General features: G+C 47.8%; 41 protein-coding genes (1 of these 41 running past the window's edge). 23 read left to right on the plus strand and 18 right to left on the minus strand.

From position 1 onward, the window contains the following. Together JMX98_RS03630 and rimI are read left to right on the plus strand one after the other, a co-directional pair. The coding region (locus JMX98_RS03630) for an EF-Tu/IF-2/RF-3 family GTPase (protein WP_265089345.1) at positions 1-464 on the plus strand (464 nt) is incomplete at its 5' end. A 126-nt stretch (positions 465-590) separates the two neighbouring features. Then, positions 591-1082, plus strand: a complete 492-nt coding sequence (gene rimI, locus JMX98_RS03635) for a ribosomal protein S18-alanine N-acetyltransferase (RefSeq protein WP_201584774.1) — start codon at positions 591-593, stop codon at positions 1080-1082. A gap of 74 nt (positions 1083-1156) precedes the next feature. On the opposite strand, the gene JMX98_RS03640 is transcribed toward rimI, so the two are convergent. From JMX98_RS03640 to trxB, 3 genes are read right to left on the minus strand one after another with little or no spacing between them, the layout of a single operon-like run. After that, entirely contained in the window at positions 1157-1594 is a 438-nt protein-coding gene (locus JMX98_RS03640) for a MerR family transcriptional regulator (protein WP_201584776.1), read from the minus strand. A 21-nt stretch (positions 1595-1615) separates the two neighbouring features. Next, positions 1616-2410 carry a leucyl/phenylalanyl-tRNA--protein transferase gene (gene aat, locus JMX98_RS03645; protein WP_201584778.1) on the minus strand — a complete coding sequence of 265 codons (795 nt, stop codon included), beginning with the start codon at positions 2408-2410 and terminating at the stop codon, positions 1616-1618. Then, entirely contained in the window at positions 2411-3433 is a 1023-nt protein-coding gene (trxB, locus tag JMX98_RS03650; protein WP_201584780.1) for a thioredoxin-disulfide reductase, read from the minus strand. A gap of 538 nt (positions 3434-3971) precedes the next feature. Here trxB and JMX98_RS03655 point away from each other — a divergent pair. Together JMX98_RS03655 and JMX98_RS03660 are read left to right on the plus strand one after the other, a co-directional pair. After that, positions 3972-7271, plus strand: a complete 3300-nt coding sequence (locus JMX98_RS03655; RefSeq protein WP_201584781.1) for a DNA translocase FtsK 4TM domain-containing protein — start codon at positions 3972-3974, stop codon at positions 7269-7271. Positions 7272-7533: 262 nt separating this feature from the next. Beyond that, complete coding sequence (locus JMX98_RS03660) at positions 7534-9027, plus strand: amidase (RefSeq protein WP_201584782.1); 1494 nt, start codon at positions 7534-7536, stop codon at positions 9025-9027. 48 nt (positions 9028-9075) lie between these two features. Here JMX98_RS03660 and JMX98_RS03665 read toward each other — a convergent pair whose 3' ends face one another. Together JMX98_RS03665 and rlmH are read right to left on the minus strand one after the other, a co-directional pair. Next, entirely contained in the window at positions 9076-9966 is an 891-nt protein-coding gene (locus JMX98_RS03665; protein WP_201584783.1) for a DODA-type extradiol aromatic ring-opening family dioxygenase, read from the minus strand. A gap of 83 nt (positions 9967-10049) precedes the next feature. After that, on the minus strand, positions 10050-10538 hold the full coding sequence (gene rlmH / locus JMX98_RS03670; RefSeq protein ID WP_201584784.1) for a 23S rRNA (pseudouridine(1915)-N(3))-methyltransferase RlmH: 489 nt from the start codon (positions 10536-10538) through the stop codon (positions 10050-10052). A 213-nt stretch (positions 10539-10751) separates the two neighbouring features. On the opposite strand from rlmH, the gene JMX98_RS03675 reads away from it, so the two are divergent. After that, a complete protein-coding gene (locus tag JMX98_RS03675; RefSeq protein ID WP_201584785.1) occupies positions 10752-11198 on the plus strand; it encodes a DUF2147 domain-containing protein in 447 nt (148 codons plus the stop codon). Between the two features lie 47 nt (positions 11199-11245). Here JMX98_RS03675 and JMX98_RS03680 read toward each other — a convergent pair whose 3' ends face one another. The 6 genes from JMX98_RS03680 to dapC form a co-directional block, all read right to left on the minus strand. Beyond that, positions 11246-11779, minus strand: coding sequence for a DUF421 domain-containing protein (locus tag JMX98_RS03680; RefSeq protein WP_201584786.1), 534 nt, complete (start codon positions 11777-11779; stop codon positions 11246-11248). Between the two features lie 297 nt (positions 11780-12076). After that, positions 12077-12592, minus strand: coding sequence for an ABZJ_00895 family protein (locus tag JMX98_RS03685; RefSeq protein WP_201584788.1), 516 nt, complete (start codon positions 12590-12592; stop codon positions 12077-12079). Between the two features lie 371 nt (positions 12593-12963). After that, entirely contained in the window at positions 12964-14985 is a 2022-nt protein-coding gene (locus JMX98_RS03690; RefSeq protein WP_201584790.1) for a D-alanyl-D-alanine carboxypeptidase/D-alanyl-D-alanine-endopeptidase, read from the minus strand. Positions 14986-15152: 167 nt separating this feature from the next. Next, entirely contained in the window at positions 15153-15758 is a 606-nt protein-coding gene (locus tag JMX98_RS03695) for a 3'-5' exonuclease (protein WP_201584792.1), read from the minus strand. A gap of 34 nt (positions 15759-15792) precedes the next feature. Next, positions 15793-17757, minus strand: coding sequence for a DUF294 nucleotidyltransferase-like domain-containing protein (locus JMX98_RS03700; RefSeq protein WP_201584794.1), 1965 nt, complete (start codon positions 17755-17757; stop codon positions 15793-15795). Between the two features lie 172 nt (positions 17758-17929). Then, the gene (gene dapC, locus JMX98_RS03705) at positions 17930-19150 is read right to left on the minus strand and encodes a succinyldiaminopimelate transaminase (RefSeq protein ID WP_201584796.1); all 1221 of its coding nucleotides are present in this window, start codon (positions 19148-19150) and stop codon (positions 17930-17932) included. Positions 19151-19339: 189 nt separating this feature from the next. On the opposite strand from dapC, the gene JMX98_RS03710 reads away from it, so the two are divergent. Beyond that, the gene (locus tag JMX98_RS03710) at positions 19340-20008 is read left to right on the plus strand and encodes a hypothetical protein (RefSeq protein ID WP_201584798.1); all 669 of its coding nucleotides are present in this window, start codon (positions 19340-19342) and stop codon (positions 20006-20008) included. Between the two features lie 100 nt (positions 20009-20108). On the opposite strand, the gene glnD is transcribed toward JMX98_RS03710, so the two are convergent. Both glnD and map read right to left on the minus strand, forming a co-directional pair. Beyond that, entirely contained in the window at positions 20109-22865 is a 2757-nt protein-coding gene (gene glnD / locus JMX98_RS03715; RefSeq protein ID WP_201584800.1) for a [protein-PII] uridylyltransferase, read from the minus strand. A gap of 96 nt (positions 22866-22961) precedes the next feature. Further along, positions 22962-23753: a type I methionyl aminopeptidase gene (gene map, locus JMX98_RS03720; RefSeq protein WP_410524051.1), complete on the minus strand. Its 792-nt coding sequence runs from the start codon at positions 23751-23753 to the stop codon at positions 22962-22964. A gap of 299 nt (positions 23754-24052) precedes the next feature. Between map and JMX98_RS03725 the strand changes: the two genes are divergently transcribed. The 11 genes from JMX98_RS03725 (at position 24053) to JMX98_RS03775 (ending at position 40935) form a co-directional block, all read left to right on the plus strand. Further along, complete coding sequence (locus JMX98_RS03725; protein WP_201584802.1) at positions 24053-25129, plus strand: esterase/lipase family protein; 1077 nt, start codon at positions 24053-24055, stop codon at positions 25127-25129. Between the two features lie 27 nt (positions 25130-25156). Next, a complete protein-coding gene (locus JMX98_RS03730; RefSeq protein ID WP_201584803.1) occupies positions 25157-26260 on the plus strand; it encodes a lipase secretion chaperone in 1104 nt (367 codons plus the stop codon). Positions 26261-26878: 618 nt separating this feature from the next. Continuing rightward, the gene (locus JMX98_RS03735; protein ID WP_201584804.1) at positions 26879-27367 is read left to right on the plus strand and encodes an META domain-containing protein; all 489 of its coding nucleotides are present in this window, start codon (positions 26879-26881) and stop codon (positions 27365-27367) included. A 156-nt stretch (positions 27368-27523) separates the two neighbouring features. After that, positions 27524-28546, plus strand: coding sequence for a PD40 domain-containing protein (locus JMX98_RS03740; protein ID WP_201584805.1), 1023 nt, complete (start codon positions 27524-27526; stop codon positions 28544-28546). Positions 28547-28728: 182 nt separating this feature from the next. After that, positions 28729-29397 carry an OB-fold-containig protein gene (locus tag JMX98_RS03745; RefSeq protein WP_201584806.1) on the plus strand — a complete coding sequence of 223 codons (669 nt, stop codon included), beginning with the start codon at positions 28729-28731 and terminating at the stop codon, positions 29395-29397. A gap of 118 nt (positions 29398-29515) precedes the next feature. Then, complete coding sequence (locus JMX98_RS03750) at positions 29516-31603, plus strand: hypothetical protein (protein WP_201584808.1); 2088 nt, start codon at positions 29516-29518, stop codon at positions 31601-31603. 219 nt (positions 31604-31822) lie between these two features. Further along, positions 31823-38017: a DNA repair ATPase gene (locus tag JMX98_RS03755; protein WP_201584810.1), complete on the plus strand. Its 6195-nt coding sequence runs from the start codon at positions 31823-31825 to the stop codon at positions 38015-38017. A gap of 15 nt (positions 38018-38032) precedes the next feature. Further along, positions 38033-38182 carry a DUF2256 domain-containing protein gene (locus JMX98_RS03760; RefSeq protein ID WP_201584812.1) on the plus strand — a complete coding sequence of 50 codons (150 nt, stop codon included), beginning with the start codon at positions 38033-38035 and terminating at the stop codon, positions 38180-38182. Positions 38183-38333: 151 nt separating this feature from the next. Beyond that, the gene (locus JMX98_RS03765) at positions 38334-39518 is read left to right on the plus strand and encodes a YjgN family protein (protein WP_201584813.1); all 1185 of its coding nucleotides are present in this window, start codon (positions 38334-38336) and stop codon (positions 39516-39518) included. 92 nt (positions 39519-39610) lie between these two features. After that, on the plus strand, positions 39611-40813 hold the full coding sequence (locus tag JMX98_RS03770; protein WP_201584814.1) for a M48 family metallopeptidase: 1203 nt from the start codon (positions 39611-39613) through the stop codon (positions 40811-40813). A gap of 14 nt (positions 40814-40827) precedes the next feature. Then, on the plus strand, positions 40828-40935 hold the full coding sequence (locus JMX98_RS03775; protein WP_201584906.1) for a DUF2256 domain-containing protein: 108 nt from the start codon (positions 40828-40830) through the stop codon (positions 40933-40935). 66 nt (positions 40936-41001) lie between these two features. On the opposite strand, the gene JMX98_RS03780 is transcribed toward JMX98_RS03775, so the two are convergent. The 3 genes from JMX98_RS03780 to JMX98_RS03790 all read right to left on the minus strand — a co-directional run bounded on the left by JMX98_RS03780 (position 41002) and on the right by JMX98_RS03790 (position 47761). Continuing rightward, entirely contained in the window at positions 41002-41172 is a 171-nt protein-coding gene (locus JMX98_RS03780; RefSeq protein WP_201584815.1) for a hypothetical protein, read from the minus strand. Positions 41173-41417: 245 nt separating this feature from the next. Next, complete coding sequence (gene metH, locus JMX98_RS03785) at positions 41418-45230, minus strand: methionine synthase (protein WP_201584816.1); 3813 nt, start codon at positions 45228-45230, stop codon at positions 41418-41420. Positions 45231-46201: 971 nt separating this feature from the next. After that, positions 46202-47761 (minus strand): alanine/glycine:cation symporter family protein, encoded by a 1560-nt coding sequence (locus JMX98_RS03790; protein ID WP_201584817.1) that lies wholly within the window; start codon positions 47759-47761, stop codon positions 46202-46204. Between the two features lie 858 nt (positions 47762-48619). On the opposite strand from JMX98_RS03790, the gene JMX98_RS03795 reads away from it, so the two are divergent. The 4 genes from JMX98_RS03795 to JMX98_RS03810 all read left to right on the plus strand — a co-directional run bounded on the left by JMX98_RS03795 (position 48620) and on the right by JMX98_RS03810 (position 52368). Continuing rightward, positions 48620-49252 carry a LemA family protein gene (locus JMX98_RS03795; protein ID WP_075102559.1) on the plus strand — a complete coding sequence of 211 codons (633 nt, stop codon included), beginning with the start codon at positions 48620-48622 and terminating at the stop codon, positions 49250-49252. Positions 49253-49408: 156 nt separating this feature from the next. After that, positions 49409-50575, plus strand: a complete 1167-nt coding sequence (locus JMX98_RS03800) for a TPM domain-containing protein (protein WP_201584818.1) — start codon at positions 49409-49411, stop codon at positions 50573-50575. A 56-nt stretch (positions 50576-50631) separates the two neighbouring features. Continuing rightward, a complete protein-coding gene (locus tag JMX98_RS03805) occupies positions 50632-51156 on the plus strand; it encodes a TPM domain-containing protein (RefSeq protein ID WP_105244887.1) in 525 nt (174 codons plus the stop codon). Positions 51157-51369: 213 nt separating this feature from the next. Then, the gene (locus JMX98_RS03810) at positions 51370-52368 is read left to right on the plus strand and encodes an adenosine deaminase (protein WP_201584820.1); all 999 of its coding nucleotides are present in this window, start codon (positions 51370-51372) and stop codon (positions 52366-52368) included. Between the two features lie 120 nt (positions 52369-52488). Here the strand turns inward: JMX98_RS03810 and JMX98_RS03815 are convergent, their stop codons facing one another. Next, positions 52489-53325: an SIR2 family NAD-dependent protein deacylase gene (locus JMX98_RS03815; RefSeq protein ID WP_201584821.1), complete on the minus strand. Its 837-nt coding sequence runs from the start codon at positions 53323-53325 to the stop codon at positions 52489-52491. A 47-nt stretch (positions 53326-53372) separates the two neighbouring features. On the opposite strand from JMX98_RS03815, the gene JMX98_RS03820 reads away from it, so the two are divergent. Next, positions 53373-53723: a hypothetical protein gene (locus JMX98_RS03820; RefSeq protein ID WP_227680019.1), complete on the plus strand. Its 351-nt coding sequence runs from the start codon at positions 53373-53375 to the stop codon at positions 53721-53723. Positions 53724-54168: 445 nt separating this feature from the next. Here JMX98_RS03820 and JMX98_RS03825 read toward each other — a convergent pair whose 3' ends face one another. After that, entirely contained in the window at positions 54169-55341 is a 1173-nt protein-coding gene (locus JMX98_RS03825) for a Fic family protein (protein ID WP_201584908.1), read from the minus strand. A 796-nt stretch (positions 55342-56137) separates the two neighbouring features. Here JMX98_RS03825 and JMX98_RS03830 point away from each other — a divergent pair. After that, positions 56138-57671: the 5' portion of a type I restriction-modification system subunit M gene (locus JMX98_RS03830; protein WP_201584823.1), read on the plus strand. It continues 845 nt past the right edge of the window; the window shows 1534 of its 2379 coding nt (coding positions 1-1534); the start codon lies at positions 56138-56140; the stop codon falls past the right edge of the window.

Here is a 57671-nt window from a genome sequence, read left to right on the forward strand (position 1 = left end):
ACGAAATCGAAATCGTCGGTATCAAAGACACCCAAAAAACCACCTGTACTGGTGTTGAGATGTTCCGCAAACTGCTAGACGAAGGTCGTGCAGGCGAAAACTGTGGCGTACTACTCCGTGGTACCAAACGTGAAGAAGTCCAACGTGGCCAAGTACTAGCCAAGCCAGGTTCAATCACCCCACACACCAACTTCGACGCCGAAGTATACGTACTATCAAAAGAAGAAGGTGGTCGTCATACTCCGTTCCTAAACGGCTATCGTCCACAGTTCTACTTCCGTACCACTGACGTAACTGGCGCAATCCAATTACAAGACGGTACAGAAATGGTCATGCCTGGTGACAACGTTGAGATGAGCGTAGAACTTATCCACCCAATCGCTATGGACAAAGGCCTACGTTTCGCTATCCGTGAAGGTGGCCGTACTGTAGGTGCTGGTGTAGTAGCTAACGTAAAAGACTAAGCGATACTGATCTCAGCGCAAGCTGACACCGAGTATTGAGTAGTGAAAAGCCATCCTTTATAGGGTGGCTTTTTTTTGGGCGCTTAGCTTATAGGTGTTATGGGGGTTTATTGGAAAGGGGGCGGCATGACGGTAATACAAATTTTGTCAAAAGATACTCAAGACTTTAGGGAAGTGGTGCAAGCGGTAGCTGCTATCGAGTCTATCGTCCAACCGCAGGATGCGTGGTCGTATCAGGCGATGATTGATTTGTTTGAGCAAGACAGTGTCCATCTGCTGATCGCTTATGAGTCAGCAGAGTCGGCTGCAGCCGTGCAAGGTTACTGCCTATATCAAAGCGTCTTTGAACAAGCAGAAATTTTACGCATTGGCACTCATCCTGATTATCAGCGCCGCGGGATTGCATCGCAAATTTTTGCGCAGTTACACTTAGCGCTGAGAGATAAACAAGTAGAGAGTCTGCTATTAGAGGTGCGAGCGGACAACGCGCCTGCGATTGCGTTATATAAGCAGCAAGGCTTTGAGATGATCCATCAGCGTAAAAACTATTACCAGCTAGCCCAGAAGCCAGCTGTCGATGCCCTGATCATGCAGCTGACTTATCGTGATTTTAAATGATTGGTTCATGATTTTAAATGATGGGTAGATGATACATATGTAATGCGCTTGTTTAGCAATGCAGCTGTGCAACCTTACAGGTCTGAGGGAGGTTTTCTTTTGCAAACGTCGACGTTGGGTTTGTAGTCACTGTCTGTTCTCATGTGCTCAAGCACTTCAATGCGCTCGGTGAGCAGCTCAACCATGACATTGATATTGGCTTGTTGTTTTTTTACTTGTGCCAGTTTTTGCTGTGTGAGAAGTAATTGTAGGTCGATGTCTAATTGGCCATCATAATAATCATTGAGGCTGTCTCTGATTTCGGTGAGTGTAAAACCGATGGCTTGCGCGCTTTTTATCAGCTCAATACGTTCAACACATTCAGGATGAAACTCAGTATATAGCCGTGAGCCTGCCTGACGTTTGCGCGATCTGAGTAGGCCTAGCTGGTCATAGTGACGCACCGTGTCTTTGGTGGTATTGGCTTTGGCAGCCAGTTTTCCAATTAACAAAAATGAGGTATCAAGTGCCATAATAATCTCAAAAGTGGGGCGTTATTTGCCGCTTTGCCAAGGGTGTGGTGTATCAAGCAGCGAGACTGCTAGCGGTTGGTGGGAGTCACTGTGCCAATGCTCAGCATCACTTACGAGCAAGCTATCTAACTGATGCAAAAAGTCAGCACGAGGTAAGGTGGTGGCGCCCAAGCTCATGAGGTGCTCGTTTGGCAATTGGCAATCGACCAGTGCGACCTGACTTTGCTCGCATAAACGCATTAAACCCCAAAACGCCATCTTGGATGCGTTTGACGCACGGTGAAACATCGATTCTCCAAAATAAATACCGCCCAGCTTTAGACCATATAGACCGCCAACGAGCGTGCCTTGTTCATCCCAAACTTCGATACTATGAGCAAAGCCTTGGGCGTGTAGCTTGCCATAAGCGTCGATCATCTCTTGATGAATCCAAGTATGCTCGCCTTCAGGCAGACCATTGCTACGCGGTAAGCTACAAGCATGGATGACTTCGTCAAACGCTTGATTGAGGGTGAGTTGCCAGCGTTCTTTTTTGACCTGACGGCGCAACGACTTACTGGGTATATACTCAGCCGGCACCATGACGCAGCGCGGCTCAGGGCACCACCACGCGATAGGCTCGTCTTCATTAAACCAAGGAAACAGCCCCTGCGCATAAGCAGAGATGAGCGTCTCGGAGGCCAAATCACCACCCAGCGCCACGATGCCGATGCCATCAGGGTCAATGGTGGTGGGGTCGGGAAAGTCATAACGCCCAAGACTTTTTAGGGTCTCAGGCGTGATAGGATTATGGTTTTGTTGCCAAAGATGACTCATTTAGGCTTCTTTATCAGCAGTCAATGTCGAGGCGTAGGTATGGTCAGAAGCATCTGCCTCACCGATGGCATCGAGATATTTTTCTGCATCAAGGGCGGCCATACAGCCGGTGCCTGCTGAGGTAATGGCTTGACGATAGACGTGATCGGCGACATCACCTGCCGCAAATACCCCTTCTACACTGGTCTGGGTGGCGTTACCATTTAGGCCGCTATTGACGACAAGATAGCCGTCTTTCATAGCTAGCTGACCTTTGAATAGGTCAGTGTTTGGCTTATGACCAATGGCGACGAACATGCCCATTGCATCCAGTTGTTTGGTGCTGCCATCGACGGTAGATTCGATCAACACCCCATTGACACCCATGTCGTCACCAACCACTTCTTTGACTTGATGGTTCCACTCAATTTTGATATTACCGTTTTTGGCTTTTTCAAACAGCTTGTCTTGCAGGATTTTCTCGGAGCGCAAGCTGTCGCGGCGATGCACCAAGGTCACCTCAGAGGCGATGTTTGATAGGTATAAAGCTTCTTCGACCGCGGTATTGCCGCCGCCGATGACCGCGACTTTTTGGTCTTTATAAAAGAAACCATCACAAGTAGCACAAGCAGATACGCCAAGACCTCTAAATTTGGTCTCTGACTCCAAGCCCAAATACTGCGCCGAAGCGCCCGTTGAGATGATAAGCGCATCACACGTGTAGCTGCCATTGTTGCCCGTCAATTGAAACGGACGTTCGTTTAGATTGACGTCATTGATATGATCATAGACCAACTCGGTACCGAAACGCTCGGCATGTGCCTTCATACGTTCCATCAACGCAGGCCCAGTCAAATCGTACGCATCGCCTGGCCAGTTATCAACTTCTGTGGTGGTGGTCAGCTGTCCGCCAACTTCCATACCCGTGATCATGACAGGCTTTAGGTTAGCGCGCGCAGCATAGACAGCCGCGGCATAACCGGCAGGGCCTGAGCCTAAAATAATGAGCTTTTCGTGACGTGGGGCAGTAGTGTCAGTTGCCATGAGTTGTTCCTTGCTAAATATACGAATTAAAAATGTAAGTTATAAATATAATAAAAGACGAATATCAAAAATGACTACAAATATGCTTCTTCTAATTGCTATGTGATAATAACATAAGGGCAGTTGGCAAAAAGTGCAAGTTTGCTAAAGCAAACATGGGTATCATTACAATCAAAGCATCAAACCCTTGAATTCTAGGGTGCTAAAGGTAGGCGCTAATCGGCCAAGTCTTTATCAAATCCGGTTTAATGGTGATGATAAAGGTGTATTGTTTTATTTTCTTAAGAAGACTGTCGCCACTGTACCTATGTATTTGTTATTATAAGAAGTTATGCCAAGCGCAGTAAGGGCTAAGTGATCTTGTCATCTATTTTGATAACCGCACTTATAATTGTTTTATACAAGTAGCCATTGCCGCTGCGCTCGGTATCTTGGTACAGGTTGATCGGTACCGTTTATGTCAGCACTTTATGTCAGCATGGTTAGCGTTAATCATGGGCTGGCGACCATTTAGTATTATTAACAAGGCAGATCTTACGTGATATCAGCACCGCTAATTGAGTATTTAAAAAAAGGAATATTTACCCTGCTTGGGTTAATACTGACCGTTTATCTGTTTGTCATTTTGATGACGTATACGGGTAATGACCCTAGCTGGTCGCATATCAGCAGCGATATGACCACGATCAACAATATGGGCGGTAAAACTGGTGCATGGTTGTCAGATTTGCTGTATCGGTTTTTTGGTTTTGGCGCGTGGTGGCTACTGGCGTTTATGGTCTATGAGTCCATCTTGATTTGGTGGGACAATAAGCCAACATTTTGGCTGATGCGCTTGGTCGCTTATGTGTTTTTGTTATTAAGTGCCAGTGCGCTGTTTGCTCAATTGGTCGCGCTGGTACAGCAGGTTGCAGATCCTGTGGCCACTGAACTAGAAGGCGTGGCCGGCGGTATCATCGGCCTTGAGCTTCAAGCTCGTTTGGCGCAGCTATTATCGCAGTGGGGGAGTGTGGTGTTTTTGACCGTGTTTGTCACCATCACTGCAACCTTTGCGTTTAATATTCACTGGCTGAGCATTTATCAAAAAATCACCACGCTGGCTTGGCTTGGCTCAGGGGTCAAAAACAAAGAGGCGACCGCTATTGATGACCAAGCGGGCAAGCAGTACAGCGCTGCTGGGTATAGTGATGACCAACAGGCGCTCAAAACACCAGCAGCATCAGAGCACGAGCAGCTAGCATTAGAGCTGCCCACTGCTGATGCTACGGATGGCGCACAGTCTGCGGATAAAAGTGGCCGATTTGGCAATGTGTTGTCCGAGTTTTTGACCACATCAGGACTGGCTGATAGTGTCAAAGCCTCGGTGGTTGCCGCGACACAAGCTGCAAAAGCGACTACATCGCCTGACAGCGTAGCGCCGCCTGCCATGCCAACGCAGTCGAGCGCCGAGCTGCAAAGCCCCGTAGCCGCTGCTAAAAGTGGCGCGGTCAGTGCCAGCGATGCAGCCGCGGCGACGGCCACCCCTGTGATGACTCGCAAAGTAGAGCCAAGCTTTGCATGGAATGATGCGAGCACGGTGGATGATTTATTGGCCAGCGAGCAGGCGCACTATCATACTGATGGTAGCTTTGTTGCTGGTGATAGCTATGTTAATGGCGATAGCTATATGGCAGATACGACCGACGATATCTCTGAGACTGCATCTACCGTATCCGCCTCTTATGACAATAGTAATGAAACGCTAGATAGTGAGGCGACCTCTGTGACGTCAGCTATAGAGACTCCCGATACTGATGATACGGCCACTGACGATGTCGATATCTTGGCTGAGGCATGGTTGGCAGAACACGCAGAGACGCTCACTCCTGCTACTGCAGCAGTCGATGACGTCGTATATAAGGAATCAACGTCAGATGCTGCCGCGCCCAGCTCCGTATCTATGGAGAGTCCGGCAGCTGGTAGACCAGCGGCAGAGGCAAGAGAAGCAAACGTATCACATAGCTCAGAGGTAGAGCCTGTCGAGCCCTCGTTCAGCTCGGCGTCTACCACGCAACCCTCTGCTGTAGAGCCTACCTCAGAGGTCGCTACCTCTATCGCAGACACCGCGGATATGACCCCGACCAACACGCCGCCTGCCAACCCCAAACAAGCACCAACAGTGGCGGCGATGACACCAGAAACATCTACCAAGCCTGCGGTGAGCTTTGCGGTACCAGAGGGAGGTAGTAGCAATCATATCACCGATATGATGCCAGATGATGATGCAGAAGCAGTTGCAGCCGTCATGCCAGATATCAGTGATGATGCCGCATTTAGTAAAAAGTCACGCTCAATGCAAACAGCGGCATATCGTAATAGCCTCACGCCGATACCTGAGATGTCTATCTTGGACAAGCCAGACCCTGAGCGTAAGCCCAGCTATACCGTCGCAGAGCTTGAGCAGTTGTCTGAGTTATTAGAGATTAAGCTGCAGGAGTTCAATGTCAAAGCAAGCGTGGTAAATGCCATACCAGGGCCGGTGGTGACCCGCTTTGAAGTCGAGTTGGCACCAGGCGTCAAAGCCAGTAAAGTTACGGGTATCTCGCGAGATTTGGCGCGCTCGCTATCGATGGCGTCTTTGCGTGTGGTCGAGGTGATCCCAGGCAAGCCTTATATCGGTATCGAAGTACCCAATAAAAAACGCGAAATGGTGCGTCTGATTGAGCTGCTTAATACGGAAACATACAAAGACCCTAAAGCGCAGGTTAGCATGGCGATGGGTAAAGATATCGGTGGCAATCCGATCATCACCGATCTTGCACGGGCGCCGCACATGCTGGTCGCCGGCACTACAGGCTCTGGTAAGTCGGTACTGGTCAACTCCATGCTACTGTCCATGCTCCTCAAATATACCCCCAATGAGCTGCGCCTGATTTTGATTGACCCAAAGCAGCTTGAGCTTGCCAACTACAATGATATCCCGCATCTACTGACGCCAGTGGTCACTGACATGACTGAAGCGGCCAGTAGCCTCTCGTGGTGCGTGGCGGAGATGGAGCGCCGCTATCAGCTCATGAGCCTGCTGAAGGTACGTAAGCTGGGCGAATTTAACAAAAAAGTCGTCGCCGCCGAAAAAGCAGGCAAGCCTATCATCGATCCGCTATGGCGACCCAATGACAGCGTCAGTATGAGCCAAGCGCCTAAGCTCAAGACATTACCGATGATTGTGATTGTCGCAGATGAGTTTGCTGATATGATTATGCAGGTCGGTAAACAGGCCGAAGAGCTGATCACGCGGTTGGCACAAAAGTCACGCGCGGCTGGTATTCATTTGATGCTCGCCACTCAGCGTCCGTCAGTCGACGTCATTACCGGTTTGATCAAAGCCAATATTCCAGTGCGAGCCGCCCTCCGTGTGAACTCAAAGGTCGATTCGCGTACCATCTTGGATAGCGGCGGCGCAGAGGACATGCTGGGCAACGGCGATATGCTGTTTTTAGGGCCAGGCCAGATTGAGCCGGATCGTGTGCATGGCGCTTACGTCAGTGACGAAGAGGTCAACCGTGTCTGTGACGCATGGCGTGAGCGCGGCGCACCCGACTATATTGACAATATGGCGGGAAACTTTGAGCTATCTAGCCCTGGCGGCGGTAGTACTGGCAATGCGTCGGGTGAAGACGACGACCTATACGATGAGGCAGTCGCCTTTATTATGGAAACGCGCAAAGTATCAGCCTCTAGTATTCAGCGTAAATTTAGTATCGGCTATAACCGCGCCGCTCGTATTGTTGACTCCATGGAGGAGGCTGGGCTAGTCAGCTCGATGGGCAAAAGCGGCAAGCGTGAGCTGTTGATGTGATGAACAGTGAGTTTGATTGAGTGACAAAAAGCGAGTTACAGTAAGTAGCTCGCTTTTTTTATGAGCGTTGTTTGCCATCACAACGTACAAATTTGCCGTCCTAAAATAGATGACATGATAGATTCAGTAGATCAAGCCGACCTGCATATATAGACATCAGATATGGAGTAAACACAGCAGTGTCGATAAGGTGGTTACTATTGAAGCGATGAAACCGATATACTAAAAGTGATAAATAACTTAAGAACAAGGAAGCTCGGTTATGTTTAAAGAATACACCCAGTATGATGCGATAGCGCTAGCGGCATTGGTCAATGCCGGAGAGGTCAGCGCCAGAGAGCTGCTGGATGCGGCTGTCTATCAAGCCAATAAGCTCAACCCTAAGCTAAATGCCATAATCCATCGTTTTGATGAGCGTGCCTATCACGCGGCGGCGCAAGGCCTACCGGCAGGCGCGTTTACAGGCGTGCCTTACTTGCTCAAAGATTTGTCGTTTAGCTTTGAGGGAGAGCCTGTCACGATGGGCAGCCGTAGTGTCAATATTGTCTCAAAAAACGACAGCGAAATCGTCAAGCGTATGAAAGCCACTGGCGTCAATACCTTTGGCAAGACCAATACCCCTGAGTTTGGGTTGATCATCACCACCGAGCCCAAGGCGCATGGCGCAACGCATAATCCCTTTAAAAAAGGCTACAGTGCTGGCGGCTCCTCAGGCGGTAGTGCAGCGGCGGTGGCAAGCGGTATTGTACCGATGGCAGGCGCTGGTGATGGTGGCGGCTCGATACGCTTTCCTGCGGCGTGGTGCGGCGCGTTTGGCTTAAAGCCTAGCCGTGGCCGTAACCCCATGGGCCCGACGTTTGGGGAGGGCTGGGAAGGCGCTGTCGCCGATCATGTGATTACCCGCTCCGTTCGCGATAGTGCCGCGATGCTCGATGCCACCAGTGGCGCTGAGATTGGCGCGCCCTTTATCATTGCGCCGCCAGAGGGGTCGTTTTTGCAGGCTGCGATGCGCGCACCGCGGCAGCTGACCATTGCGCTACATCAGCAGCCACTGATCGCAGGTACGGTGGTGGACAAGGAAGTGCTGGCAGTCCTTGAAAAAACTGCCAAGCAGTTAGAGGCCATGGGGCATCGCGTGGTGCCTGCCGAGCCTAATATCGATATCGAGCAATTTTGGCATGATTTTATGGTTGTGGTGTGCGCCCATACAGCATTTACCATCGATAATATCGAGCGTGATTTTGGGCCGCAGCATATCAAAAAACTAGAGCCACAAACCTACAATATGGCGCTTTTGGGTCGTTCATTATCAGCGGTAGACTTGGCGCATGCCAAACACGGCTGGCATCACAGTCAATATCAGACAGGCTTATTACTAGAAGAGTACGATATGATTTTGTGTCCGACCGTACCGACACCAGCGGTCAAGCATGGCGTACTACCGCCTAGCCGTATAGATGAGATGCTGATGCGTAGCGCAGAGCTGCTCAATAAAGGCATAGATATGGGTAAATACGCCTTTAGCTCAGGCATGATAGAAAAGCTGAGCCAGCCTGTGCTGAGTAAGATGGCTTTTACCTTACTAGCTAATGTCACAGGTTTGCCTGCGATGTCACTGCCGGTAGGCATGAGCAAAAAAGGCTTGCCGATTGGTATGCAGCTGATCGGACGGATGAATGATGAGGTGACGTTGTTTAGTATCGCAGGTGAGATGGAGCGTGCAGGGCTGTTTACGAAGTCAGCGTTTGAGAAGTAGCTCAAGCTATTCAAAACAACGTCGTCAAAACGCAGCAGCTAAGATACCTTAGTCAAAGCGATAAATATCCATACCTAAGCTATGGTGCGCCATGCTTTGATGTATCACTGAGACGCGCTGGCCGGCACCCAAAGCAAAAAACAGCGGCAACAGATGCTCATCACTAGGATGGATGTTTTTATAATTGGGATAACGCTGCCAATCAAGAGCGCTTGGAATGTCGGTTTTGAGCTGCTTGAGTAGCCATATTTTAAAACTATTGGCGCTCTGATCGATGCTGTCCGCCTGCCAGCGCAGGGCTTGCAAGTTATGAGTGATATTGCCTGAGCCGATGATCAGTATCTGCTCATCACGCAAACTCGCCAGCTGCGCCCCTAACTGATAGCAGGCGAGACTGTCATAATGTTGCGGCAAAGAAATCTGTACGATCGGAATAGTGGCTTCTGGATATAGATGTTTGAGCGGCGCCCAGACGCCATGATCAGAGGCGCGCATGGGGTTTAGTCTGCAGGTAATACCGCGCGCGGTGAGCTGCTGCGCAAGCGACTCGGCAAGCAGCGGATGACCTGCGGCAGGGTATTGTATCTCATACAGCTCAGCGCCAAACCCAGAAAAATCATGCCAAGTCTTTGGCTGAGGATTGCTGCTGATCTCAAGCTTTGCTGATTGCCAATGTGCCGACATAATAACGATGGCACGCGGCACAGGCAGGTTTTGGCCGATACGCGCCAAGGCACTGGTCGTCGCTGACTGCTCTGTGGCTAGGCTTGGCGCGCCGTGCGAGACAAATAGCGCTGGCAACTTTGCGTGCTTAGAGAGGGTAGAAGTATCGGGCCACGCATCAGCGGCACTAATGGGCGCTGACGTGTGGCTGCCTGATGGTTGCTGCTCGGCGCTCGGCGCAGTAGCAGTAAGTGCTGTGTTTTTTGAATGAGTCATGTAGCGTTTATTAGGGCTTGCAGCGATATTTCAATCCTGCCTGTCTGTTATCCTACCAAAAGCCTGATCTGTCTTGTGAGCATTTAGTTGCCACGATGATAGGGGTGGTTGTGATTGATGCTCATGGCGCGGTAGAGCTGCTCCATCAATACCACGCGTACCAGTGGATGCGGCAGTGTCAGCGCCGATAGTGACCATTTGACATCGGCCTTTGCCAACACTTCTGGCGACACGCCATCAGCGCCGCCAATGACCAGTGCGATATCATCGCCTTGCTGCATCGAGTCTGCCAGTTTTTCCGCCAGTCCTTCTGTCGAGAGCATCTTCCCTTTGACATCTAGTACCCATAGCTGCTCGCGGCTGGATGCTTGGTGAGCGGCCAATATGGCTTGTCCTTCTTGCTCGCGGTACTGAGCGAGGTTGGCTTTAGAAGGGTTCTTTGCCCGCTTTGCTGCCGCTATCTCGACAATCTCAGTACTGAGCATGGGCTGAATACGTTTAAAGTACTCATCAAAACCAGTTTGTACCCATTTTGGCATCTTAGTGCCCACGGTCAAGATTCTTACCTTCATATGATGTACCACTTCGATAATTAAAAAATATAACAAAAGAGAATGTAACAAAAGAGTTCTACGCTTAAGATATTGTAACAAACAAGCCTTTTACCTCGCATTTTTTTGTGCTTTACTAGCGTTTGACAAACAGTTGTTCTTTCTATTTGTTTTTTAGTTCTCACTTATGTACTACACATTTAGGTAGACCGTTTTTGACGAAAGGAGTCGTTTATGAACCGTATTACAGCCTGTACGCTCACTCTTATGGCAGGAGCCTTATTGCCCCTATCTGCGCAAGCGGCCTCATTAGATGGCACGCAGTGGCAAACCATCGATGATAAGACAGGGGAGAAAAAAGCCATCATTCAGTTAAATGAAAGAGGTGGTAAGGTCTCAGGTAAAATTATTAAGGTGCTTAATAAAGAAAAAGCCAAAGCCGTCTGTACTAAATGTCCTGGTAATCTTAAAAACCAGCCAGTGGAAGGCTTGCAGATTTTGACCGGTCTCAAGGCAGAGGGCAACAACCAATGGAGCGACGGTAAGCTGGTCGATCCTGAGTCTGGCAAAGTGTATTCAGGAAAAATCACCTTAAGTGACAATGGTCAAAGTCTTGATCTGCGCGGTTATGTCGGCACGCCATTGTTTGGCCGCTCACAGACGTGGCAACGCGTCAAATAGAATGCTTACTGCATTAGTCATCTCAAAACCAGTCACTTCAAAACCCCTCACATCAAAGGCTTAATGGTTTGCGAGATAGTGTTTTCTTTGCTGTGCGTGTCATCTGTAGGTTTGGGGATAATGGTCAGCTTGGCGTCAGACTCAAAGACCACCGCTTCGACATCATCAAAGCTGTTGATACCTTGAGAGCGCATCGCACACTCTATCTCTTGACGGGTCAGGCGCTCAGACCGCATGGCATCTGGCAAAAACTGGCCTTGATAAAAGACGATACGCGGCTCTGATAAAATAAAGTTGCTAAACTGCGGTGATACCGAGGCATATTTGGTGACCAAAAACTGCAACAGATAAAGCACCAATATCGAGGAGACCCCTTCGATAAACGGAACGTCTTTGAGCAAGATGGTGCTGGCACCCAGAGACCCGATCATCACCGTGACGACCCAATCGAAGTTGTTGAGCTGCGAGGTGGAGCGTTTGCCTGAGACTTTGGTCACCAGTACGATTAAGACGTACACCATGACGCTCGTCAACACGATACGGCCAAGCTTGTCTATATTGTCAAAAAAAATCATGTCCATAAAGCTAGCTCCTATTGAAAATACCAAAGCAAGTCGCTTAACACTGTAGGCGTTTACCTTAGCCTAACGGATTTTGCTCAGCAATAGAACAAAACTTTGTAGCACCGTGTATAGTCAGCGTTTTTTAAGGCACTTATATTGTCAATCCTAAATAAATTGACAGGCAGGATAGCAGGTGCCACGCCGTCATATTTTATGGATATTTATTTTGCATAGCATCTGTCGGCGTAGGCTCAGCATGTCATCGTGTTTTAAGTGAACAGATTCCTGTCGGGTCGTTTAGGGTTTTAGAGCGTCTTATAGGGTTTTGGGCGCAGGATCGAGTAGGCGGTTAAATGCCCAGATGCTGATGCGCGCGCTGACCAGTGACAGCACCACGATCATCACTAGCGCAGAGAGTAAGGGTAATGGCTGCTGCTTGGCCATCGCCAGCAAAACCTCACGGCTGATATCGTCAAACAGCAAAAACCATAACGCTAAAAAATACAGCCCCGTCAATAGCCAGACGACCATGATACCGCCCAGCATCAAGCGGTTGACTTCGTCTTTGTAAAGAGCGCGCTGCTGATGTTTAACAAACTTGCTGACTGCGATATAGGCTGCAAGGATGATGGATAGAACGGTGACCAGCTGTGCATTTAATGCCAGTTTGGTCTGAATCAGCATAAATAGGGCGCTGGCCAGTACATAACCGATCGCAAAGTATCTAATGTATGGCGGCATCTGAGGCTGAGTGCTCGCGCGTGTTGTGGCCAGTCCGTGAGGGTCGGTAGCGGGGCTGGGTTTATTGAGATTGGTGGTTTTGCGTGACATAAACGCGCCTTATTCAGATAAAAAAGAGAGTCGCCGTATTAGGGTGTGTCTTCAATTCATTCGATAGTTATAGTCGATACACTCTAAAAATGTCATAGCGCTACTGGGATGCTATTTTTAAACGTAGGTTGCGCAGCCTCTGGGAACGCAGCACGCAAGTAAAATTTATACCAGTAGCGCGTTTAAATCCATAACAGTTTTACATTCAGCTAACTATATCTAAATGGGTTAAAAATGGCCAAATTTTGCCAAACATCGTCAAATAGCGGGTTTATATCCCGATATTAACGGCGCTATTTTCCTTGTTTGACCGCAATGTTTGACCGCAATTTATCCCATTTTTATCCCCATTTTTGAAACGAAGACACACCCTAGTGCTGCGCGGTCCAGTCCAGCATCGCATCGAGTACAGGTCTTGCCGTATAAGCATTGAGCGCTTGCTCGCTATTGATGATACCCACGACCACATAGTCTTGCCCCGATAGGCCTTTGACATAGCCTGCCATAGAGGTGACGTTATTGAGCGTACCTGTCTTAATCCAAGCGCGGCCAATGGCGGCTGACTCAGGCAAGCGGTCACTGTGCGCGCTAATGGTGCCACTGACACCAGCGATGCCGAGCGAGTTGACATAAGCGTCAAAACTTGGGTGATCGTAGGCATAGATTAGCAGCTCGTTTAGGTTGGCCGCGGTGATCGTGCAGTCACGGCACAAGCCTGAGCCGTTGGTCAGATACGGCGCAGGCGTGTCTAGATGGTGTTGCCACCACTGGTTGATGGTCTGTAGGGCTACCGGATAGTTAGTGGTTGCAGGTTTGCCAAACTGATAGAGACTCGTCTGGTTGCCTCCTGCTTTTTCTTGTCCTTTTGGCTTGCTAACGGCAGTTTGAGTGGGTGTAGCAGTGTCAGCCGCGGTCATCTTAGTATCAGATGGTGGGGCGTAAGCGGCAATGGATAATGCCACTTGCTCAGTCATGACGTTGTTTGAAAAATGGTTGATGTCGTGGATTTGCTGAGCCAAGTTTAACGACGGATAGCTGACCTGTGGCAGCGGTGACATCGGTAGCGCACGCAAACCTGTTTTTGGCTGTTTATGAGATGACGCATTATAAGGCGTCTCGCGGCTGAGCACATCGCCTGTCAGGGTATTGCCCAGTGCTTGCCATTTGGACTTAATGATCCGCGCGGCAAAGTCTTTGGCATCAGGATAAGCCACATAAAACGCGTGCTCTTGGCAGCTATTTGGCAAGTTTTGATGAAACACCAGTTGGCTGGCTTGCCATACTGGCGCAAGGCTATAGCGCGCCTGTCCACAGCTCGCTGAGCGAGTGGCTATGGTGGTGGGCAATTGATAATCGGCCAGCTGCGGTGTGTAGGTGAGTCGCGCGTGGTCAGTGTCCAGCGGATAGCTTTTGATACCGATGGTACTAAAATTGACCAAAAAACCATCAGGACTTGCGTTATAAGGACGCAATGGTGCGTTGTCAAAGGCGGCAGGGTCTTTGCCCACCTTATCAAACACTGCGCTGTCGACGATGATATCCCCGTCGATATGATGAATACCTGAGGCTTGCACGTGATAGAGCAGCTGCTGTAGGCGCTCATGCGTCATTTTTGGGTCGCCGCTGCCTTGTAGCACCAAGTCGCCATACAAGCGCTCGCCGATGATCACGCCGGTATGATAGACGCGGGTATACCAGACAAAATCCGCCCCAAGTGTATCTAGCGCGATAAAGCTCGGTACCAACTTCATGGTGCTGGCAGGGGTGCGCGCTATCTGAGCTTGATGACTCAGTAAGGGTGAAAAAGATATCTTGGTCTTTGTATGTGCGGTGCTTTTTTGCTCGACATCCGCGCCGTCATTGACGCTACTATCGTCGGTGCTACTGTCTTGGCTTGTTTGCATTTTAGCGTTTGGCCACTTGGCCTCTGACGGTAGGGTGGGAATGCTCTCTAAGCTTTGATAAGTAGAAGGGTCGTCGGTATAAGCGTGTAGCTGCCGCTCATGTTTTTGGATGGTTTGTTTTTCTATGGTCACAAGCGTGCTTTGATAACTGGCAGCGTTGTTTGGGCGCTCTGCTGGATGCTGGCTGTCGATGACTTTGATAGGCGCTGGTAAGTGACTGGCGTTTTTGTCGCCCACTGGCGTGATGACGATACTGAGGTTGGCGGCGCTCAAATCTGCACGTGACAAGGCGGTTTGGATGGCCTCTGGTAGCGCCGCTTGGGCAACAAGCGGTGCCGCCAGCGCAGTGGCCAATAATGCTTGTCTGACCAAGTGCGTGACCAAGCGCCTGCCAAGTCGATGCAGTCGTAACGGCGCAACCGCAGCGTGCGGCGGCGTATCAAAGGCAGAAGGCTTGTCATGATAATGGGGGGTAGAAGTGGATTGCATGAGTATCGTTCATCAGGTGGCAAAAATAGCCTATGGTATCATGAGTTCCGCTTTTCGCGTAGATGGGGCGCGTGGATTATCAAGGGCATGTATCAGTCTCGCGCATTCATGCAGGGTGTCTATTTTCTGTAGGGTCTTGCTATATCGGCTATAGCTGATGGCACGCTCTAGCGCACATGCAAAAACGCCATAGCGGTCATGGTGGCATCATTATAGGCGTCATGAGCACCCAAATCAGGAATCTGATAATACGCTAAGATGTTGGTCAGCTGCTGCGCTTGGCTGGAGAGCCCTTGGGTTTGACCACTCATACGCCGACTGTATAAGTGCCGAATATCGATGATTTTATTGGGCAAGGTGGTGCCCATGTAGTCTTTTACCAATGGGTTTAAAAACCCCATATCAATCTGCGGACAAAACCCCACAATCGGACGGTTGCCGATAAAGGGCAGTAGCCGCGCCAGCATCTCATCATAGCTCATACCATGCTCGACATCAGCGGTACGTAGACCATGGATTACGATGGTGTCGCGGTCAGGCATGACGGGCGGGCGACAGACCAGATGGATGCCATTGCCCGTATCGATGCTAGCGCCATCGATATGAATCGCGGCCACCGATAGTAGGTGGTGCTTTTTAGGGTTTAGCCCCGTCATCTCACAGTCGAGCGCCACCCACCGATCAGTGGCAGGTTGATCAAACATCGCCGCCAGCTCAGGCCGCTGCAGCTGCATTTTTTGCCATTTGCATGATAGTTGGGTCAGCCAGCTCATATTCTGTATTCTCTCTTTGCTGCTTTGCGCCGCTCTAGGCGATCTCTAATTGATAATGCTGCCGCAGCTGGTTTTTAAAGCTTTTGACAACAGCCAAACACTCTTTTAATAAATCACGCTCAAGCGCGGTCAGCGTCATGGGGTTGACCTGCCGTGCATGTTTGTCATCGGTCGAGAGCGCCACAGAGAGTCGCTGCGCCATAAAAAACTCCAGCGCTTCTAACAGCGTGTCAGCCCGCTCTTGGGTCAGTGCGCCCACCTCGACCAAGGCTTTTAGGCGGTTTTTACTGCTAGGGACGGCCAAGACATCGTTTTCTAGAGCGAGGGCGCGAATACCATGTACTAACGGAAAAATCCCTGCTTTTTTTAGATCGATATCTTGCGAGGCGCTTTTACCTGCTAATAATGGTACAAACTTTTGCCACCATTGGTTGACATCGCCAAACTGTAGCGCTGCCCGCGCAAACTGGCGCACAAACATAGGGTCTGAGCGTCGATGCGCGGCCTTGAGGTGCTGACGAACGTGCTGCAAGAGCGTCTCATCACCGCAGACGTATTCGCCATCGAGGATGGCAGACAAGTAGATGGCGTGCATGGGATCGGTGTTTTTAAACCATGAGCTGATTTGGGCATTAAACCGTTGTAATGGTTGTCGCCACATCGGGTTGGTCATCATGATATTGCCGTCGCATAGCGGATAGCCAAGTTGCGCCAGCTGCTCATTAAAGCGCGCCGCAAACTGCGGTAGATCCGGATGAGTATAGCCATCACGGATGATCAGTGCATTGTCTTGGTCGGTGCGCATGATTTGCTCGCCGCGACCCTCGGAGCCCATGACGATAAGACAGGTGTGGCTCATCACCTCATCAGGAACGAGCAGCTGCCACAGCTTGGTAAATACCTGAGCGTTCAAGGTCTGTACCATGCGGCTGATGTTACCGATTTTTACCCCGTTTTGGTGCTGGGCGCGGATATAGCGTCCTATCCTCTCGACGGCTGTGTCCAAACTGCTAAAATCTTGGGCTTGCTCGATTTGAATACTGATGAGCTGCGAGTGGTGGCTGATGTGCGCGAGCATGTCGCTTTGACCAAGCACACCTGCTACCGCACCATGGTGATCGATGACCGGCAAGCGATGAATACGGTAGCGCGTCATGGTCAGCAGCGCATCACCGATCTCATCGCTCGCCTTGATGGTACGTACGTTAAAGTTAGCATAACGCTGGCATGGCGTGGTGGTAGGATCTCTCTGCTCACTGACCGCGCGGCAAATATCGGTATCGGTCAAGATGCCCAATGTCTCATCGATGCCATGTTGCGCGCTTGCTATTGCTAGTCGATGCGCAGGTGCTCGCACCAGTACGTGCTTTAATCCAGCATCCGTCATCGTGCGCGCCGCTTCATGTAAGCTGGTATCAGCATCGACGATATGTACAGGCAGTAAACGAACATCGATGACCGGCTGCAGCATGATCTGCTGTACTTCTTGCTGGTCATCGTAGGCAGCATGGACAGCAGATTTACGATTGCGGCGCTGCTGCAGGGCTTTTAGCCGCTCAGGCAGTTTGTCAGAGAGCATTTGCCGCACCAGATGATTTTGTGCGCTGATTTTATCGACCGCTGCACCCTTAACTTGTAGCAGTAACGTGTCCTCGGTGGCGCGAAACTGATAACGCTGTCTGTCTTCGTCCGTCATCTGCGCGTCTGAGGCGGCTGATAGCTGCGGCGCATTAGAAGACTCAGGCAAGCGGCGGCTGTCAAACCAGTCGTTGTTATTGGGCTCATCTGAGTGATTGCTACCCAAGTAGGCCGCAACAAAATGACCGGCCAATAACTGCTCAATCTGGCCTTTGATGACCACATATAAGTATGACATCTCGTCTGCAGGTAGGCTTTCGTCTTTGGCAAGGTAGCGGATTTTGGTGTGTTTTCTGATGCTTTGGCGTTCAGCCAAGCTCAGCACATCAAAAGGCGGCTGGGTAAAATCAAGATGGGGCATGGCATCATCCTTGATAGCATCGTTGCGACAGTCTATTTTACTATAGCACTATTTAACCAAAAAACCTTTAATAACCAGCATCCTATCACGGTTATTAAAGGGTGTTGATGGCTAGAAAAACAGCCGCTATGTGTATCACTCAGGCTAAGGAGAATGGGGCTGCTTGCCGGTTTTACACCTCAAGCAACGCCCGAATACGGCGGATGGCTTCACGGTTTTCTTCTACACTGGCCACCAGCGCGATACGCACATAGCCCTGACCGGGGTTGTGTCCAGCGACCTCACGCGACAGATAGCGCCCTGCTAAGGCATGGATATTGGCCTGCTCATACAGCGCTTTGACAAAGACTTCATCATCGCCATCGAACTGCTCAGGGACTTTGACCCAAAAGTAAAAGCCAGCCTCAGGCATACGTAGCGATAATACATCGCCAAGCTCTGCCATCCATAGCGCAAATTTTTCTTGATACAGCGCGCGGTTGTGCGCCACGTGTTTTTCGTCTTGCCACGCGGCGATAGAGGCCAGCTGATGCGGTATTGGCATCGCACAGCCTTGATAGGTGCGATATTGCAAATAGGCCTGCAAAACCTCAGCGTCGCCAGCGACAAACCCTGAGCGTAAGCCTGGTAGGTTGGAGCGCTTGGATAACGAGTGAAAGACGATACTGTTTTTAAAGTCATGTCGACCGAGCGCGGCGCACGCTTGTAGCAGGCCTATCGGTGCTGTATCAAAATACAGCTCGCTATAGCACTCGTCGCTGGCGATGATAAACCCATACTGATCTGACAAGCGCAGCAGATATTCCCAATCCTCCATCGTCATCACCGAGCCTGTCGGGTTGTTGGGACTACAGACAAAAAGTAGCTGCGTGCGCGCCCACACATCTGTTGGCACTGCCCGATAGTTACCCTTAAAATTATTCTCCGCAGTACAAGGCACAAAGTACGGCGTCGCCTGCGCCAATATCGCCGCACCCTCATAGATCTGATAAAACGGATTGGGCATGATGACAGTCGGGGGTGCGCCAGTTGCCGGTTGTGCGTCATCACACCGATGATCGATGACCGCTTGTACAATGCTAAAAATCGCTTCACGTGTGCCCATCACAGGGAGCACTTGGGTGCGAGGATCGACATGATGCAAAAAGAACCGCCCCTCCAACCAATGCGCGATGGTCTGACGAAGCTCAAACAGACCATTGGTAGTCGGATAAAGGCTTATTTTGTCCAAGTTTTCGTGTAATGCGTCCAAGACGAAGCTCGGTGGCTGATGTTTTGGCTCACCGATGCCTAGCTTTATCGCACTGTAACGGGGGTTTGGTGTGCTATCGGCCAACAAAGCAGCCATCTTGGCAAAAGGATACGGATGCAGGTGTGTTAAGTTGTGATTCATAGGTAGGGTAACTATAATAGACAATTAATAATAAAGTTATAAAAAAAAATTACATTTGGGCAGTGTAGCACTTCTTATATTTTTTGTCTTTTGCTTCTCTTGTCTATAAAGACGCATTTATTGATAACTTTTCATAATAAAAAACAGCGGTCGGCGCGATATGTTGGCTGATAGTAAGGGTAATTTGATATGTCTAGTGTCCTAAATAATGACCAACTTCACGCTAAAGATATCAACAATGACGTTGATAATAGTGTAACGCGTGTCAAATTATACGAGCTGCTACAAGAGCGCGAGCAGTGCTGGTGGCAGACGCGTCAGAATTTGATTAACCTAAAAGAGCGGCAGGTGTTTTGGTATGGCGAAAACAGCCTGATGATGTGGCTGATGTGGCAGCTGGTCAGCTATGTGCTGGTGGCTATGACGCTAATGCTGCTGAGCCGATTTTTAGACTTCTCGCTACCGCTCTGGCAGTATGTGGGGTTGTTTGTCATTCAGACGGCGATATTTATCGTCATCTTGATGAGTAAGGGGCGACTCGGCAACAAGCTGCAACAAAAAATCGATAATGATGAGCTGCTCCGCGAGCAGACACTCAACGAGATGGCAATACTGGCAGAAGACTGTTTGTACCCTGATGTGCATGCCAAGTCACCTATTTCGTTAGAGCAGATGTATGAGGCGTTAGATGGGCGCTTTCATTTAGCCAGCTTACAATGCTTGCTACAAAAAGAAGTCGATGCGGGGCGCTTGATATTGACGCAGACGCAAGTAGAGGCGGAGGTTTTGCCACTAGAGCTGGCCGATGATGAGCTAAAAGAGCATGGTCGTGAGATGGTATATAAAAGCACCTTATAAGTGACGCTATAGCGATAAGCCCCATCAATGCATTGTTAATGATGGGGCTTGTTTTTACGTAACAGTAGCGGGGTTTACGATAGGTTTTAGGCTGGCCACTTTATCCTCTACTCGTGTCTTTTGGAGCTGTCAGGCTGGCAAGCAGCGCAGTTTTTAAGGCGCTTAGCCTATCAGCGGACAGCGGCTCATCGTTTTGATCACTGATATAAAACATATCTTCTGCGCGCTCGCCTAACGTGGTAATACGAGCAGCGTGCACTTCTATTTTTTCTTGCAAAAACACTTGTCCAACGCGCGCCAGCAGCCCTGGCTGATCTAATGTCTCTAGGCTCATGATATGCTGATCTGAGGCGTCATTAAACTCAAAGTTAATCTCTGTTTTTACCTCAAAATGGCGCAGCTGCCGAGGGATACGCTTATGCACCAGCTTTGGTAAGGCAGGGGCTTTAAAGGCGTCAATCAGTCGCTGCTTGAGCTCTTGCTGGCTGTCTTCATCGACCAGTAGCGTACCACTCGGATCGAGCAGCACATAGGAGTCCAAGGCAAAGTCGCGAGTGGCGGTGATGATGCGCGCATCGAGCACATCTAGGTTCATCTGATCAAAGACGGCCATGGTCACAGCAAACAGATTCATCTGATCTTGGGTGTAGACAAAGACCTGAACGGCATCAAGCGCCAGCTCACGATGCTCGCGCAATACCACCAGTGGCGGGCTATCGGCATTAGATGCCAGACCGATAGGCGGATGGTTTAGGATGGCTTCGGTGTGCCAAAAGATATCCTCTGGTATCTCGCGCAAAAAGTACTCATCGCCCAGATCGTCCCACAGACGTAACACTTCCTCGCGGTTCATATGCTGATTGTCGACATTGTCGAGCATCTTTAGCGCTTGTTTACGCGTGGCGCTGATCATATCTTGGCGGTTGGTCGGCGCGTCGATATCGGCGCGTAGGATACGGCGTGTCTGCGAGTAGAGCTGTTTCATCAGGGTCGCCCGCCAGCTGTTCCAGAGCTGCGGATTGGTGGCGTTCATGTCGGCGACAGTCAGGACATATAAGTGATTGAGGTGGGTGACATTGCCGACCAAATCCGCAAACACTGTGACCACCTCTGGGTCTGAGATGTCCTTTTTTTGGGCGGTCATCGACATCAGTAAATGGTGACGGGTCAGCCAGCCGACCAGATGCGCGTCGGCTTTGCTCATACCGTGCGCCAAACAAAACTCAATCGCTTCTGTCTCACCCAGCAGGCTGTGATTGCCGCCGCGGCCCTTGGCGATATCATGAAACATCGCTGCCAGTACCAATATCTCTTTGCGCTCAATACGCTGAAAGATCGCACTGACCAAAGGAAAGTCCTCAAAAAACCGCGGATCGGTAAAGCGGTGCAAAATACGAATCAAAAACAACGTATGGGCATCGACCGTATAGCGGTGAAATAGATCATACTGCATCAGCCCGGTGACTTGGGCAAAGGCTGGAATGTAATTTCCCAAGACGCCATAGCGGTTCATGGTGCGCAAACGATGGAACAGATAGTTTTGCTCTTTTAGATTAGATAAAAATAAAGCTTTGTGAACGGGGTTGTCCCTATAGATTTGATCGATGCCGCGTGCTGCAATTTTTAGCGCCCGTAGCGTATGGGTACGAACCTTGTCGATACCGTGCTGACCCATTAATAAGAACATCTCTAAAATAGATTCAGGATGCTGAGCAAAAACCCGATGGTGCGCTATAGCAATATGATCACCAACACGGTTGAATCTTGCATTGATCGGCTGCTTTTTGGGGCGCTCATCATCAGGCAGTTGCGGCTCGATAATGGTTTCATAATAGTGGTTGGTCAGCATCTCAGACAGCGTTGATATCTGCATGGCACAGCGATAGTAATCACGCATAAAGCGTTCAACAGCCGCATTTGGCTGATCGTCTGGCTGAGTCTCATAACCCATTAATTGGGCAATCTCACGCTGATAATCAAACAACAGCTTGTTTTCGTTACGTCCGGTCAGCACATGCAGATAATGCCGTATCTGCCATAGATAGCCTTCTGCAAAGCTGAGCTCATCGAACTCTTTTTCTGTCAAAAAGTTTTGTTGCACCAAGTCATACAGCTTACCCACGCGAAAATAGCGTTTGGTCACCCAGCCGATGATATGAATGTCACGTAATCCCCCAGGCGCCGTTTTGATATTGGGTTCAAGATTATACTCAGTTGCATTATGTTGTAGATAACGGGCCTTAGACTCTTCCATTTTTACATCAAAAAAGGCACGAGGAGACCACTGCTTGTTAACGATTTGGATGGGCATATCTCGCAGTGCTTCGTTGCCGATTAACAATCGAGCTTCGAGCTGGGCACTGGCTATCGTATGGTCAAGTGCAGCTTCTAACGCATCGTTGACGCTACGCACAGATAGCGCAGGCTCCAGCCCGATATCCCACAGCAATGCGACCAATTTATCAATCTTACCACTGGCATCAGCGCCAATTTCGTCAAGGGAGAGCAATAGAATATCGATATCGGAATACAAAGACAGCTCACCGCGACCATAGCCACCTGTCGCAAACAGGGCCAAATCCATCTTATCTAGCTCAAACCAATAAAACAAAGCAATCAGCAGCTCATCAATCGCCTCGCTACGCGCGCCAACCAGCTGACGAATATTGACACCGCGCTCAAGGGCACGGCTGATATCCTCATTGATTTGGCTCAGCCATTCAGGAATACCCAACAAAGCAGGCTCTGAGGTGCTATCGGCGCTGGCACTTACTGACAGCGCGTCGGTAGTCACTGATTGCTTGGAAAATAGGGGTAAGGGTGTCAAATCGATAGAGGTGACATCGCAATTAAACATGAGGATATCCAATTAATAGGGTAAAAAAATTGTTGATACCAAAAGTATCGCAATTATAGTCCAAAAAAAAGACCGCCTAGGCGATCTTTTCTTGTCTTACTGGGTCAAAAAGCTCAGGTCTTCTTCAGGACGCGTGGTAAACACTTCACAGCCATTGTCGGTCACGACCATCGTATGCTCCCACTGAGCCGACAGCTTACGGTCTTTGGTAATCGCCGTCCATTCATCAGGTAAAATCTTGGTCTGCCATGTGCCTTGGTTGATCATCGGCTCAATGGTAAAGGTCATGCCCGTTTTTAGCTCAAAGCCTGTGCCTTTTTTGCCGTAGTGCATCACTTGTGGCTCGTGATGGAATTCATCACTGATGCCATGACCACAGAACTCACGGACGATACTAAAACGCTCAGGCTCGACCACTTCTTGAATAGCGGCACCAATATCACCAAGACGCGCGCCGTTTTTGACGACACTCATGCCAGCATATAGCGCGTCTTGTGCGACTTTGCAGATACGCTGCGCCATGATAGAGCCGTTACCGACGATCCACATCTTTGAAGTATCGCCATAGTAGCCGTCTTTGATCACGGTCACATCAATATTGATGATATCGCCATCTTTGAGTAGCTTGCTTTCGGTTGGGATGCCGTGACAGACCACGTGGTTGACGGATGTACAAATCGATTTTGGAAAACCGTTGTAATTCAGCGGAGCAGGAATGGCTTTTTGCACATTGACTATATAGTCATGAGCGATTTGGTTGAGGGCTTCGGTACTGACGCCGACCTTGACATGCTCATCGAGCATGACAAGGACATCACTGGCGAGTTTGCCGGCCACACGCATTTTTTCTATGGCCTCTGGGGACTGGATAAGGGATTTTTTAGTCATCATGGTGTGTCTTATAATTATGAAGTTAATGTGGGGAGATTATACCATAAATGGGCCGATGGCAGTTTTATGATAAGTAATATTAAATCTATCATTATTATTGACAATAGTTGCTTTACAGCCCCATTTGAGCCGTTATGACCCTCCAGTCACGATAATATATTCATATTTTGACAATTTAGTTGAATCTTGTAAAAGATAGAAGTAATGTAATTTTGCATGCTAAAGGGATTAGCAGCAGTCTTTGCCGACGTTATGAGGTAAAGGCACTCACCATTAATGATGACAAGGATGTTGTTATGACGCTCTCCTCGTACGTTCGTGCTGCGCTCACGCCGCGCACTTTTTTACCAATACTGGGCTCTATCAGTACTGGCGTTTTATTAATGACCATGCAAACCACCTCAGCGCAAGCGGCAGGGCAGTACTATAATTGTGCTAATGCCAATGGCTGTACGCTAGTCGATAGCAAATACTTTACCTCCAGTTATACCAAGACTCAGTATCCAGTGGTCATGGCTCATGGGCTTGGCGGTTTTACCAAGATGTTTGGGGTCTTAGATTATTTCAACGGGATTCCTAGTGAGCTAATGAAAGGTGGATCAGAGGTGTACACCACCAAAACATCAGCGGTGAATAACAGTGAAGTCCGCGGCGAGCAGCTATTACAGCAAGTCAAAACCATCACTGCCATTTCAGGCGATCCAAAAGTCAATTTGTTTGGGCACAGTCAAGGCGGTATAGACATCCGCTATGTCGCTGGCGTTGCACCAAAATACGTCGCCTCGGTCACCGCCGTATCAAGCCCAGAGCAAGGCTCAAAAACAGCCGATTTTGTCAAAAACGTCCTTGAACCAAACAATGACACAGGTGAGCCATCAAACGTCACGACACAGCTGGTATCAGGGGTGTTTAATTTGATTGGCGGCTTTACAGATGTGGGATCAGGCATCAGCTTTAAAGAGATACAAGCGCAAGATGGCTGGCAAGCACTCATGGCGCTATCAACCGATGGTGCGGCCAAATTCAATGCCAAATTCCCCGCAGCAATGCCAACAAGTTACTGTGGTCAGCCAACCAGTACCTCTGCAAACGGAATCAAATATTACTCATTTAGTGGCGTCGGACAAGTCATGAGATCCCTTGACCCTAGTGATTATCTGCTTGCAGCAACAGGCGTACCGTTTTTATTTGATGCCAATGATGGTCTGGTCTCTGTCTGCTCAAGCCGACTCGGGTATGTGATTCGTGACAACTACATCATGAACCATCTAGATTCAGCCGATCAGTTATTAGGTTTGACCGCATGGGGCGAGTCTAAGCCCAAGTCCATTTATCGTACTCAGGTCAATCGCCTAAAAAACGCCAACCTTTAAGCTGACTTGTAAAAAGAACTCTCATCTATGTCGAATAATCGCCGTCCAGCTTATTTACCAATCGCTATCATCGCCGTGGTCATCATAGTCATCGCGGCGGCGGTGATTATGTGGTTTAAGCCAGATAATAAACCGATGGCGACTCAGCAGTCGCTATCTGCTTCACCCACTGATAAGTCTGAGAGTACGTTGTCCACTGCACTAAATAGTGAGCAAACAGAACAAACCGCTTTAGCCCAAAGCCAGTCTGCATTTGTCACTGGGTTAGAGCGTTTGCCGCGCTCATTAAGAGACACGCAAGTGGACGGCGAAATCATCATTGATGAGCACAAGCAATTGGTCGTCACTGAAGGTCTGCGGCGTTTATTCGATTATTTTTTATCAGCTATAGGAGAGGAGGACGAAGCTGTTATTTTTGCGCGTGTCGAGAGTTATATCCGTCACCATACCCCAGAGCCTGCGGCCAGCCAAGCGGTCGCCATCTTTGGTAACTATGTGGCGTATCTCAAAGCACTGCCTGATATAGAAAAACGCTATGGCAATCTGCAACTACAAGCGAGCAAAAGCGGTGAGCTGGATTTGAATGCCATTGCTCAGCAAAGGCAAGAGGTGGCGAGTTTACGTCAGCAGTATTTTGACAAAACCACCATCGAAGCCTTCTTTGGTGCAGAAGATAACTACGATGACTATAGTATGGAGATGGTCAGAATCAATCAAAACGAGCAAATGAGTGAGGCACAAAAACAGGCTGCCAGACAAGATTATGTGAGCCGTCTACCAGATGGTGCGATCAAAACCAATATCATGCAGCAAGCCAATCTTAATGAGCTTATGGCTCGTACTGAACAGATGAAAGCGGCAGGTGCCAGCCCTGAAGCGCTATACAATATGCGTCGAGAGCTAGTGGGCGCACCAGCGGCCGAGAGACTGGCACAAGTCGATCAAGAGGATGCCAATTTTGACCAGCGCTTTACTCAGTATGAAGCACAAAAGGCGCAGCTATTGAGTCAAAGTGCCAATCCAGCAACGGCGCAAAGTCAGATTGAGCAGCTTGAGCAGCAACTGTTTGATGACGCTGAGCGCAAGCGTTTATCCGGTTATGCAGCGTTGCAAAAAACAAAGACTCAATAGACGCACTTTATTAACATTAAATAACTTACTGTAATGTAAGGGACAGGTATGCTAAAAGTGTGAATAAGCGATGGTGATTGGGAAGGGTACGTTCCAATGGCTGTGGCTTTGACACAACGATAGTAATACTTTGCTAATGAAGAGCCAAACATAACTGGTACAGATGTGATCTAACGCAGTGGTACATACGCTTATTAAGACTGACGTTGTGTCTACCGTTGTGATAAGTGATATCAGTCATCAGATGCGATAGTTGCACGATAAAAACACCTCACTATTTAGTGGGGTGTTTTGGTTTGAGAGAAATGTCACCAGCCAAAATCATCAAAAGTTATCGTGCTTTTGGTGAGTTGGTGAGTTGGTGAGTTGGTGAGTTGGTGAGTTGGATGACTGGAGCTTACCCTCAATTGCCAACATTGTCGCGATTGTATCGGGCAACAAATATCTGCCAAGTAATAACTCAATTAATAATGACAGCAAGCGCTGGGTGAGACACTATATCGCGACTGCTCAAGATCATTCATAGCAATAAAAAAATTTTGATTGGGTCTTTAGCAGTTGCACTAAGCGCAAGCTTAAGACGCGATAAACTTGCTGAATTCAATAGAAGGAATAAGTATGAAGAATATGACAAAAATGATAATGGGTACCACCTTTGTTATAGGTGCGCTTACTGCTGGTTGCCAGACAACGGCTACCTTGCCTGCGCCAGTCAGTCAGCCCGTCACTGTAGAGGCATTACAAGCGCACAACTGGCAGCTGGTTGATGCCAAACATATGAATGGTGAGCGAGTAACCGCACTATTTTTTGATCCAGCCAAGCCGCTCACTTTGAGCTTTATGAATGATAACGGTAGAAACTACGTCGCATTTATGAATACCTGCAACAACATGAGCGCAGGTTACAGTGTCGTCAATGGTGATGTGCAGATCAAAAATGGCATCAGCACAATGATGGCCTGTCCTGAACCGAAAGCCAGTTTCGATACAGCAGCAGTCGCCACGGTACAAGGCAAGTATAGCCTCAGCAAAAACGCCAAAAAAGTGCCAATCTTGACCATCAAAAATGACAATCAAGTGGCTTACTTTAAAGCTGTGTCTAAATAAGCTAACGATGTATAAGAGCAATATAAACATTCTGTTTAGATTTAATAAGGCCTCACTCATATGTGGGGCCTTTTTTGATCCGAAGTTTGTCGAATTTTGCGCTACACTAGCGTAAAGCTGCTGTCATGCCTTATAGATTTCACTGGATACTACTTTATGTCTAAAACCATTATGTCGAAACCAACCACGAATAACATCATGATAAAAGGGGCGACGACGATCGCTATACTGGCAGCTCTCACTGGCTGTCAGACATTGCCTAGCACTGAAATCAAAAAGCCGAATAATATAGTAGTGGGTAGTAACCCGTTAACTGCTGCTATGCCTGCCATTGATCGTCAAGGACACATTGCTTACGTAGAAGAGCAAGGGGTAGGAAGCGCCAAAGTATCGACACTCTATAGTATCCGTCCTGATGGCAGTGATCGTCAGCGCATTGATCAGATCACAGGTTATATCTATGCGCCAGCGTGGTCAGCTGATGGTCAACAGCTCGCCTATAGCAAACAAGCACCGCACGAGCATCCTAAAATATATATTTATGATAAAAGCAGTAAAACGCGCAATCTGGTGGTCAATGCTGAAGGCAGTAATATGTCAGCGTCATTCTCACCTGATGGTCAACATCTGCTCTATAGCTCTACGGTCGGCGGTAATGCTGATATTTATAAGGTGCGCCTAAATGATGGGAAAACTGAGCAATTAACGACATTACCGAGCACTGAGGTACAGCCCAGCTATGCCGCTGACGGCAAAAGCTTTGTCTATACCAGTGACAAAGTCCGTGCAGGTCGTCCCCGTATCTATCGCTATCACTTCGCGACTGGTAAAGCCGTACCTGTACCGACAAATGGCTATGTCGCCAGTCCTCAGCTCAGTGTAGATGGTCAGCGTATGGCTTATCTAAATGGCCGCAAGGCTGCTGTCATGACGCTGACGACTGGACAAGTGATCAATCTGGCAGAGACTGGTCTCGATGAGCCGGCTCGTCTATCTCCTTCTGGCAAGTATGCAGTCTATCCAACGCGTCATTCAAAAATCAGCGGGCAAGTAGGCGTTCAAAGTGTTGGAAGCCAAAAAGGTGGAGATTTGGTGATTCATTCGCTCTCAGGAAATACGAGCTATGCTATCAATAGTCAAAATGGTGGGGTCGTACGCTCACCGATATGGGGCCGCTGATTAACACAGCTATATATTATGTAATGAAATGTATATATAATCATTAACAAAGAAACATAAGTTGATTCTAAAAATATAAATATAACGGCATTAAGTCGAGCAAAAGTCATTCATGTCATACCAAATTATGTAATTGGGTCATTAAGATACTAGATTAAGTAGGCAAAGGGAGAGGAGATGTCATGCAAGAGGCTTTTTTAGTATTTATTACTAATATCAGTTTATATCCCACGATTGTTTTTACGGGGCTTGTGATGTTTGTGACCTTGTATTGGGTCGTCTCTTTGCTTGGTCTGGCAGATATGGATAGCGTCGATCTTGGGGATGTAGGCGGTGACGTAGGTGGTGATGCAGATGTCTCAAACCTATCTTCAACGGGGTTTTTTACCGGTCTCATGCTCAAGTTTGGCCTTTATGGCGTGCCGCTTATTATTATCTTAACCCTTATTAGCCTTATCGGTTGGCTACTAAGCTATCTGTACACCAGCTTTTTGCACCAAAACGTTGACTCAGGCATTTTGTATTATGTATTTGGTACAGGGGCACTGGTCTTTGTTTTGGTGATATCGATGTGGCTGACTGGCCTTATTATCTCGCCAATTCGTAAAAACATCGCCAAAATCCCTAAACGCAATGCTTCTAGTAATATCGGCAAAATCGCTGTGGTGCGTACGCTGAGCGTGACTGACAAGCATGGAGAGGCAGTACTCAATGATGGCGGCGCAGGCTTGATACTCAAGATTCGCTCAGATATGAGTGACAATCAGTTAAAACAAGGCGATAAAGTCGTGTTGGTAGCGTATTTAGATGATGCCAACACTTACCGAGTCACGCCTGTTGAAGACAAATAATGCTCATCAAAGATATTGGTCAGTAAATGGTGGCTTAATAACAGATAAAAAATAAGTATTTAGTAAATAGAGCAAGGGTTTTAAATTCGCTTGGAATGTTTTAATTAGAGGAATGGATATGGACAAACTCATTATCGTCGGCGTAGTTGTGGTGCTGGCGTTTGTTTTTATGATGGTCGCACTTTTGATGCTCAAAGCCTTTTATGTGAAGGTTGAGCAAGGCAAAGCACTCATTATCAACGGGGTGAGTAAAATCGCCGTGCGCTTTGATGGCGGGTTTGTTTGGCCTGTCATCAACAAAAAAGAGCTGATGAAAATCTCGCTGATCACCTTAGAGGTGGACAGACGCGGTAAAGAAGGCTTGATTTGCGCGGATAACATGCGTGCCGATATCACAGTCGCATTTTATCTGCGAGTGAATGAAACCGAAGAGGACGTCCTCAAAGTCGCCAAATCCGTTGGCGTAGAGAGAGCGTCTGATAAAGTCGCAGTCAATGAGCTATTCAATGCCAAGTTTTCTGAAGCGTTAAAGACGGTCGGTAAGCAGATTGATTTTGTCAAACTGTTCGAAAACCGCAGTCAGTTCCGTGACAGCATCGTCCAAGAAATCGGTAACGATCTGAACGGTTATGTCCTAGAAGATGTGGCGATTGACTATCTAGAGCAAACGCCAAAAGTATCGCTGGACTCCAGCAATATCCTAGATGCTGAGGGTATCAAAAAGATCACTCAGCTAACGGCGTTTCAAAACGTCATCACCAATGAGCTTGAGCGTGACGAAGAGCTAGCGGTTAAGAAAAAGAACGTCGAAACCCGAGAGGCGATGCTGGAGCTTGAGCGTCAACAAGCCGATGCTGAAGCCAAACAAAAACGCGAAATTGCGTCAGTCATCGCTCGCGAAACGGCCGAGACGCGCAAGATTGAAGAAGAAGAGCGCAAAAAATCAGAAACCGCTATCATCATCGTCGAACAGGATCTGGCGATTCAGCGCGAAAACCAGCAGCGCGAAATCGAGGTTGCAGAGCAAAACCGTATGCGCGCCGTCATCATCGAGCAAGAAAAAGTGACGCGAGCGCAGGATTTAGAGATCGTCTCGCGTGAGCGTGAAGTTGACTTGCAGCGCATCGAAGCTGAGCGTGCCATCGAGCTTGAGAAAAAAGAAATCGCCAACGTCATCCGTGAGCGTATCGCAGTCGATAAGACCGTGGCGCAAGAAGAAGAGCGCATCAAAGAAGTCCGCGAAGTCAGTGAGGCGGAGCGTGACAAGCAAACACGCGTTCTTGCCGCTGAGGCAGATGCTGAAGAGCTCAAAGTGCGCCAGGTGAAAAAAGCAGAAGCAGAAGAGCTATCCGCCAAGCATAAAGCCATCGAGATTACCACCCTTGCCAACGCCAATTTAGAGGCGGCGGCCAAAGATGCTGAGGCCAAAGTTAAGCTGGCTGAGGGAATCAAGGCCGAAGAGTCGGCGCATGGTTTTGCCGAAGCGGCCATCCAAGAAGCCAAGGCCATGTCGCTAGAAAAAGAAGGTATTGCGAGAGCCAATGTCATCAAAGCGACGGGACAGGCTCAGGCTCAAACGGACCGTGAAAAAGGCATGGCTGAGGCCGAAGTTATCGCGGCTCGCGGCGCCTCTAAAGCAAAAGCTGAGCGTGACATCGGTATGGTCGATGCAGAGATTGTTGCCGCTCGCGGTGAGTCAAACGCCAAAGCCGAGCGCGATGTCGGCATGGCTAATGCGCAAGTCGTTGCCGCTCGCGGTGAGTCGGATGCCAAGGCTGAACGCGACGTCGGTCTGGCCAAAGCCGAAGTCACGCGTGCGCACTTCCAAGCTGAGGCCGATGGTCTGGTTGAGAAGTTCAACGCCATGGGCAGCATGAGTAAAGAGGCTCGTGAGCACGAGGAGTTCCGCATGGGGCTTGAGACCGCGCTACAAGAAGCGATGGCTTCTATTGACGCTGGTAAAGAGATTGCCAAAGAAAATGCTGAAGTCTTGGCAGTGGCACTCCAAAAAGCCAAAATCGATATCGTCGGCGGCGAAGCCCACTTCTTTGACAACTTTGCCAAATCACTCTCTATCGGCAAAGCCATCGATGGCCTTGCTGGTAAGTCAGATACCCTAAGCGGTATCCTCAATGGTGTGCTGGCCAATCAGGCGATGAATAAAGCCAATAAGTCAGATAACGCGCCGACTCAATATAATGATTAGTATGTTTGATAATCAAAAATCTGCTGCTGTGGCGGCAGGTTTTTTGGTCAGCTCATGACAGTACCGAGCTGGCTGGTCTAAAAAAGCTTATCCGCGTCTTTGTCGCTTAACGTTACTTTTCGTTTTTTTAGACCAGTCAAGATTTTCTTAGATTTATCTCATCTTTTCTTATTGCCCAAAACTCTCTTATTATATAAAAACAGAAGTGGACGACTTACGATGGCGGATACGCAAAACCCAACCAATCTAGATAGCACCGACAACGATAGCCAAGCCAATCAAGCCCAGCCCAGCAGTCAAGCCGATCAGGCCGTCGCTTCAGGTAACGCCTATGAGCTTATAAAAAAGCGCCTTACCGAGCAAGGTAGCCGCTTAGAGCAGCAAACCGCGACCTTAAATAATGCGCGCCTACAAGAGTTTGGCAGCACACAGATGCAAGTGATTGCCCGCACACGCATTCGTACCGAATATAACTGCGTGGCGCAAGATATGGTACAGGTCGGTGATTATTTGCTGTTTGGTTACAACGTCTTTATGGGGCTTAAGCGCGCCAGTAGTATCAAGGATGTGCTATCGCTATATCGTCTGAGCAAGGCAACTGATGGTGGCGATACGGCTGAGGAGGGCGCGCAGAAAAGCCAAGCCAATCAAGAAGAGGCGTATCAGTTAGAAGAAGTCGAGTTGGCAGGGACTTTTTTAGATCAGCAAGCTTTTGTAAAAGACTTCAACGAGCTATACCGCTATTACAAGCAAACGCGCCTTATGCAGCTGACGGTCAAAGACAGCAAGCTTTTGCTGGCGTTTCAGATCGGTGAGCGTATCAGCGATATTCGGGTGTTTCGCTTTGCGCTTGATTTTAGCGAAGGCACACCAAAGGCTGCGCAAGTGGCTTATGTCGACAATCGCGGTGAGCGCGATATTGAGCTACCACCTGCTTATGATTTTGAGTGGATAGAGACCACGCGTGAGCAGATGATCAATGGCAAATATCCGCACATGAATATCCTAGACACCATATTTGTGGAAACGGTCGGCGGTGACTTGACCATCAAGATTGAGGACAATACCGAGTCAGGGCAGGGCATCTATAGCGAGCCGGTCGATGACCGTACCCAGTCGCTTACCGATGCTCAGATTGATTATGCCAAGGTGGGCAGCTTAATCCTCCTCAAAATATTACCGTATCGCGAGGACAGCTATCGCTACTTTGTTTATAACACCTTGACCGAGGCTGTGCTGCGGCTGGATGCCATCGGGCAGTCGTGTGTGCAGCTGCCTGAGGATCACGGCATCATCTTCCCTGGAGGCTACTATCTGCAGACAGGCGAGTATAAGCTGTTTGATGCTCATAATGGCGATGCCAACACCAGTACGGGTAGCGGCACGGGAAAAAACCTAAAGTTTAAACGTAAGATCATCTCGCCCAATGGCGAAGATGTATTGTTTTTGTTTTATGACCGAGCACTTGGCGTCACGGGGCTATTTCCTTACAACCTTATCAAAAAACAGCTGGCAAACCCCATTTATTGTAACGGCATGGCGCTGGCTGAAAACGGCCGTTTGGTGCTGTTTAGTGCGCAAAATGAGCCGTCACGTATTCATCCAATGCAGATATGGCATACGCCGTATGCGTCGCATGAGTATGTCAGCGAGTTGCCTGAAAGCACGAGCTTTTATGGCAAAATCGGTAACAAAGAGCTGGTACGTGGTATCTCAGATCTTTATAGCATCACTCGCCTCATTGACAATCAAAGCGTCTCGCAAAAGCTTTATGAAGAGCTCGCCGACAATACCAGTCGTCTCTTTGATAGCTATTATTGGTTGTCCGAGCCAGAGCTGGCCGATATTGCAGGCAGTATCAAAGACGTCACCGCCACCGCCGAGCTGGTCATTGATGAGTTTGCCAAAGTCCAAAGCATCCAAAAACAAACCCAAGCAGCCCTAGCGGATGCCGACGCTCAGCAAAATGATATCCTGCGGCAAATAAAAATCACAAACTTTGAGTCAGCCAGTGACTATGTGGCGCAGTTATCAGCGCTCAGGCGGCAAAAAGGTCGGCTGGTCGGCTTAGAGGACTTGCGTTATTTAGATAGTGATAAGTTACAAGCATTGCAAAAACAATTGGAGGAAGCAGAGAGCGAGCTGGCCGAAAAAACCGTGACGTTTTTAAGCGGTGAGGAGGCATTATCCAGCTATGAGGATATTTTAGCAGAGGTCAGCGAACGTCTAGACACCGCCGAAACCAATAGCGAGCTCAAACCGGTGCTTGAGCAAATCGACGATACCGCTGCAGGGCTGGACTTGTTGACCGAGCTGCTGGGCACCCTCGATGTCGCTGATGCCACCGTCCGTACGCAAATCATCGATGACATATCGTCCATTTACTCGCGCCTCAATCAAAACAAAGCCAAGCTCAATCATAAACGTAAAAGCTTAGGTTCTGCCGAAGCGATTGCGCAATTTGGCGCGCAGTTTAAGCTGTTTGGTCAGTCGATTGCCAATGCCTTGTCGATTGCCAATACGCCGGAGAAATCAGACGAGCAAATGGCCAAGCTACTGGTGCAGCTAGAGGAGCTTGAGAGTCAGTTTGCTGATCCTGAGACGGGGGGCGGCGATCAGTTTTTGGCAGATATCATCACCAAGCGCGAAGAGATTTTTGATACTTTTGAAAATCATAAACAGCAGCTGCTCGATGCCCGTAATCGCCGGGCGCAAAACCTAGGCGATGGCGCACTACGGATGCTTGAGAGTATCAAAAAACGCACCCAAAGCACTGGCGTCACTGGATTTGCCGAGGAAGAAGCGCTCAATACTTACTTTGCCTCTGATGGTCTGGTACAAAAAGTACGGAGCATCGCCAAAGACTTACAACAGATGGGCTTTAGCGTCAAAGCAGACGATATCGATGCACGCCTCAAAGCCATTCAGGTTGAAAGCTATAAGAGCCTCAAAGACAAGTCGGATCTGTTTGAAGACGGTGGGCAGATCATCAAGCTTGGCCGTCATCGCTTTTCGGTCAACACTCAGCCGCTGGACTTAACGCTGCTCAGTCGTCAGCAGTCCGATGGTACGCGCGTGCTCAATTTGCATCTGACGGGTACCGACTATTATGAAGTGCTCGATAATGTAGAATTAAATGCGCTGCGCCCATATTGGGACATGAGTATCGCCTCTGAGTCTGATACGGTGTACCGCGCTGAATACTTGGCCTATCGCATCATCGAGAGCGCGAAAAACAATCAAGACGGCCTGACGCAGGCGCGTCTGTATCAGGCTTATGACGACACGGTCAGTATGGCCAGTACAGCTCATACGATAGATAGCAGCGGCGAGATTACTGCCAGCAGTCCACTGGCCGCATTGGTCAAAGCGTATGCCACGCCGCGTTATCAGCTTGGGTTTGACAAAGGCATTCATGATCATGATGCCACATTGCTATTGCTCCAAATCCTGCCCACGCTACGCGATGCCGGTTTACTTATTTATACACCGCAAGTGCGCGCGCTGGCGCAGCTGTTTTATTGGCAACTGTCCCTTGTACAAGCGCTTGGCCTAGAAGCTATGCGACCCTTTGGCTATGACACTTGGCTAAATGAAAACGTGCTGATACAAGTCGGCAGCTGGCTCGATAGAGCGGTGACTGCCGAGCAGCTGCGGCGTAGCCTTGGCAGCGATCGGGCGCAGGCGCTATTAATTGCTGATATGACCATGCTCATGCGCGAGTTTGTTACGGCTTATGATGGCAGCCATACAGGCAGTAATAGTCATCATACTAGCAATAGCAATGACGCCACTATCTTTCAATACCAGCACGTACAGCAAGCCTGCGAATACTTGGTCAGTGTCATGGGGCAGGCTGGCACTGATGCAAGTGGGATGCTCGCCAGTGGTCTAGATAGTGATACTGTCGATCACAAGCTATCATTATCATGGCAAACCAGCCAGCAAGCACAAGCGCTGTGTGATCAGCTGCGCCAAGCATTGGATGCTGCTCCAAGCGGCGGGCAAGCTACTCAAAGCATGACGCAGCTGCAGTCCTCTATTGGCAAGCTGACCTTGCAGCCAAAATCTGCCTATGAGCTACTAGCCACTTGGTTCTATGCTTTGCTAGATAGCATAGCTACAGATCAGACTACAGATAGTAGCAGTGCTGATGATGGTGCTGATGATGGTGATGCGCCTAGCGAAGATGTGCGCACTAAGCGAGCAGAAGAGGAAGCGCGGCGTCAGCAGCAGGTGGAGATCGGTCGCCATTATGTACCTGAGGCGATTGCTATCATGCTCACCCAGTTAGATGACCCCATGCGCGCATCTTTATTGCAGCGCTTGAGTACGTCGGGCGTCAGCGTTGATGCAAGGGCGTCGGAGCACGCCTCGGCATCGACCTTATCCTTTATAGCATCCTCGTCTTTATCCAATGGCAAACACCCGCTAAATCAAGTACAAAGCTTTGTACGTAGTACAAGTAAGGTGGCGCTTGAGATACAGGTGGGCAGCTTATTGGGCGAGCATCAGCGTATTCATCAGCAGACCCTCACCTTTGCGGTCGATGATTTTTTAAGCCGTTTGCATCATCACGACAGCCAAGTCATTCCGGCCTATAGGCGCTATCTGGCGATGCGTACTGAGATATTGCATGAGGCAAAAGACGAGCTGCGGCTAAATGAGTTTATGCCGCGTCCGCTATCATCCTTTGTGCGTAACCGCCTGATTAATGAGAGCTATCTGCCATTGATCGGTGACAATCTTGCCAAGCAAATGGGTACCGTCGGTGAGGACAAGCGTACCGACCTGATGGGTATCCTTATGATGATATCACCGCCAGGGTACGGTAAGACCACCTTGATGGAGTATGTGGCCAATCGTCTCGGCCTGATCTTTATGAAGATTAACTGTCCGTCACTCGGTCATGATGTCACCTCATTAGATCCCGAAAAAGCGCCCAATGCCACCGCACGCGAGGAGCTAAACAAGATCAACTTAGCCTTTGAGATGGGCAATAACGTCATGCTCTATCTTGATGATATTCAGCATACGCATGCCGAGTTTTTACAAAAATTCATCTCACTGGGCGATGGTACGCGGCGTATCGATGGCGTTTGGCAAGGCAAGACCAAAACCTATGACATGCGCGGCAAAAAGTTCTGTGTGGTAATGGCGGGTAACCCCTATACCGAAAGCGGCGAAGCCTTTAAAGTCCCTGATATGCTCGCCAACCGTGCCGATATCTATAATCTTGGCGATATCATGAGCGGTATGGAGGAGGTGTTTGCCCTCAGTTATATCGAAAACGCACTCACTTCTAATAGTGTCCTCGCGCCATTGGCAAACCGCGACTTAAGCGATGTGCATCGACTGATCAAAATGGCAAAGGCCGACAATGCAAACCTCGTGCAAGCCCAAGCTAGCGAGCTGAGCTATCCGTATAGCACCTCAGAAGTTAATGAAATTGTTGCTGTCTTGCGTCATATGTTTGCCGTACAAGCAGTCATCCTTGATGTCAATCAGGCCTACATCGCCTCTGCCTCGCAAGATGATAAATACCGCACCGAGCCTATATTTAAGCTGCAAGGCAGTTACCGCAACATGAATAAGATGACCGAAAAACTATCGGCCGTCATGAATCAAGCAGAGCTGGATCAGTTAATCGATGATCACTATTTGGGCGAGTCGCAGCTACTCACCCAAGGCGCAGAGAGCAATCTACTGAAGCTTGGTGAGATGCGCGGCGTGCTGACAGAGGATGAAAAGGCACGCTGGGCGCAAATCAAAGCCGACTTTTTGCGTAACAAAGCCATGGGCGGCGAGGATGGCGATATCGGCGCACGTATCGTCGCGCAGCTTGTCGATCTTGCTAGCGGCTTTCATGCCATTAGCAGTCAGTTTGAAAGCTATGTAACAAAAAATGATCCTGAGCAGCTGGCGCGTTTAAAAGAGTCAGCTGAGCAAATAAAACGAGAGGCTCAGCTTGAGTCACAAAAAATCCTTGCCGACAGCGTGCTCTCAGGTTTTGTAGACAATGTTAAAGTCGTCAGCGATAGTATCGATAATGGCTTTGAGAAAAGTATGAACCAGCTAACACAGCTCTACAAGCACGACCATAAAGCCGAAGGCGAGTACCTCAAGCAAAACCAAGAGATGCAAAAACAACTGATGGTACAACTGGTGGGCGCGCTCGAGCAACTGGTACAGCAGATGGCTCAGAGTCTATCGAGCCGTACTGACGATCAAGCATCGACCACCGATGTCACAGAGCAGGCCGCGCTGATAGCACACGCTCTAAAAGATGCACTTGCACCGCTAACGATGCGTATGGATGAGAAGCTGGCGATTGATAGCAGCACCGATCAATCAGGCAAGCTGATCGTCAACAGTCTCAATCGCCTAAATAAAATATTTGACGATTATGAGTAATCGGTAAGGGTTATCATGGCACATAAAAAGGCAAACCTACCACAAAAAACCTGCCCCGTCTGCCAGCGTCCGTTTACGTGGCGTAAGAAGTGGGAGAAAGATTGGGAGCAGGTGATTTATTGTTCGGAGCGGTGTCGGCGGGGGAAGAGTAAGGCTGATGGATAAATATAAAGCAAAATAAGGGTGCGTTGGTTTTCATCGTGAGCCAAAAATCATTTTTTATTGCTTAAGTAAAATGAAAGATTGAGGCTGCGTTATTCATAATAGCCAGCAGCATACAGAATCAACTCAATAGTGATAAGGTTATAAATATAGGATGAAGCAAATACAGTTTAATGGTAGCGGTAATGAATTTTTTAAAATATGGATTGTGAATGTTTTACTGTGCATCGTCACTTTTGGTATTTATTACCCTTGGGCAAAAGTGCGTACACGTCGATATTTTTATGCAAATCTTGAGTATGCAGATCGGTATTTTGATTACCATGCGACAGGCAAGCAGTTGTTTCTTGGTTATTTAATTGGTGTGTTGATATTACTTGCTATACAGATTGTTGGCTCTATTCTACCTTTTATCAGTATCATATTGCCTGTTATTTTATTTGCTTTTGTCCCTTGGATTATTTGGCGCAGTTTAAAATTCAATATGCGCATGACCAGTTTTAGCAACGTACGTTTTGGTTTTATCGGCGCTCTAAAACCTGCTTATGTTATCTATATGCTGATACCTATATTGGGATATGTCGCTACTGCGCTGCTTATTTTTGGCTGTTTATCATCATTATCAACTATATATGAAGGTGCTCGTTCGACGTTTGGTCTGATTGCATTTATAGCAGCGTTAATAGCAGCCATTGGCTTAGGTCTTTTTGTCTTTGGGCTTTTTATTAAAAAATCATCGGAATACCGTATTGGGCAGACGAGATTTGGTCAAGGCAGGTTCTTTACGGATATTCATACTAAAAAATTTGTAAAAATTCAGTTCAAAAGAGTGCTCATTATTATAGGCGGTTTGTTGCTACTTACCGTGCTCGCTGGTCTATTAGTGGTGTTTGCTATGTCAGGAGAGGTCAACTTGACCAATATGTCTAGCAATATGGAAAGGGCGGATGCCAGCCCATGGTTTATCGTTGGCTTTCTTGCATTATTCGCTGGTTTTATTGCCACTTTTTTATTTGCGACTGCCTACTCATTTAGCCGTCAACGCGAGTATTTATTTGCCAATACGACACTGGATAAAGCGATTACGTTTAAATCAACGGTGAGTGCTCGTGGTTATTTTTATGTGTTAATCACAAATATGCTGTTGGTGTTATTTACTATTGGCTTAGCAACGCCTTGGGCAAAAGTTCGTGTTGCGCGCTATGTCGCGGACAACTCGTGGATACAATCCTCAGAGTTGGATATTAATCACTATTTGACTCAAAAAGAGCAAGAGCAGTCTGCTATTGGTGAAGAGATTGGCGATGTTTTAGATGTCGATATTGATATTGCTATCTAAAAAGCGCCCATTAATCCGCTTTGTTCCAACCATTTCCATCATTGATTACCATCTTAAAGTGACGCCTACACGTGGAGATAATAAGAGTATTTATGACACAGACAGCATCGGTAAATACAGTCTCAGGCAAATGGTATCCAAAAGACAGCTCAGTCCAACACGCCGCTCAACTTACGGTAGATAACGCGCAGTATAAAGTACAGATTGTCGCCCATGAGACCAATAAGGATACTGGTAAGCATCAACTCCTTAGTGGTCAGTGGTCGCACGTTGAAATCAGTGATCGTTTAGGAAATACGGAGCGAAAACTCATACTTGCTGACGGCTCATTATTTACGACTAAGGATAATGAGGCTATCGATCGTTTAATTACGAGTAATAAAAATAGCGATACCGCCTCAAAGTGGCGCTTACGCTTACATCATCATGAAACGAAAATGACCAGCGTCTTGACGATGTTGGTTATGACCGTGATATTTGCATTTGGTTTTATAAAATGGGGGCTGCCTTGGACGAGCCAAGCGGTTGCGCATGCCCTACCGCAACAGACGGGCACGTTTATAGGCAAGCGCTCTTTGGACTTTATGGATCGTTATTTTTTAAAGCCCACTCAAGTCAGTGAGGCTAAACAACAACAGATTGTCTCTCGATTTAATGCTCGTCTGAAGCCGTTTGGCGGTGGTGATAACATTGATTATCAGATTCATTTTCGCAATATGAGTATCGGCGACGTCAGTCAGCCCAACGCCTTTGCCTTACCATCTGGTGATATTATTTTGACGGATAAGTTTGTTGAGCTGAGTCAAAATAACGATGAGATAGACGCCGTACTGTTGCATGAAATGGGTCATGTGGTAGAGCGTCATGGCTTAGAAATGCTAACCCAAAATTCACTAACGACTATGATTGTGATATTGGTCTTGGGCAATCCAGATGGTATCAGTGAGCTGGCGACAGGATTGGGCACTGCCTTGGTATCAAACCACTATTCACGTCAATATGAGACCGAAGCAGACAAGTTCGCATTTAACAAAATGCTCAAAATTGGTATCGACCCACAGTCTTTTGTAGATATTCTAAGTCGTATGGAAGATTATTCGACAGCAGTGGAAAATCAAGAAAACGATAGTGAGGCTACAAAACAGAAAGAACAGAAAACCACAGATAGCGAGGCATCTGCCGAAGAAGACAAACTGTCTGACTTCTTATCCACCCACCCAAATACTCAGTTACGAATTGAAATGGCAAACAAATATAGTGCGTGCTTTAAAGAGGGGTTACAGGTTTGTGAGTAAAGCCACCGTAAAAAATCTACCCCGTCTGCCAGCGCCCGTTTACGTGGCGTAAAAAGTGGGAAAAGGATTGGGAGCAGGTCGTGTATTGTTCTGAGCGGTGTGGGTGGGGGAAGGGTAATTAGTCTAAATTAAAAAATTCAGCCTACCAATCGATAAGCTGAACTTCATGTTAATTGAAAGATTAGTTGTTACTGGCGATCAAATATGACATCTTCGCCATCATTGCTTTGTACTTCATCTTGATCTTCATAGCCGATGAAAGTCAACTTATTACCTTCAACATTGATATCCATCTGATAATAAAATGATAAATCGTCACCACCAGTACTGCTATATAGTGACTGCCCAAGAGTAAACAAGCCATTTTATATCTATAGTTATAAATATAACAAAACTAATCTGGATATGCGAATTGAAATATTAACTATTTAGAATATTTAAGAAAAGACAGTGTGAACATCTGCTGAGAGGATAAGGTATAAGTGTTGTCGCACAAAAAAGTTAAAGCTTCTTTGAGTTGTGTTTAAGAGATAAAAAACGGCGTACTAACTTTTAATTAGTACGCCGAATGTAGTCAATAATATCTCACTAAACCATTAATAATCTACAAATTCGGATTCAACCACTTCTCAGCAGTATTCATATCCCAATCTTTACGAGTGGCATAATCCTCTAACTGATCACGCCCAATCTTTCCGACGTTAAAGTACTCACTCTCAGGATGCGAATAATAAAAGCCACTGACCGAAGATGCTGGCCACATTGCATAGCTCTCGGTGAGCGTCGTGCCGATAGCGTCCACTGTACCCAGCCAATCAAATAATTTGCCTTTCTCCGTATGCTCAGGGCAAGCCGGATAGCCTGGCGCTGGGCGGATGCCAACGTATTTTTCTTTGATCAGCTCATCGTTGGTAAGTTCCTCATCAGCCTGATAGCCCCAGTAGTCTTTACGAATGCGCTCGTGCAAGTGCTCGGCAAAGGCTTCGGCTAGGCGATCAGACAGCGCTTGTACCATGATGGCATTATAATCGTCGCCTGCCGCTTTATACTTTTCAGCGAGTGCTTCAGTACCGATGATGGAGACGGTAAAGCCGCCTAGATAATCAGTGTGCGTGTCCGACGGTGAGATAAAGTCGGCCAAGCTAAAGTTTGGCTTGCCGCTGGCTTTATCCGATTGTTGGCGCAGATGCTCAAAGGTATGAGTTGGCTGTCCGCCGTCTTCCAGCGCTTTATCATAAACGGTGAGGGTATCGGTGCCAGTGCGCTTGGCTGGCATGATTTTAAACACCCCTTTAGCGACGACTAACTTTTCATCAATCATTTTTTGCATCAGGTTCTTGGCGTTATCGAACAGATCACGCGCGGCTTCTCCAACGACCTCATCTTGCAAGATTTTTGGATACTTACCTGCTAGACCCCAAGAGATAAAGAACGGCGTCCAGTCGATATAAGGGAGCAGCTTATCGATAGGGTAGTCGTCCAGTATCACTTGGCCGAGCTGATTCGGTACAGGCGGTGTATAGTTGTCCCAATCGTATTGAAAACCACCCTCAACTGATTCAGCATAAGTCAGCTTCGCCGCTTTGGGTTGACGCTTCGCGAGACGCTCGCGCACTTTGATATACTCTTCGCGGGTCTCATCGATGAGACTTTGACGGTTGTCTTTGGAGAGCAGCTTGGTCACCACGCCGACCGAGCGCGAGGCGTCCGCCACATAGATGACTGCATCATTACTATATTGCGGCTCGACTTTGACCGCAGTATGGGCTTTGGAGGTTGTTGCGCCGCCGATCATCAAGGGTAGAGTCATGCCGCGCTCTTGCATTTGCTTGGCAACATAGACCATCTCATCGAGACTCGGGGTAATCAGTCCTGATAGACCGATGACATCGACTTTCTCTTTGATAGCGGTATCGAGAATCGTCTCGCATGGCACCATCACGCCCAGATCAAGGATGTCGTAGCCGTTACAGCCGAGCACCACGCCGACGATGTTTTTGCCGATATCATGGACGTCGCCTTTGACGGTTGCCATCAGGACTTTACCTTTGACTTCGCCCTCGACTTTTTCCGCTTCGATGTACGGGTTCAGCCAAGCGACGGACTGCTTCATGACGCGCGCCGACTTGACCACTTGCGGTAGGAACATCTTACCCGAGCCAAATAAATCACCGACGATATTCATGCCATCCATCAAAGGCCCTTCGATAACGTCGAGTGGTTTGGGGTATTTCTCCCATGCTTCTTTGGTATCGGCTTCGATAAAGGTGGTGATGCCTTTGACCAGTGCATGGGCAATGCGCTCTTCTACCGTGCCCTCGCGCCAGCTCATATCGACGGTGCTGTCTTTTTTCTTACCGCCATCTTGATAGCTCTCAGCGATAGTCATCAAGCGTTCGGTGGCATCCTGACCACTCTCGCCTTGATTGCGATTGAGCATGACATCCTCAATCGCCTCGCGCGCCGCGATAGGGATATCGTCATAGACTTCTAGCATTGATGGGTTGACGATACCCATGGTCAAGCCATTTTTGATCGCATGATAAAGAAATACCGAGTTGATGGCTTCACGAATGGGGTTACCACGGAAGCTAAATGAGACGTTGGACACGCCGCCTGACACCATAGCATTAGGCAGATTCTCCGTGATCCATCTAGTCGCATTAATAAAGTCAGCGCCGTAGTTATTGTGCTCGGTGATACCGGTGGCGACCGCAAAGATATTGGGGTCAAAGATGATGTCCTCAGACGGGAAGCCAACTTCGTTGACCAGTACGTCATAGCTACGCTGACAGATCTGGATTTTGCGCTCATAAGTATCCGCTTGACCGTCCTCATCGAAGGCCATGACGATGATCGCCGCGCCGTAGCGCATACACAGCTTGGCATGACGCACGAACTCATCGTAGCCTTCTTTTAAGGAGATGGAGTTGACCACGCATTTGCCTTGCGCGCGCTTGAGGCCTTCTTCGATAATGTCCCATTTTGACGAGTCAAGCATCAAGGGTACGCGGCTGATATCCGGCTCACCCGAAACTAAGTTGACAAAATGAATCATCGCTTGCTTGGAGTCGAGCATACCCTCGTCCATATTGATATCGACGATTTGCGCACCGCCCTCGACTTGATCGCGCGCGACATCGAGGGCTTCGGTATAAGCTTCGGTTTTGATCAAGCGTAAGAACTTTTTAGAACCTGTGACGTTGGTACGCTCACCGACGTTGACAAACAGACTGTCGGCGGTGATGTTGAACGGCTCAAGCCCAGACAGACGACAAGCAGGGGCAATCTCTGGTATCACGCGCGGCGGATAGTTCGCCACCATATCCGCAATGTGGCGGATATGCTCAGGAGTAGTACCACAGCAGCCGCCCACGATATTTAGGATGCCCGCTTTGGCAAAGCCTTCTAGCAGCGCAGCCGTTTCTTCAGCGGTTTCGTCATATTCACCGAACTCATTTGGCAAGCCGGCATTAGGGTGGGCTGAGACATAAGTGTCAGCGATGTTTGAGAGCGTCTGAATATGCGGGCGCAGCGCATCAGCACCGAGCGCGCAGTTAAAGCCAACTGATAAAGGCTTGGCGTGACGGATAGAGTTATAAAACGCTTCCGCCGTTTGCCCCGATAGCGTGCGACCTGAGGCATCGGTGATGGTGCCTGAGATCATAATCGGCAGCTCAAAGCCGATATCATCAAATACGCCGGTGATGGCAAATATCGCCGCTTTGGCGTTTAGGGTGTCAAAGATGGTCTCAATCAATAGAATATCGACGCCGCCTTCGATCAGTGCCAGTGTCGCCTCGCGGTAATTGAGCACCAATTCATCAAAGGTGATATTGCGAAAGGCAGGGTCATTGACATCAGGAGAGATCGAACAGGTACGCGAAGTTGGGCCGATGACCCCAGCGACAAAGCGCGGCTTGTTAGGGGTTTTTGCGGTAAATTCGTCAGCTGCCACCCGTGCTATTTGCGCTGCGGTCTTGTTCAGCTCTGGCACCAGATATTCCATATCGTAGTCAGACATCGATAGCCGCGTACCATTAAAGCTATTGGTCTCGATAATATCAGCGCCAGCGGCTAGGTGGTCATGATGGATATCGGTAATCATCTGCGGCTGCGTGAGCACGAGCAGATCATTATTGCCGCGCACGTCTTGCTCGATATCAGCGAAGCGCTCACCGCGATAGTCGGCTTCCTCGAGCTTATATGTCTGAATCTGTGTTCCCATCGCACCATCAAGCATCAAGATACGCTTGGTCATCTCAGCTTCGATACGCGCGCGAGCCGTGAGCTGCTGCTCTTTATAAGGAAAGACGGCAGGTGGTGTTAGGACAAAGCCGTCCGCTGACGGTGCTGAGTGATCGGTTTGCGAAGAAGCCTGAGAGGTTGGCTGTTGAGTCGTCGGCTGTTGAGTCATAGGAGCGCTGCTTATTTCGTCAATATTTTAAAAAAGGAGAGGGCAAAAAGGTGTCAGTACATAACTACCGGTTATTACCACAAAATAGAATAGGCAAATTCGCATTATTTTAGCATGAAAAATCTATCGCACACGGGCAAGCCGATATTCCTTTGTGTCATATGATCATAAAGCGTTTAAGCATGAGTGATCAAACGCTGCACAAGAATCAGGCCCTCATAACACTTATCAGCTGAGCAGTGATGTTTGAGCTGACAGCAGTTTAGGCCATTTGATAAGGCGGCACAAATGAATATCATTTCGCTTAAAGATTACATAAAGCTTTGATTTTGACCATGGAAACTTAAAAACCTGCCCAAAAAACTGACAAAACTTACATCCATCGCACAAAAAATAGCTTAAATATGGATAGATGAATGATTGCCATATGTTAATTTGGATACATAAGGATTTGCATTTTACAAGTAATACTAAGAAGTCTTTTGACAATGTGGTTTATCAAAATGCGGTTTGTCAAACAGTTGTCATATCAGTATATATCGTAAAGAGTGGATAAACAAAGTAGCGTGTTATGTTATCCAATAGGTATTGTGCAGTACACCGTCATTTTCATTCATTGCTATACATTCATTGCTATATAAGTATCTGACGTTGGTAATATCAATAAAGGGTAGTGGCTTATAGATTAGCAGGCCTTATGAGTAAATCACTAGGGTGTGTCCTCATTTTAAAAATGGCGATAAAAATGAGATAAATCGCCGTCAAACAAGGAAAATAGCGCAAGTAATATCGAGATATTAGTCAGCTATTTGACACCGTTTGCCAAAGATTTAGCCATTTTTAGCCCTTTTAGTCATAAACGCTTGAATTAGGGACACGCCCTAAAGATAATGCCGCCAAATAACGGCTAAAAAAACCCGAGACACTGGTCTCGGGTTTTTTTATTATTAAAACTCAATACAATCGAGCGATTATTTAGGCTCTTTATGTAATGGGTCCGCATTCACTCTTTGTTGCCCTTTTAGATGGCGCTCTTCCCAATAAGTGGCGTTTTTGATGCCAAATTTCTTAGGATCAAAGGTGAACCTATTAGAAGTAGTACCGCCGCCTGCTTTGAGCTGGGCTTCATAGTCTCGCAAAATATCGATAGCAGGACGTGCCACAAAGAAGATAACGATGATACCAACGATATTGAGCCATGCCATAAGACCAACACCAACATCGCCGAGGCCCCAGATGTAGCCTGAGCTGTTGAGCGCGCCGTAAGCTACCATAAACATGATAACGAGCTTCACGATAAACTGACCTGTCTTACTCGCGCCTTTACCCATTGAGCGGGTCAGGTATGAGATATTGACTTCCGCGATATAGTAGTACGCCAAGATAGTGGTGAAGGCAAAGAAGAATACCGCGACAGCAATAAAGGTGTCACCAAAGTTGCCGTAGACAGACTCCATCGCCATTTGGGTGAATGATGGAGAGTTGATCTCAACATCAGCGGCGACGTTTTGGACGATAAACTGCCCTTCAGCCAGCTCGCCTTGGATGTTGTACATGCCAGTTGATAAGATCATAAAAGCAGTGGCAGAACAAACAAGCAAGGTATCTACATAGACTGAAAAAGCTTGTACCAAACCTTGCTGAGCTGGGTGATCGACCGCAGCGGCAGAGGCGGCGTGAGGACCTGTACCTTGACCTGCTTCGTTTGAGTAAATGCCACGTTTTACGCCCCAACCAATGGCAGCACCAAAGCCTGCTTGAGCAGTAAAGGCATCACCAATGATTGCGCCAAATACTTGCGGGATCATGCTGAAATTGGTGAACATGATAAGTAGAGCTAGGATAATGTAGCCTAGCGCCATAAATGGTACCGCATACTCAGTAAAGGTTGCGATACGCTTGATACCACCAAAGATGATAAAGCCTAAAACCACCAAAATGATAGCAAGAGCGATCAGGCGCGTGGTACCCGTCTCTATGCCAGCTAGAGTCATCGCCGAGCCTTCACCTGCGACCTGCGCGACAGCGTTGATGACACCGTTGGCCTGTACGCCAGGTAAGAACACACCACAAGCGACGATAGAGGCTATGGCGAATAAGATACCATACCATTTTTGGCCAAGGGCGCGTTCGAAGTAATATGCAGGGCCACCGCGATATTCGCCAGTAACGACGTCGCGCTCTTTATAGATTTGACCCAAAGTCGATTCGACATACGCGGTAGATGCGCCCAAGAATGCCACGATCCACATCCAAAATACTGCACCTGGGCCACCGAAGCCGATCGCGGCTGCCACCCCAGCGATGTTACCCATACCAACGCGGCCTGCGAGTGAGACGGCAAGTGCCTGAAATGATGAGATACCATCATTGTCTGGTTTGCCTTTAAACAACAGTCGGAGCATCTCCCCAAATAGACGAACTTGCACAAAGCGCGTCATTATAGAATAAAAAAGCCCGGCGCCTAGGCATAAATATACCAGCGCTGGGCTCCAAATAATTCCATTTGCTAAACTGACTAAACCTTCCATATCATGTATTCCTAGTACTGTCTTAAAGTGGCGCTGTATGCTAGGCGTAAACTAACTGGTTAACTTACTTATTCAAGTTAAGCAGTTAAATTATCAGCATCGACTTACCTGTGCTAGCGCAGTCTCATACGTTGTGTCACCACTAAGAATGGACTGTAGTTGTCTGTATTTGTCCGTAGGGCTGATCAGCAAATCATTCTACTGCTCGCCGCTATCTGTATCACATCAGTCACGGCTACGATTTATTGCTGTCTGAGCATAAGGCACGGCATAAATGACCAAGCGCTCAGATACGTTATAAGTAGACCCACAAACAAAACAGGCGGTTATATAATTAAATAGCCATCAAACTGATAGCGGGACTTGCTATGAGCAGCACGGTGCAATGACAGGGTATTGGACCAATAACAAACAAATCTGTTTAGTAAGTATTACGCAGTTTGTCAACGTTTTCATCAAGCTACCGATGGACTGCTAATACTAAACGAACCATATGTCCACTACCAAATGTATTCAAACCGTACGGCTACGTAACTGCAATTTGCCATATTTTTCTATTAATTACTAGAATTTTCTTTATATATAAGCGTATATATTCTTATTTAAGAAAGCTGCTTTTTCTAGGGTGGCAAGGGAGTAGACCTATGTTTGTGTTTATCCTAGCAGAAGCTTTTTGTTAAAAAACGATACAGGCGTCTGCTTACCGGCGGCATCGCGGTTGTGTTTTGGTAACGATGAATTGTAAAAGCAGTACGATAGCGCCATTATTACTACCATATCTTATAAGCTATAATGATAAAAATAGACACGGAATAGACGTGAACAGCTAGCGCAAAAAATGAAATTAGGAGAGAAATGATGACACGTAAATCTATGGTAAAACCCATGCTGATAGCAGCGGTACTAGCGACGTCTAGTGCCGGCCTCAGCGGCTGTGGCTATAATAATTTGCAAGCGCAAGACGAGCAGGTGACTGCATCGTGGTCAGAGGTGGTCAACCAGTATCAGCGCCGCGCAGATTTGGTGCCAAACTTAGTCAAAGTGGTACAGCAGTATGCTGAGCAAGAGCAAGAGGTGTTTACTCAAGTGGCCGAAGCGCGCGCGCGTGCTGGCAGCATTACCGTTACGCCAGAGGTGCTAAACGACCCAGAAGCGATGGAGCGTTATGCCGCCGCCCAAGAGCAGATGACAGGGGCGCTGTCGCGTTTGATGGCAGTGTCTGAGCGCTATCCTGAGCTCAAGTCAGATGCGTTGTTTCAAGATTTACAAGCTCAGCTAGAAGGCACAGAAAACCGTATCGCCGTCGCGCGCAACCGTTATATCCAAGAAGTGCAGGGTTATAACACCACCGTGCGTCAGTTCCCGACCAATATCACTGCCAAAGTATTTGGAATGGATACTAAGCCAAACTTTAGCGTGACCGACGAAGAGGCTATTTCGACTGCGCCAAGCGTCGATTTTGGTGACTCGGCGAACACGAGCGCTGAGTAGCTTCTAAGTCGCCATAAAATAAAGCGGTGTTGACCGCTTTATTTGTTTTAGGGGTTGTGGCACTGGTGTTTATGACCCAGAACTTTACGAGCCTAAATTTTAGTGTTTTATAATTTTACAATAAGTACAGCGGTCACTTAAGGTGGTATAGATTAGATGAATCATTCAAAAGCAATCTTATCAGTATTACTATTTACACTGAGTCTGGGCGGTGCACCGATGCTGCACGCCGCGCCCAACGACGCTGCTGATAGTGCGGTCGCTGTAGATAATGGCTCAAACGTGCAGAGCCGCAGTGTCGAAGAATTGGTGGCAATTGCCAAAGCAGGCGAATCCAATGAAGCCATTAATGAGGCAGTATTGGGGAATGAGGCGATCAACGAAGCCATTCTTAGCAATGACAGTCAAGATAGCAATGACACCATCAATTCTAATGCAGCGCAAACGACTGCTGCGCCGATACAATCAAGCGCCAAAAGCGTCGATGCTGACAAACTGATCCTAAATTCGCCTGTGGTGGATCAAGCCAATATCTTAAACCCGCAAGAAAAACAGCGCTTAGAGGCGCAGCTTAAGAGTATCTATCAGCAAGGTCTGGCGCAGGCGGCGGTTGTGATTGTACCGACGACCAACGGGCTGCCGATATTTGACTATGCGTTACAAGTGGCAGAAAAATGGCAGCTGGGCGACCAAGATATCGATGATGGTTTGCTGATGGTTGTCGCGGTCAATGACCGCAATATGTATATTTTGACCGGTTATGGGCTTGAGGGCGTGTTGCCTGATGCTGCGGTCAATCGCATCATTCGAGAAGACATCACCCCTTTGTTTAAACAAAACAATTATGGCGCTGGTATATTGGCAGGGGTAGACGCGCTAAAGACACGCCTGAGCGCTGATCCTGAGGTGCTGGCGCGTGCCGATGCCCAAGCAGCAGAGCGTAGTGCGCAGCAGGGAGGTGACGAGGTACCATCGCCGATCTTTTTGTTTATCATGGCGATGATTTTCGGTGGTTTTATTACTAATATATTTGGCCGTGTGTTTGGCTCTATCCTGACGGCTGGCGGCTTTTTTGCAGGCTCACTGGCGCTGGGTGGCGGATTTTTTATGACCGTCATTATGGCGATATTTTTGTGGATGTTCCTTATCTCACGTGGCTCAGGCGGTGGCAGGGGCGGCCGCGGCGGCGGTGGCGGCATGATTTTCTTACCGGGCATGGGCGGTGGTAGTGGCGGCAGCTTCGGTGGTGGTGGTTTTGGTGGCGGCGGCTTCGGCGGCGGCGGTGGTGGCTTTGGCGGCGGCGGTGCCGGTGGCTCTTGGTAGCCTTATACAATGAAAAAAACAATCGTGAGCAACGACGTATTTGAGGAAGTAATATAATGGCAGAAAACAATACTGCACATCCCAGCTTTGCCCGCTGGTGGCGCCAAGTCTTGTTTGTGCCTTTGATGCACAGCAAGTGGCTGACAGCGGCTGCCAAAGCGCGCTTGACAGCAAAAGTAACCAGCGCGGAGCGTGGTCATCGCGGCGAGGTATTTTTGATTATCGAAAACCATCTTCCTATTCAGCAGGCTTATCATATAGGCTGCCGTGAGCGCGCCATTGATTTGTTTAGTGAGTACCGTGTGTGGGATACCGAAGAAAACACAGGCGTGCTGGTCTATGTCAATATCTGTGAGCACAGTTTAGAGATTGTGGCAGATCGTGGCATCAGCGCCCATGTCAGCCCGACAGTGTGGCGCGCCATGTGTGACAAAGCTGTCGCTGGTATTGCCAATCAAAAAACAGAAGAAAGCTTGCTTGAGCTATTAGATGAGGTGGGGCAAGTGCTGCGGCAGTATTATCATCTCGAGCATGACCCTGCAGGCAACGAACTGTCTGATACAGTGGTGTACTTGAAGTAAGTTTGCTAGTTTTTAAAGAAAGCCTGATCAACACGCCCTAAGCATTTTTACTAAATGTTTTCACTTAGGTGCTTTTACTTAGCAGGCTTTTGTTAAATTCTTAAAGCGCTGTGCTGCTCACCTATTCACCTGTAGGGTTTGTCTATAGGGTTTTTGCGTCAATTCAAATATAATATCGTCTGTCCTAAGACAAACCGCCCTTATTGAGATATTATGATTGAATTAATAAAAAAACTGCCAAAAGCTGAGCTACATTTGCACATCGAAGGCTCGCTCGAGCCTGAGCTGATGTTTCGATTGGCGCAAAAAAACGACATCCAAATACCTTATAAAGACATAGACGACGTCCGCCGCGCCTATAACTTTACCAACCTACAAACCTTTTTAGATATCTATTATGCTGGTGCCAACGTCCTTATCACCCAACAGGACTTTTATGATTTGACGTGGGCCTATATCCTAAAGTGTGTCGAAGACAACGTCATTCATACCGAGATATTTTTTGACCCGCAGACCCATACCGAACGCGGCGTGGCTTTTGAAGCGGTCATCACAGGTATCAAAGAAGCCCTAGCGGATGCCAAAGAAAAGTACGGCATCACATCTTGTATCATCATGTGTTTTTTACGGCATTTGTCGCAAGATGCAGCATTTGAAACTTTAGAGGCGGCCATGGCATTCAAAGATGATATCGTCGGAGTGGGGCTTGACTCATCTGAGCTGGGCAATCCGCCGTCTAAGTTTACAGAAGTGTTTAGACAGGCCAAAGCCGCTGGCTTCAAAGTGGTGGCCCATGCTGGCGAAGAGGCAGATTTTTCTTATATTTATGAGGCGTTAGACGTTTTGCGCAGTGACAGGATCGATCACGGCGTGCAGGCGATACATAGCGCGGCGCTGATGCAGCGCTTAAAAGCGGAGCAAATGCCGCTGACCGTTTGCCCGAATTCAAATATCGAGCTTAAGGTGTTTGAGAGCTATCAAAATCACAATATAAAAATGCTGTTAGACTATGGGCTAAATGTCAGCGTTAACTCTGATGACCCTGCGTATTTTAAAGGCTATATCAATCAAAACTTTATCAATCTGGTAGAAAACTTGCCGCTGACAGAAGACGATATTGTCACTTTGGTAAAAAACGCCTTTAGAGCGTCATTCATAGACGATGATCTAAAACAAGCGTATTTGGCACGAGTGGATCTTGCGCTGCAATAAGCACGGCTCACGATGTCAAAAAAGGGGGAGCGCTTTATATAACGCGCTCCCCCTTTTTATTGCGCGACTTGATAGCGACGTATCTGATTTATTTGGACTCAACGATATCACTGGCCGCACTTATAAATCAGTAATCGCTTCTATCAGCGGCGGCAGTATCACGCCTGCTTTTTCTGCAAATGTGATATCGACGATGGTGTTTGGTGTGGGATTGGGGTTTATCTCCATAACTTGCGCGCCGTTTTGTTTGGCTAATTGCGCCAATCCCGCAGCAGGATAGACGAGGCTTGAGGTACCGATACTGATAAACACCTCGCAATTAGCCGCAGCTTCTTCGGCAGTCTGCCACGCCTGTACAGGTAGCGCTTCGCCAAACCAAACGATATTTGGTCTGATATAACCACCGCAATGCGGACAGGTGAGTAGGGTATTGTCAAAGCTCATATCGAGACGCGTATTAACGCTCATAGTGTTTTGCATAGTGTCTTGATGGTCGGATGCGGCGCTTGATTGCTCCTGATAGGGCGCATTACACTGACCACAGCGGTTGCGCCACAGATGCCCATGTAGGTGAGTCACCGAGCTACCCGCTTGTTCATGCAAGTCATCGACATTTTGGGTGATGAGTGTCACTGTTTGATCGGAGGTTTGCGCATGATACTGCCACTGGGCCAATGCATGATGCGCTGGGTTTGGTGCTTTATCAGCCACTAACTGCCTGCGCCACTGATACCACGACCATACAAGCTTTGGATCACGAATAAAGGCTTCAGGGGTTGCCAAATCCTCGACGCCGTAGTTTTCCCATAACCCTGTTTGCTTATCTCGAAACGTTGGGATGCCGCTTTCTGCAGAAATACCAGCCCCAGTCAAAATGCAAATACGTGATTTCGATCTCAATAGTTGTGCTGCACGCTGTACTTCTGTTATGAGTGCGGGTGTTAACTCTGCTAACATGAGCCAACCCTTATTAATGATGGATATATTTTCTTATGATAGACGGAATGTGGTGGCTTGTCATACTATTCACTGTGATTGCCGCCTTGTGGCTATTGGCAAAATCACGTGGCGCAAAGACGGACACAGGGCGCAGTGGTAAGCAATCAAACCAGCGGCCTTCTAATGACGCGCTACAAAAAACCTCAGTGCTGTTTAAGCAGTTTTTTCCTGATTATCAAGTCACGCGTAAAGCCAAGCATTTGCTCATCTGTAAACACAATAAAAAAGTGGCGATGATTACCATCGATAAAACACTGGCAGCCGGTCAGCGCCGTTTGGGCGGTATTCCTGTGATCAATTATCACCGCGTGCCCAGCCGCGCCCAGCTCGCTACTCATTTGCAAGAGGCAGAGTAGGCGGCGCTTGTATCAGTGGATAAAGAGCAAGTAGGTATTTTCAAAGAAAGTTTCTTAGAGCTGGTCATTTAACAAGCTGGCCGTTTAAAAGAGGCGGCTTAATTAAATAGTCACGTGACGAATAACAAGCCAGAAGCTGCGAGTAAATTTAACAACACTTGATAGAGGCTACTAGGTCATGATAAATAATATCAAAAGACTTGAAGTTTTGATATTAAAGGGCTTTAGAGGTCTGAGGTAATGCTGAGGAAGGGGGAAATACGATGATTGGTGCGCTCGGCGGGAGTCAACCCTAATCTCATAAGCCTTAATAGCAAAGGGGTAGGCTATTGTTGTAAATTAATTTAACAACAGATTTAACAACATTTTGTTATCGCTAATGATCAGAACTTATTGTTTGAGTGATTACTCGCCCTTTGACTATTTCACTTTGAATAAAGCCTTCTTAAATTGCTAAAACCAGTTTTCCGTCTTGTTCAGATAAAAAACCTTCTTCTATTAAAGTCCCTATATCCCGATAAAAGGTTCGCTCCGTGCGATTACTGTATAAAGCCTTGATTTGCGGATTACGTAATAATGCAGCAGAGGTGTAATTATCACTAAGCCCCATCATGACCATAATAGTATTAAACTGCCTTTCAGAAATCACTTTATTAAACTTCGCATTGTTTAGACTGCCTTGATACAGTAAAAAACCAATTAATTTATTACACTGATCATGCAAGTCATTAATCGTTTGCAGCATACCCTCCATCACAAAATTGACAAAAGCTTGATTGGGCATATCCTTTTTATCTTTGGCTTGCTTGCGGCAATGATTGAATAAAGCAAAGTACTCATGAATATTTTGTTGATAGTACTGCCATATAGCTGATGATGACAGTCTATAGCCTGATTGCTCATATATTAGCATCTCAATTAAGCGCCCCGTCCTACCGTTGCCGTCCCAAAAGGGATGAATAAGCTCAAAATAGTAATGAGCCAAACTTGCTCGAACAATCACATGCTGACCAATAATAGCAGGGCTGTTTAGCCACTCAACCCAAGCTTGTAATAGGTACTCAATGTCTTTAAGGCACTTCGGGGGCTGATAACGTCCCCCAGACTCTGTATTACCGACATAAGTCTTTTGCCATTTTTCATTATCTCTAAATTGCCCAACTGGGTTATGCCCTTCATCTAAGCCTTGCGAGACCAAAGCATGCAGGTGTGTAATATCTGCTAATAAGAAGGGTTTGCCTTGTGTAGGCTCAAACTGTAGATTACGGTGTTTGTTTACCCACAGCAAAGCGTCTTTTAGATTAAATAAGCGTTTTTCGGCTGTCTTCTGAAACTCTTTTGGGTCGGTATGTAAGATACTATCCGTTTCTTCTTCGCTAAATTCTCCACCTTCAATAGTATTGGTACTGTAAACACTACTGACCAAAACCTTCTCTTGAATTTTATCTATAATTTCTGGCACTGTTGGCGTCTTATTAAAGCGTAATTGAGCATCATCAATACGCCTTAAAAGTGCTTCATCAGGCAAGCAGCCAAGCGTAAAGGTGAATGCGCCAGAACGATGGGTCATTACTCTAAGTGTGTTATCGTCAATCCACTCTTTAGATTGCTCTGCCATAATAATGAACCGTAATTTGTCAAAGAAAATGTCAAAATAATTATCAGCTAAAGCCATTATAGAATAAAGGGTGTAGAAAAATATAGACTAAAAATGTCAAAGAAAATGTCAAGCTTATTGACCAGTCAAGATGCAAAGCGCTTAAATGGGTGCAAAACAGGCGCAAATAATATACGTTTTTCGTGCGTTTTCTTGCACTGTGCCTAATGGGTCTTATTCGACTTGCCAGCTTATCGCGTGTCTGTGGCTGATTCTGTAATGCGATGATTTCATCTGTTTTCTTGGTGCCTTGGTGCTTGCTTGGTTCCGCTATAACGGTGTGCTGATATCGGTTTGCGAGTTTGGCACCAAGAGCAAAAACGCCTTTTTTGGTGCTTAACTTTTCGCTTCTTGGTGCCACATTTCCCTAATCAATTTTCCTGATGCTGTTAGGTTTCCGTCCTCACGCCTTTGTGTGTATAGCTGTTTCCACTTTATCGGTTTCTAAAACTGACAAGAAATATTTCCTGATTATCGTCAGTTTCCTGTATTTTTCCTCACCTTTGGCAGTGCCAGTGCTGATACTAAAATAACTTGCACTTTGCTTGCATGGGGTTAAATTGCTAAACGTACATAGTACGTCGAATTTCTATACGATGAAATCTATTAGCCTTCTAACAAATCTCACATTCAGACTTGCCGAGTAATGTCGAATACCCTTATGATGGTTGTATTTTATCTAAGATGAGCCATCACCTCATCGCTGACATACGATTTACAATCTCTATCCTTGCCCAACAAACAATAAGACGAACCCATGACCAAAAACTTCTCTCAAACAGCGGCTTTCATCTGGTCTGTCGCTGACCTATTACGTGGTGATTTCAAGCAATCTCAATACGGCCGCATTATCTTGCCATTTACACTACTACGCCGCTTAGAGTGCGTATTAGAAGAGACCAAAGCCGCTGTGGTGGCTGAGAGCCAACGTATTGCAGGTTTGCCTATAGAGAAGCAGCCAAAAACTGAAGAAGCGCAAGCCAATTTTCTTAAGCGCGCCAGCAAGCGACCTTTTTACAATACCTCGCCCATGGATCTTAGCAAAATGGGTCAAAGCGATATTAAGGATAACCTAAACACTTACGTGCAATCCTTCTCTAAAGATGCGCGTGAGATATTTGAGCACTTTAAATTTGAAGAGTTTGTCGGTCAATTGGCTGATGCTAACCTGCTATATAAAGTGGTGCGGATGTTTGCCACTACGGATCTTAGCCCTGAGGCGATATCCAATCATGAAATGGGCTTTGTCTTTGAAGAGCTGATTCGCCGCTTTGCTGAAAGCTCGAACGAGACCGCTGGGGAGCACTTTACCCCGCGCGATATCGTGCGACTGACGACTTCATTGGTCTTTATGGAAGATGATGACGCCTTGACCAAAGACGGCATTATTCGCACCATATATGACCCGACAGCAGGGACGGGCGGCTTCCTGTCATCAGGTATGGAGTACGTGCTAGAGCTAAACCCTGACGCCGTAATGCGTACCTATGGACAAGAGCTAAACCCTGAGTCTTATGCCATCTGTAAAGCCGATATGCTGATCAAAGGGCAAGAGGTGAATAACATTAAGCTGGGCAATACCTTATCCAGTGATCAGCTGGCAGGTGAGCAGTTTGACTACATGCTATCGAATCCACCGTTTGGGGTGGACTGGAAAAAGATATCAGGTGAGATTAAGGACGAGCACGAACAAAAAGGTTTTGACGGTCGCTTTGGGGCAGGCTTGCCGCGGGTGTCTGATGGTTCGCTATTGTTCCTGATGCACTTATTAAGCAAGATGCGTCCGATCGTTAGTAACGAGCAGAGTGATGAGCAATCGACAGCCAATAGCAATCAGGGCAGCCGTATCGGTATCATTTTAAATGGCTCGCCATTGTTTACAGGCGGTGCAGGAAGCGGCGAGAGTGAGATCCGTCGTTATATCCTTGAGGCTGATTTACTAGAAGCCATCATCGCTCTGCCTACTGATATGTTCTACAACACAGGTATTGCTACCTATGTATGGGTGCTCAGCAATAAAAAAGCAGCCGCGCGCCGTGGCAAGGTGCAACTGATCGACGGTAGCAATCTATACAGCAAGATGCGTAAATCGCTTGGCTCAAAGCGTAACGAGATGAGCGATGACGATATCAAGACCATTATTCGTAGCTTTGGTGACTTTGAAGTGGTTGATGCGCGTGTGCTCGATAAGCCTGAAGAGGTGAAGTCTAACCGTGGCCGTCAAGCGGCTAATCCTAAAGCGGAACCTGCTAAGACCTTTGCCAGTAAGATATTTGCCACTCATGAGTTTG

This window comes from Psychrobacter sp. HII-4 (genome assembly GCF_904846595.1).
GTDB classification, from domain to species: domain Bacteria; phylum Pseudomonadota; class Gammaproteobacteria; order Pseudomonadales; family Moraxellaceae; genus Psychrobacter; species Psychrobacter celer.

Coding starts and splice junctions, on each gene's coding strand:
- rimI (WP_201584774.1), top strand. CDS start 591: ATGACGGTAATACAAATTTTGTCAAAAGATACTCAAGACTTTAGGGAA.
- JMX98_RS03640 (WP_201584776.1), bottom strand. CDS start 1,594: ATGGCACTTGATACCTCATTTTTGTTAATTGGAAAACTGGCTGCCAAA.
- aat (WP_201584778.1), bottom strand. CDS start 2,410: ATGAGTCATCTTTGGCAACAAAACCATAATCCTATCACGCCTGAGACC.
- trxB (WP_201584780.1), bottom strand. CDS start 3,433: ATGGCAACTGACACTACTGCCCCACGTCACGAAAAGCTCATTATTTTA.
- JMX98_RS03660 (WP_201584782.1), top strand. CDS start 7,534: ATGTTTAAAGAATACACCCAGTATGATGCGATAGCGCTAGCGGCATTG.
- JMX98_RS03665 (WP_201584783.1), bottom strand. CDS start 9,966: ATGACTCATTCAAAAAACACAGCACTTACTGCTACTGCGCCGAGCGCC.
- rlmH (WP_201584784.1), bottom strand. CDS start 10,538: ATGAAGGTAAGAATCTTGACCGTGGGCACTAAGATGCCAAAATGGGTA.
- JMX98_RS03675 (WP_201584785.1), top strand. CDS start 10,752: ATGAACCGTATTACAGCCTGTACGCTCACTCTTATGGCAGGAGCCTTA.
- JMX98_RS03680 (WP_201584786.1), bottom strand. CDS start 11,779: ATGGACATGATTTTTTTTGACAATATAGACAAGCTTGGCCGTATCGTG.
- JMX98_RS03685 (WP_201584788.1), bottom strand. CDS start 12,592: ATGTCACGCAAAACCACCAATCTCAATAAACCCAGCCCCGCTACCGAC.
- JMX98_RS03690 (WP_201584790.1), bottom strand. CDS start 14,985: ATGCAATCCACTTCTACCCCCCATTATCATGACAAGCCTTCTGCCTTT.
- JMX98_RS03695 (WP_201584792.1), bottom strand. CDS start 15,758: ATGAGCTGGCTGACCCAACTATCATGCAAATGGCAAAAAATGCAGCTG.
- JMX98_RS03700 (WP_201584794.1), bottom strand. CDS start 17,757: ATGCCCCATCTTGATTTTACCCAGCCGCCTTTTGATGTGCTGAGCTTG.
- dapC (WP_201584796.1), bottom strand. CDS start 19,150: ATGAATCACAACTTAACACACCTGCATCCGTATCCTTTTGCCAAGATG.
- JMX98_RS03710 (WP_201584798.1), top strand. CDS start 19,340: ATGTCTAGTGTCCTAAATAATGACCAACTTCACGCTAAAGATATCAAC.
- glnD (WP_201584800.1), bottom strand. CDS start 22,865: ATGTTTAATTGCGATGTCACCTCTATCGATTTGACACCCTTACCCCTA.
- map (WP_410524051.1), bottom strand. CDS start 23,753: ATGACTAAAAAATCCCTTATCCAGTCCCCAGAGGCCATAGAAAAAATG.
- JMX98_RS03725 (WP_201584802.1), top strand. CDS start 24,053: ATGACGCTCTCCTCGTACGTTCGTGCTGCGCTCACGCCGCGCACTTTT.
- JMX98_RS03730 (WP_201584803.1), top strand. CDS start 25,157: ATGTCGAATAATCGCCGTCCAGCTTATTTACCAATCGCTATCATCGCC.
- JMX98_RS03735 (WP_201584804.1), top strand. CDS start 26,879: ATGAAGAATATGACAAAAATGATAATGGGTACCACCTTTGTTATAGGT.
- JMX98_RS03740 (WP_201584805.1), top strand. CDS start 27,524: ATGTCTAAAACCATTATGTCGAAACCAACCACGAATAACATCATGATA.
- JMX98_RS03745 (WP_201584806.1), top strand. CDS start 28,729: ATGCAAGAGGCTTTTTTAGTATTTATTACTAATATCAGTTTATATCCC.
- JMX98_RS03750 (WP_201584808.1), top strand. CDS start 29,516: ATGGACAAACTCATTATCGTCGGCGTAGTTGTGGTGCTGGCGTTTGTT.
- JMX98_RS03755 (WP_201584810.1), top strand. CDS start 31,823: ATGGCGGATACGCAAAACCCAACCAATCTAGATAGCACCGACAACGAT.
- JMX98_RS03760 (WP_201584812.1), top strand. CDS start 38,033: ATGGCACATAAAAAGGCAAACCTACCACAAAAAACCTGCCCCGTCTGC.
- JMX98_RS03765 (WP_201584813.1), top strand. CDS start 38,334: ATGAAGCAAATACAGTTTAATGGTAGCGGTAATGAATTTTTTAAAATA.
- JMX98_RS03770 (WP_201584814.1), top strand. CDS start 39,611: ATGACACAGACAGCATCGGTAAATACAGTCTCAGGCAAATGGTATCCA.
- metH (WP_201584816.1), bottom strand. CDS start 45,230: ATGACTCAACAGCCGACGACTCAACAGCCAACCTCTCAGGCTTCTTCG.
- JMX98_RS03790 (WP_201584817.1), bottom strand. CDS start 47,761: ATGGAAGGTTTAGTCAGTTTAGCAAATGGAATTATTTGGAGCCCAGCG.
- JMX98_RS03795 (WP_075102559.1), top strand. CDS start 48,620: ATGACACGTAAATCTATGGTAAAACCCATGCTGATAGCAGCGGTACTA.
- JMX98_RS03800 (WP_201584818.1), top strand. CDS start 49,409: ATGAATCATTCAAAAGCAATCTTATCAGTATTACTATTTACACTGAGT.
- JMX98_RS03805 (WP_105244887.1), top strand. CDS start 50,632: ATGGCAGAAAACAATACTGCACATCCCAGCTTTGCCCGCTGGTGGCGC.
- JMX98_RS03810 (WP_201584820.1), top strand. CDS start 51,370: ATGATTGAATTAATAAAAAAACTGCCAAAAGCTGAGCTACATTTGCAC.
- JMX98_RS03815 (WP_201584821.1), bottom strand. CDS start 53,325: ATGTTAGCAGAGTTAACACCCGCACTCATAACAGAAGTACAGCGTGCA.
- JMX98_RS03820 (WP_227680019.1), top strand. CDS start 53,373: ATGTGGTGGCTTGTCATACTATTCACTGTGATTGCCGCCTTGTGGCTA.
- JMX98_RS03825 (WP_201584908.1), bottom strand. CDS start 55,341: ATGGCAGAGCAATCTAAAGAGTGGATTGACGATAACACACTTAGAGTA.